Raw genomic sequence first — 55296 nt, 5'->3', positions numbered from 1 at the left:
TTCCGGCGGTTCCAACCTTACCAGACTCTTTTCTCACCGTTTCCGGTTCGAATTTGAATTCCGGTGGCCGATTGGAATGGCCTTGCCTTTCGGCGGACCCGACTTTATCAGAACTTCTCGGTCGGAATTTCCGCCCCGTTCGGGGCGACCACTGCACACGAGTGTGCGCGGTGCTTCCCGGTCAGGCGGAGCCGTAAACGTACTGGAGCGGGGCGCCCCGATGCAAATCGGGGGCCCCGCTCCGGAGTTCGCGCCTGTCGGGGTCAGACCTCGACGACGACGGGAAGGATCATCGGTCGCCGACGGTAGGTGTCGGAGACCCACTTGCCCAGCGTGCGGCGGACCAACTGCTGGAGCTGGTGGGGCTCCATCACACCGTCCTGGGCGGACCTGTTGATCGCTTCCTCGATCTTCGGCACGACGGCGCTGAACGCCGAGTCGTCGATGCCGGAGCCACGGGCATGGATGTCCGGGCCGCCCGTGATCTTGCCGGAGGAGCTGTCGACCACGATGAAGACGGAGATGATGCCCTCCTCACCGAGGATCCGGCGGTCCTTGAGGGAGGTCTCGGTGACATCGCCGACCGAGAGGCCGTCGACGTACACGTAGCCCGCCTGGACCTTGCCGACGATCTTGGCCTTGCCGTCGACGAGGTCGACGACGACGCCGTCCTCGGCGATGACGATGTGGTCCTTGGGCACGCCGGTGAGCGCACCCAGTTCGGCGTTGGCCCTCAGGTGGCGCCATTCGCCGTGGACCGGCATCAGGTTCTTCGGCTTGCAGATGTTGTAGAAGTACAGCAGCTCGCCGGCCGAGGCGTGGCCCGAGACATGGACCTTTGCGTTGCCCTTGTGGACGACATTGGCCCCCCAGCGCGTCAGGCCGTTGATCACGCGGTAGACCGCGTTCTCGTTGCCCGGGATCAGGGACGACGCCAGGATCACCGTGTCGCCCTGCACGATCCGGATCTGATGGTCGCGGTTGGCCATGCGGGAGAGTGCCGCCATCGGCTCGCCCTGGGATCCCGTACAGACGAGCACGACCTCGTCGTCCGGCAGGTCGTCCAGGGTCTTGACGTCGACCACCAGGCCCGCGGGGACCTTCAGATAGCCCAGATCACGGGCGATGCCCATGTTGCGCACCATGGAACGGCCGACGAAGGCGACCCTGCGGCCGTATTCGTGGGCCGCGTCGAGGATCTGCTGGATGCGGTGCACGTGGCTGGCGAAGCTCGCCACGATGATGCGCTTCTGGGCGTTGGCGAAGACCGTGCGCAGGACGTTGGAGATGTCCCGCTCGGGCGGCACGAAGCCGGGGACCTCCGCGTTGGTCGAGTCGGAGAGGAGGAGGTCGATGCCTTCCTCGCTCAGCCGGGCGAACGCGTGCAGGTCGGTGAGTCGGCCGTCCAGCGGGAGCTGGTCCATCTTGAAGTCGCCGGTCGCGACGGCCATGCCCGCCGGCGTGCGGATGGCGACCGCGAGCGCGTCCGGGATCGAGTGGTTGACCGCGACGAACTCGCAGTCGAAGACGCCGATGCGCTCGCGCTGACCCTCCGCGACTTCGAGGGTGTAGGGGCGGATGCGGTGCTCCTGCAGCTTCGCCTCGATCAGCGCGAGGGTCAGCTTGGAGCCGATGAGGGGGATGTCCGGCTTCAGGCGCAGCAGATACGGGACACCACCGATGTGGTCCTCGTGGCCGTGCGTGAGGACGATGCCCTCGATGTCGTCGAGACGGTCCCGGATCGTGGTGAAGTCCGGCAGGATCAGGTCGATGCCGGGCTGCTCCTCCTCGGGGAAGAGAACTCCGCAGTCGACGATGAGCAGGCGGCCGCCGTATTCGAATACCGTCATGTTGCGGCCGATTTCACCGAGGCCGCCCAGTGGGGTGACGCGGAGGCCGCCCTTCGGGAGCTTCGGCGGGGTGCCGAGTTCGGGGTGCGGATGACTCAAAAGACTCTCCTTACCACGCGCGCCACGTACCGCTTGGGCACGTGGCGCGCATGTCATTCGTGCACTTGCTGTTGTCTGTATGTCGCTCTTGCGAGTGTTCTTCGCTTATTCAGTTGTGAAGTCTGTGGTTACAGCTCTACCCCACCGGCGGCGAGATCGATCTTGAGCTGCGCCGTTTCCTGCGGGGTGAGTTCCACCAGGGGGAGGCGCAGCGGGCCCGCGGGGAGACCCTGGAGCGCCAGCGCGGCCTTGGTGGTGATCACGCCCTGGGTGCGGAACATGCCGGTGAAGACAGGCAGGAGCTTCTGGTGGATCTCCGTGGCCTTCTGGACGTCGCCGCCGAGGTACGCCTCGATGAGGGCGCGCAGGTCGGGAGTGACGACATGGCCGACGACGGAGACGAAGCCGACGGCGCCGACCGACAGGAGCGGCAGGTTCAGCATGTCGTCGCCGGAGTACCAGGCGAGGCCGGACCGGGTGATCGCCCAGCTGGCGCGGCCGAGGTCGCCCTTGGCGTCCTTGTTGGCGACGATGCGCGGGTGCTCGGCGAGCCTCACCAGCGTCTCTGTGTCGATCGGCACACCGCTGCGGCCGGGAATGTCGTAGAGCATCACCGGGAGACCGGTGGCGTCGGCGACGGCCGTGAAGTGGCGGAAGAGACCTTCCTGCGGCGGCTTGTTGTAGTACGGCGTCACGGCGAGGAGGCCGTGGGCACCCGAGCGTTCGGCCGTGCGGGCGAGTTCGATGCTGTGCCGGGTGTCGTTGGTACCGATGCCGGCGACGATGTGGGCCCGGTCTCCCACCGCCTCCAGTACCGCCCGTACGAGCTGGTCTTTCTCCGCGTCGCTGGTGGTCGGGGACTCGCCGGTGGTGCCGTTGACGATCAGGCCGTCATTGCCTGCGTCCACCAGATGGGTGGCGAGCCGCTGGGCGCCGTCGAGGTCGAGTGCACCGTCCGCCGTGAAGGGCGTGACCATAGCGGTGAGGACCCGCCCGAAGGGGGTCTGCGGAGTGGAGATCGGAGCCATGGGTAACACGCTACTCGTTGCTCGACGCCGAGTGCCCCCTCGGGGGGACACGCAAGAGGAGCCCGGCACTGCCTGCTCGGGGGTTCAAGCAGTGCCGGGTCCGTTTGATCAGCCTAGATGAACTTCACGAAACGCCGCAATACGGACACCGCTTACGGGGCCACACGTCCGTTCTTGTTGAAGGCTGCATGGGTGAGCGGCATGAGCCGGGCCCAGTGCTCTTCCATCTGCTGGCCGACCATCTCGATCTCGCGCTGCGGGAAGGACGGCACCTTCGCCAGCTCGTGCTGAGTGCGCAGGCCGAGGAAGTGCATCAGGGAGCGGGCGTTGCATGTGGCATACATCGAGGAGAACAGGCCCACGGGGAGCACCGCGCGGGCGACCTCGCGGGCCACTCCCGCGGCGAGCATCTCCTGGTACGCCTCGTACGCCTGGCGGTAGGAGTCCTCCATGATGCGGCCGGTGAGCTCCTGCTGGGCCTGGGTGCCCTCGACGAACTCGTACTTGCCGGGGCGGCCCTGCTGGACGAGCTTGCGAGACTCCCCCGGAACGTAGAAGACCGGTTCCAGCTCCCTGTAACGGCCCGATTCCTCGTTGTACGACCAGCCGACACGGTGGCGCATGAACTCGCGGAACACGAAGATCGGGGCGCTGATGAAGAAGGTCATCGAGTTGTGCTCGAACGGGCTGCCGTGCCGGTCACGCATCAGGAAGTTGATGAGTCCCTTGGAGCGCTCAGGGTCCTTCGTGACCTCCTCCAAGGACTGCTCACCGGCCGTGGAGACACGGGCCGCGAACAGCACGTCGGAGTCGCCTGCGGCGTGTTTCACCAGTTCGACGGTGACATCGCTGCGGAAGCTGGGCTTTGCGGGCTCGGGGGTCTCGGTCACCGGCGGGGTCCTTCCAATTGCGTCGCTCGGGCGGCGCCCACTCTACGGGCCGCCACTGACAACGAGGGCAGGAAGGGCTGCCCAGGGATTTCTTCGACGAATTCGGCGATTCAGGGCACCGAACGGGCCTGTCGCGCGTCTGACTCAGTAGCAGCATCCGCTACAGAGTTCAAGGAGAGTTACCTCATGTTCCGCCGGCGTGAATCCGTCCCGTTCTCGTTCGTAGCCGAGGCCGACCGATTCCGCAGTAACGTCACCCCGCCCCCGCGGGAGCGCAGCAGCGTCTCCCAGCTGGCAGGCCGCTCCCTCATCGGGCTGACGGTCGTCGCGGGCCTCGTGGGGTCGCTGATCCTCGGCCTGCCCGCCCTGAGTCCCGCCCAGGGCCCGTCGGACACCCAGCAGACCCAGGCCTCGCAGGGGAGCTGACTCGAGCGGACCCCCTGGGGTGGTCCCGTCGGTGATCTCCTCGATAGCCTCACCGGGCACAGCAATCGAGCGTGCTTGTGAGTGAGGATCAGTCGTGCCCCTGCCCTTTCTGACGGCCGACCGCGCGTTTGACGCGAGCGCCGAGGACATCGCGCTGCCGTTCGACGACCACGACGACTGGCGGCGTCCCTACCGCCCCGGGCCCTGGCGGGTCGCGGCCGCGGCCTTCCTGCTGCTGTTCGCCTCGTTCATCCTGTTCGCAGGGATGATCACCGCGTTCGCCGGGGCGCTGCCGGGCGCCGCCGTCTGCCTGGGACTGGCCCTCCTGGTCATCGCCTGTGCCCTGCGGCTGCTGCGGGTCGGCGCCTGGGTGAGTCGGCACGGCGTGCGCCGGGTGGGCTTCTTCACGACGACGACCGTGCCGTGGAACCGGGTCACGGCCGTCCGTACGGTGCAGCAGCCGGTGAAGTGGCTCGGTTTTCCGCGCACGGTACAGGGCCAGGCGCTGATCGTCGTACGCCGTGGAGGCGAGGCGATTCCGCCGCTGCTCACCGACAGCAACGCGGATTTCCTGACACGGGGCGAGGCGTTCGACCGTGCTGCCGACACGGTCGAGGCGTGGGGCGACGAGTACCGGCGGGACTGAGGCACGGGGCGGCGGGGCCGGTCGGTGACCGGTTCGTCCTCCGTCGCCGGGCGGGCTCGCAGGATGTCCTCGACCACCGACCCGCCGCCTGATCCGGGCCGATGCGTCCGGATCGGGCGGCCGGTCGGCCCCGTCCGTCCGGATCAGGGCGTGCTGGGCCGGGTGGCCTTCGTGTGCAGGGCGATGGCCCGCTGCATGGCCTTGCGGGCCCGAGGGGTGTCCCTGGCGTCCTGATAAGCGACGGCCAGGCGGAACCAGCAGCGCCAGTCGTCCGGAGCGTCCTCCGTCTCCTCACGGCGGCGTTCGAACACGGCGTCGGCCGAGGCGCGGTCGATGCGACCGGACGGGGTACGGACCAGTTCGTCGACCGGCAGACCGCCCTCCGCGTCGAGTTCCGCGGCCAGCGCGTTGGCCCGCGCCACGAACTGGGTGTTCTTCCAGAGGAACCAGACACCGATCACCGGCAGGATCAGCACCGCGACCCCGAAGGCGACCGTCAGCAGTGTGCCGTGCCGGATGAGCAGGACGCCACGGCTGCCGACCAGGGCGAAGTAGAAGACCAGGACGGCAGCGGTGACGAAGTAGGTGATCTTTGCGCGCATGGCGGGGCTCAGTCAGTTCAGGTCGAGGAAGTGTTCCAGGCCGAACGTGAGACCCGGAGTGGTCACCACACGGCGCGCGCCGAGCAGGATGCCCGGCATGAAGCTGCTGTGGTGCAGGGAGTCGTGGCGGATGGTGAGCGTCTCGCCCTCGCCGCCGAGCAGCACTTCCTGGTGGGCGAGGAGACCCCGCAGCCGGATCGAGTGGACCGGAACCCCGTCGACATCCGCGCCGCGGGCACCGTCGAGGGCCGTGGCGGTGGCGTCCGGCTGCGGGGCGCAGCCGGCCTTCCGCCGGGCCTCGGCGATCAGCTGGGCGGTGCGGGTGGCGGTGCCCGAGGGGGCGTCGGCCTTGTTCGGGTGATGCAGTTCGACGACCTCGACGGACTCGAAGTACCGGGCGGCCTGCTCCGCGAACTTCATCGTGAGGACGGCGCCGATGGAGAAGTTCGGCGCGATGAGCACACCGGTCTCCGGGGAGCCGGCGAGCCAGGTGTTCAGCTGCGCGAGCCGCTCTTCGGACCAGCCCGTCGTACCGACGACGGCGTGGATGCCGTGCCGGACGCAGAAGTCGAGGTTGCCCATCACCGACGCGGGATGGGTGAGCTCGACGACGACCTGGGCGCCGGAGTCCACGAGGGTCTCCAGCTTGTCGCCGCGGCCCAGGGCGGCCACCAGCTCCATGTCGTCGGCGGCCTCGACCGCCCGTACCGCCTCGGACCCGATGCGGCCCTTGGCGCCGAGAACGGCCACGCGCAGCTTGCTCATTGCTCTGCTTCCTTACGAGGAGTTAGGAGACCGCTTCGTCGAGGCGGTCGGCCTGCTTGTCCTTGAGCGGGCCGATGACGGAGAGCGAGGGGCGGTGTCCGAGGACCTCGCCCGCCACCGCGCGGACGTCATCGGGGGTGACCTGCGCCATCCGGGCCAGCATGTCGTCGACCGACATCTGGTCGCCCCAGCACAGTTCGCTCTTGCCGATACGGTTCATCAGCGCGCCGGTGTCCTCCAGGCCGAGGACCGTGGAGCCGGACAGCTGCCCGATGGCGCGGCCGATCTCCTCGTCGCTCAGTCCTTCGGACGCCACTCGGTCCAGCTCGTCACGGCAGATCTTGAGGACGTCGTGGACCTGGCTGGGTCGGCAGCCCGCGTACACGCCGAAGAGACCGCAGTCGGCGAAGCCCGAGGTGTACGAGTAGACGCTGTAGGCGAGGCCGCGCTTCTCCCGTACCTCCTGGAAGAGGCGCGAGCTCATGCCGCCGCCGAGGGCGGTGTTGAGAACGCCGAGCGCCCAGCGGCGGTCGTCGGTGCGGGCCAGACCGGGGACGCCGAGGACGACGTGGGCCTGCTCGGTCCTGCGGTTCAGCAGCTCGACGCGGCCCGCGGTGCGCAGGGTGCGGGAGCCCGCGCGCGGAGCGACCGGGACGGCGTCGGTGCGGGACAGCGCGCCCGCCCGCTCGAAGGCCTTGCGGACCTGGCGCACGACCGTGGCGTGGTCGATGTTGCCCGCGGCGGCGACGACCAGATGGGTGGGGTCGTAGTGCTTCTTGTAGAAGCGGGCGATCCGGCCGCGGTCGAGCGCGTTGATGGTGTCGACGGTGCCGAGGACCGGGCGGCCGAGGGGGGTGTCGCCGAGCAGCGTGTGCGCGAACAGGTCGTGCACGCAGTCGCCCGGGTCGTCCTCGGTCATGGCGATCTCTTCGAGGATGACGCCGCGCTCGGCGTCGACGTCCTCGGCGGTGATCAGCGAGCCGGTCAGCATGTCGCAGACGACATCGATGGCCAGCGGCAGGTCCGTGTCGAGGACCCGCGCGTAGTAGCAGGTGTACTCCTTCGCCGTGAAGGCGTTCATCTCGCCGCCGACCGCGTCGATGGCGGCGGAGATGTCGAGGGCGCTGCGCTTGGCGGTGCCCTTGAAGAGGAGGTGTTCGAGGTAGTGCGTCGCACCGTTCAGGGTGGGGGTCTCGTCGCGTGATCCGACATTGGCCCAGATCCCGAAGGTGGCGGAGCGGACGGAGGGCAGGGTCTCCGTGACGACCCGGAGACCGCCGGGGAGGACGGTGCGGCGGACCGTACCGATGCCGTTGCTGCCCTTGAGGAGCGTTTGGGTACGGGCGACGGCCCGCGCCTTCGAGGAGGCACGGGCCGTCGTCGCGGAACTACGGGACGTCACTTGGCGGCGTCGTCCTTCTTCTCGTCCTCTTCACCCTCGATGACCGGGATCAGGGAGAGCTTGCCGCGGGAGTCGATCTCGGCGATCTCGACCTGGACCTTGGTGCCGACACCGACCACGTCCTCGACGTTCTCCACACGCTTGCCACCGGCGAGCTTGCGGATCTGCGAGATGTGCAGCAGGCCGTCCTTGCCCGGCATGAGGGAGACGAAGGCACCGAAGGTGGTGGTCTTGACGACCGTACCCAGGTAGCGCTCGCCGACCTCCGGCATGGTCGGGTTGGCGATCGAGTTGATCGTGGCGCGGGCGGCCTCGGCGGCCGGTCCGTCGGCGGCACCGATGTAGATGGTGCCGTCGTCCTCGATCGTGATGTCGGCGCCGGTGTCCTCCTGGATCTGGTTGATCATCTTGCCCTTGGGGCCGATGACCTCACCGATCTTGTCCACCGGGATCTTGACGGTGATGATCCGCGGGGCGTTCGGGGACATCTCGTCCGGGACGTCGATGGCCTCGTTCATCACGTCGAGGATGTGGAGGCGGGCGTCACGGGCCTGCTTCAGCGCGGCTGCCAGGACCGAGGCGGGGATGCCGTCGAGCTTGGTGTCGAGCTGCAGCGCGGTCACGAACTGCTTCGTTCCGGCGACCTTGAAGTCCATGTCACCGAAGGCGTCCTCCGCACCGAGGATGTCGGTGAGGGCGACGTAGTGGGTCTTGCCGTCGATCTCCTGGGAGATCAGGCCCATGGCGATACCGGCGACGGCGGCCTTGAGCGGCACACCGGCGTTCAGCAGCGACATGGTGGAGGCGCAGACCGAGCCCATGGACGTCGAGCCGTTGGAGCCCAGCGCCTCGGAGACCTGGCGGATCGCGTAGGGGAACTCCTCGCGCGTCGGCAGCACCGGCACGATGGCGCGCTCGGCGAGCGCGCCGTGGCCGATCTCGCGGCGCTTGGGCGAGCCCACGCGGCCGGTCTCACCGACGGAGTACGGCGGGAAGTTGTAGTTGTGCATGTAGCGCTTGCGGGTCACCGGGGAGAGGGTGTCCAGCTGCTGCTCCATACGGAGCATGTTGAGGGTGGTGACGCCCAGGATCTGGGTCTCGCCACGCTCGAACAGCGCCGAACCGTGCACGCGCGGGATGGCCTCGACCTCGGCGGCGAGCGTACGGATGTCCGTGACGCCACGGCCGTCGATGCGGACCTTGTCCTTGATGACGCGCTCGCGGACCAGCTTCTTGGTCAGCGCACGGTACGCGGCGGAGATCTCCTTCTCGCGGCCCTCGAAGGCCGGGAGGAGCTTCTCGGCGGCGATCTCCTTGACGCGGTCCAGCTCGGTCTCGCGGTCCTGCTTGCCGGCGATGGTGAGCGCCTGGGCCAGCTCGGACGTGACGGCGGCGGCGAGCGCCTCGAAGACGTCGTCCTGGTAGTCCAGGAAGACCGGGAAGTCGCCGGTGGGCTTGGCGGCCTTGGCGGCGAGGTCCGACTGGGCCTTGCAGAGGACCTTGATGAAGGGCTTCGCGGCTTCGAGACCGGCGGCGACGACCTCTTCGGTCGGGGCCTCGGCGCCGTCCTTGACCAGCTGGATGGTCTTCTCGGTGGCCTCGGCCTCGACCATCATGATCGCGACGTCGCCGTCCTCCAGGACGCGACCGGCGACGACCATGTCGAAGACGGCGTCCTCGAGCTCGGTGTGCGTCGGGAAGGCGACCCACTGGCCCTTGATCAGGGCGACACGGGTGCCGCCGACCGGGCCGGAGAAGGGCAGGCCGGCCAGCTGCGTGGAGCAGGAGGCGGCGTTGATCGCGACCACGTCGTACAGGTGGTCGGGGTTGAGCGCCATGATCGTCTCGACGATCTGGATCTCGTTGCGCAGGCCCTTCTTGAAGGAGGGGCGCAGCGGTCGGTCGATCAGGCGGCAGGTGAGGATCGCGTCCTCGGAGGGCCGGCCCTCACGACGGAAGAAGGAGCCGGGGATCTTGCCCGCGGCGTACTGCCGCTCCTCGACGTCCACCGTGAGGGGGAAGAAGTCGAGCTGGTCCTTGGGCTTCTTGGAAGCGGTGGTGGCCGACAGCACCATGGTGTCGTCGTCCAGGTACGCGACGGCGGAGCCTGCGGCCTGCTTGGCCAGGCGGCCCGTCTCGAAGCGGATGGTGCGGGTGCCGAAGGTTCCGTTGTCGATAACGGCCTCGGCGTAGTGGGTCTCGTTCTCCACTAGCGTTTTCTCCGATACATATCGTCTTCTCGCCCCCACGCCCGTGTGGCGGGGGACGGTAGCGGAGAAGCCCTCCATCGGGGGGCCGGTCTTCGATCGAAGCACCCGGGTCGATGAGTCCGGGGGCCACTACCGAGGACCGGCGGCGGGGAGGTCTGCTTCTCGCTCGTCCGGTCGTTCTGCGACCAGGTTACTGAGATTCGGCTCAGCTTGGCATTCCGGTGGTGCGGGCGGACGCGCCACATCCCGCACCTGCGTACGTACGCATTCCTGTGCGTACAGCAAAGGGAGCGGCCCCCTCAGTGGTGGGAACCGCTCCCTTCACGGCGTACTACTTGGCGCCGCCGGCCGCACCGCGGCGGATGCCGAGGCGGTCGACCAGGGCACGGAAGCGCTGGATGTCCTTCTTGGCCAGGTACTGCAGAAGGCGGCGGCGCTGGCCGACCAGGATCAGCAGACCACGACGGGAGTGGTGGTCGTGCTTGTGCGTCTTGAGGTGCTCCGTCAGGTCCGAGATGCGACGGGAGAGCATCGCGACCTGGACCTCGGGGGAACCGGTGTCACCCTCCTTGGTGGCGAACTCGGCCATGATCTGCTTCTTCGTAGCGGCGTCGAGCGACACGCGGTACTCCTCTTTGATGTCCGATGCGTCCACGAGTGCCCCTGGTCTTGTTCTCAGGGGGTCTTCCGTTACTCGTGGGCGAGGGTCCGATGGGCGCAGCTTCCAGGATGTTCCAAAAGCGCGTACACAAACGGCCGTCACACAGCGTACCAGCCCCTGCGGGGCGGGCCGCGTGGGGGCCGGGTCCGGTGGTCCGGGAACGGTCCGTCCCGCTCCGTTCTCCTTCGTCGAAGAGCCCGATCGCGCCCGGTCGGCCCGGTTCGGGCGCGGCTGAGCCCGGCCCGGCTCAGCCGGTCAGGGACCTGGCCCTGGCGAAGACGTCCAGTACCGCCAGGCAGAGCGGGACCAGGGAGAGGAGGACGGTGCTCTCGGCCAGATCGAGAAGACGTCCCCAGAACGGCGAGAGGCCCTTGCGGGGAATGATCAGGCCGATCGCGGTGAGCAGCGCGGCCCCGGCGGCCACGGCCGTGGAGAGCCAGATCGTCCGGATGTCCAGGGAGCTGCGGTCCCCGTACCGGACCAGGTCGAACAACAGGTCCGTCGGCGGGTTGAGGGAGAGGCCGAGGACGAGCAGGGCGACTGCGCCGAGGCCCGCCACCAGCACGCAGGCGACCTGCGAGGTGTAGCGGAAGAGGCGGGCGCGCAGCAGCATCGCGAGTCCGGCGGCCAGCGCCAGGAACTGCCCCCAGACGTTGTCCGAGAAGCCGAGGACGGCCGCACAGCCCACGACGACCGCGGCGCAGCCCCCGACCAGGCCCAGCAGCATCTCGTGGCCGCGGCGGGCCTGGGCCGCGATGCGGTCGGCGTCGACGGGGCTGGTCTGGGCCCGGGGTTCCGCGTTCGGGTCGGCGAAGTCGTCGTCGTAGCCGCCGGGGGCGGTGTGCGGCGAGGCGTAGCCGATGGGCAACCGGGCGAACCGGGCGGAGAGGCCGGGCAGGAAGGCGGCGAGACCGAGTGCGACGGGAGCGCAGACCGCGGCGGTCTCGGTGGCGGACGCGTCGGTGAGGATCGCGACGAAGGTCGCCAGGGTGCCGACGGCGGCGAGGAAGGTCGCCGCGACGAACGGGGCGTCGCCGCTCGGGGTGAGGGCGACCAGCGTGACCGAGGCGACCAGGACCGCGACGCAGCCGAGGAGGAACTGGAGCCTGCCGGGCCCCTGGCCGGCGTCCGGGCCGATGATGCCGGAGCCGGCGATGAGCACGAGGGGCAGCGCGCCGAGGCCGAGCGCGACGGCGGTCGCCCGGTCCGTGTAGACCCGGGCGCGCACCCCTGCGAACGCGGTCAGCAGGAGTCCGGCGGAGCCGGCGATGATGCCGGGCAGGCTGTGCATGTCGTGGCGGACCGGATCGGCGAACCAGAGCACGAAGCCCAGCAGGACGAGCAGCAGTACACCGCCGACGAGGCCCGCGCCGCGCAGCAGTTCGTCGCTCCACAGGTGTCGGTCGCGGGTGACGGCCGAGGCGACGGCGTCCGAGACGTCGTCGAAGACGGCGGGCGGCAAGGACTGGGCGAAGGGGCGCAGACTGAGGAGTTCGCCGTCGAGAACCTGCTGGGCGGCGAGGGTGCGCGCACCGTCGAGGACCGTGCCGTCGCGGCGTACGAGGTGATACCCGGTGGGACTTCCGGCCTCCTGGGTCTGGCCGGTGAGACGGAGGATCTCCGGATAGACGTCGGCGACGGCGATGTCCTCCGGCAGGGCCACGTCGATCCGGCTGTCGGGTGCCACGACAGTCACGCGGCAGAAGCCCGTCGCTGCGGTCGAACTCACGTGTCTGGTCCCCCTGATTCGCGGTTGCGCACGGTGCGCGCGCCACCCTACCGGGAGGAGGGCAGGTCATCTGCAAGTAGGATCGCCGTCTCGCGGGGGGACGTCCGCAAGCACAGGCAGCCACGGGGGCTTCGGTGCACGTCCGGCCGGCCTTCCGTCCGTCCGTACCGAGGGATTGATGTTTCGGTGAGCCAGATCGTCGTGAAACGACCTCCGCGGTCCCTGCCGCCGGAAGTCCCCATGGACGAGTTGACGTTGGAGTCCCCTCCCGAACTGCCCCGCGGGCAGCAGGAGGGCATGCTGATGCAGATCCTGCCGGTGCTCGGCATGGGTTCGTCGGTGGTCTTCTTCTTCTCGCCCCAGGCGCCTCCGTTCATGCGGATCATGGGCGTTCTGATGCTTGTCTCGACCGTCGGGATGGTGGTCGCGCAGCTGGTCCGTCATCGCCGCGGTACGCAGGGGCAAATGGCAGATGTCAGGCGCGACTACCTCAAATACCTGGCGCAGACGCGGCGTACGGTACGCCGGACCGCGCGTCGGCAGCGGGATGTGCAGTTGTATCTGCAGCCGGCTCCCGAGCAGTTGTGGTCGGTGGTCGCCGAGGGCAGCCGGGTGTGGGAACGGCGCGTCGGTGACGACGACTTCGGGCAGGTGCGGGTCGGGCTGGGAGTGCAGCAGCTGGCCACGCCGCTGATCGCTCCCGACACCGCTCCGGTGGACGAGCTGGAGCCGTTGTGCGCGGGTGCGATGCAGCGGTTCCTCGCCGTGCACGGGTCGTTGGACGGACTGCCGATGGCCGTGTCGATGCGGGCGTTCTACCACGTGACGGTCTCCGGTCAGCCGGAGGCGGCGCAGTCGGCGGCGCGCGCGCTCGTCGCGCAGCTGGTGACGCTGCACTCCCCCGAGGATCTGATGGTCGCCGTCGTGGCGGCACGGGGCGCGGTGCCGCGCTGGGAGTGGACGAAGTGGCTTCCGCATCTGCAGGTGCCCGGACAGATCGACGGGGCCGGCACGAAGCGGCTGTTCGGGGACGACCTGGGCGAGCTGGAGCAGCTGCTGGCGAGCCGGCTCGACGGGCGGCCGCGGTTCGGCCGGGAGGGTCAGCCGTTGCTGGACCAGCCGCACGTCGTGGTGGTGCTGGACGGTGCGATGGTGCCACCGGACTCGTTGTTCGCGGCGGCCGAGGGCATGCAGGGGGTGACGATCGTCGAGGTGGTGCCGGGCGAGCTCGACGAGCCGCGCGGCGGTCTCTCGGTGGTGGTGCGGCCGGGGCTGCTCCGGCTGGAGTCGGGGGCGGGGCTGGTGTACGAGGGGGTGCCGGACGGGATCTCGCTGCCGGCGGCCGAGGCACTGGCCCGGCAGCTCGCGCCGCTGCGGATGGGCGGGGGCGACGGCGACGAACCGCTGCTGGCCAATCTGGACTTCACGGATCTGCTGAATCTGGGCGATGCGGCTTCGGTCGACGTGGCACGGACCTGGCGGCCCCGGTCGATCTCCGAACGGCTGCGGGTGCCGATCGGGGTCGGTGAGGACGGCCAGCCGGTGATGCTGGACCTGAAGGAGGCCGCCCAGGACGGCATGGGGCCGCACGGTCTGTGCGTGGGCGCGACGGGGTCCGGCAAGTCGGAGCTGCTGCGGACGCTGGTGCTCGGGCTCGCGGTCACGCACTCCTCGGAGACGCTGAACTTCGTGCTGGCGGACTTCAAGGGCGGTGCGACGTTCGCCGGGATGTCCCACATGCCGCATGTGGCGGCCGTCATCACCAACCTCGCGGACGACCTGACGCTGGTCGACCGCATGGGGGACGCGATCCGCGGTGAACTCCAGCGCAGGCAGGAGCTGCTGCGCTCCGCGGGCAACTACGCCAACATCCACGACTACGAGAAGGCGCGGGCGGCGGGGGCGGCGCTGGAGCCGCTGGCCTCGCTCGTCCTGGTGATCGACGAGTTCTCCGAACTCCTCACCGCCAAACCTGACTTCATCGACATGTTCATCCAGATCGGCCGGATCGGCCGTTCGCTGGGTGTGCATCTGCTGCTCGCCTCCCAACGTCTGGAGGAGGGCAAGCTGCGCGGTCTCGACACGTATCTCTCGTACCGGATCGGCCTGCGGACCTTCTCCGCCGCCGAGTCGCGTACGGCGCTGGGTGTTCCCGACGCGTACCACCTGCCGTCGGTGCCCGGCTCCGGATATCTCAAGTTCGGTACGGACGAGATGACACGGTTCAAGGCGGCGTACGTGTCGGGGACGTACCGCACCGGTGGTCCCGATCTGTCGGTGGGGGCGCTGCCGATCGAGCGGCGGGCCGCGGTGTTCAGCGCCCTTCCCGTGCCGGTGGTGTACGCGGCACCCGACCCCGCGCACCTGGTGGCCGCGCGGGCGAGCGCCGAGGACGAGGCGCTCGCCGACACGGTGCTCGATGTGATCGTGCGCCGGCTCGAAGGGCAGGGGGTGCCCGCGCATCAGGTGTGGCTGCCGCCGCTGGACCGGGCGCCGACGCTGGACCAGTTGCTGCCGGGGCTCGCGCCCACCGCCGAGCGGGGGTTCACGGCCACGGAGTACACGCGTCCGGGCGGGCTGACCGTGCCGCTCGGGCTCATCGACAAGCCCTTCGAGCAGCGGCGCGAGGTGCTGTACCGGGACTTCTCCGGCGCGGCGGGCCACATGCTGGTCGTCGGCGGGCCGCAGTCCGGCAAGTCGACGCTGGTACGGACGCTCGTCTCGTCGTTCGCCCTCACCCACACCCCGCACGAGGTGCAGTTCTACGGGCTGGACTTCGGTGGCGGCGGCCTGGTCTCGCTGGCGGAGCTGCCGCACGTCGGCGGTATGGCCTCCCGACTGGACCCGGAGCGGGTGCGGCGTACGGTCGCCGAGGTCGCCGGTGTACTGAACCGGCGTGAGGAGTTCTTCCGCGCCCACTCCATCGACTCCATCGCCACGTACCGGCGCAGGCGCGCCCTGGGCGAACTGCCCGGCGAGGCCTGGGGCGACGTCTTCCTGGTGGTCGACGGCTGGGGCGGATTCCGGTCCGAGTACGAGATGCTGGAGCAGGTCGTCACCGACATCGCCGCACGCGGGCTCGGCTACGGCATCCATGTCGTCATCACGGCCGCCCGCTACATGGAGGTGCGGGCCGCGCTGAAGGACCAGATCCTCGGCCGGCTGGAGCTGCGGCTCGGTGACGTCATGGACTCCGAGTTCGACCGCAAGGTCGCGGCCAATGTCCCCGCGGGGGTCCCCGGCCGAGGACAGGTGGCGCAGAAACTGCACTTCATGGGGGCGCTGCCGCGTATCGACTCCTCCAGCAGCGCCGCGGATCTCTCCGACGGCACGGCTGCGCTCGTCGGGTCGGTGAAGGCCAACTGGGCGGGGCCCGCGGCGCCGGCCGTACGGCTGCTGCCGCGCAAGCTGCCGGCCGATCATCTGCCGAAGGGCTTCGAGTTCCCCCAACGGGGCATCGCGATCGGCATCGACGAGACCGATCTGGAGCCGGTGTTCGTCGACTTCGAGACCGATCCGTTCTTCCTCGTCTTCGGGGAGAGCGAATCGGGGAAGACCAACCTGCTGCGGCTGATCGCGAAGCAGATCGCGGAGCGCTACTCCCCCGACGAGGCGAAGCTCGTCGTCGGCGACTACCGGCGGGCGCTGCTCGGTGCGCTGCCGGAGAGCCATCTGCTGGAGTACGCGCCGATGGCGAGCTCGATGCAGATGCACATGGAGGCGCTGGCGGGGGTGTTCGCGCGCCGGCAGCCGCCGACGGACGTCACCCCGCAGCAGTTGCGGGACCGCAGTTGGTGGACCGGTCCGCAGATCTTCATCATCGTCGACGACTACGACCTGGTGGCGACGAACGCGGGCAATCCGCTGGCCCCGCTGGCGGAGTATCTGCCGTTCGCGCGGGACACCGGGGTCCGCTTCATCATCGCGCGGAACTCCGCCGGGGCGTCGCGGTCGATGTACGAGGCGTTCATGCAGCGCATCAAGGAGCTGGGGGCGCAGGGCGTGGTGCTCTCCGGTGATCCGTCCGAGGGCGACCTGATCGGTTCGGTGCGCGGGCACGCGATGCCGCCGGGACGCGGGTACTTCGCCTCACGGCGCCGGGGGAATCCGCTGGTGCAGATCGGTCGGCTGCCGGAACAGCACTGAGCCGACGGGGAGCCGGGGCGGGACACCTCCCGCACCCCGGCTCCCTCGGTGGGCACAGGTGTACTAGCGTCTCCCGATGTGATCTTCACCCGTGCGGGCGAGGGTCATCAGGTCTACGACAGTCGCTGGTTCGGGGGATCTCATGGGTTTTGACGAGGAATGGGGCCTGCTGCGCGGGCAGGCCGCGGAGCGGCAGAGCACCCACATGCAGCTGAACGGTACGGGCGACGGCCCGTTGTCCGGCCCTGGCGGCAAGGACTTCGCGTCGACGCCGGCACAGAAGAACGCCGCGGCGAACACGATCGAGACCGAGCTGGAGCCGAACACCAAGAAGGCCACCGACTGGGCGGACGAGACGTCCACCACGGCGGTCAAGGAGTTCGACGGCTGGGACACCGGGGCCGGCCTCAAGAAGGTGATGGAGACCTGGGACAAGCAGGTGAAGGTCCTGATGGGCCGGCTGTCCACGGAGAAGGGAGCGCTGCGCGGTGCGTCCACTCTCTTCGCCGGCAACGACCAGCTGATCAAGTCCCAGTTCACCCCGCTGCTCAAGCCGCAGCCGGGCCCGTACGCCTCCGGTCTCGACGGACTGTAGGGCTGGGGGCCTGACGGACCGCGTTGAGCCCGGCAACGTCCTTGGGTGCCGAAGAAAGGATTCGAAGACCGTGAAGCGGTTCCGACGCGGGGGCGGTGTGGCCTCGGCCGCGCTCCTCACGCTGGCGCTCCTGGCCGGCTGCGGCAAGCAGGACGACTGGACGGAGAAGGACACGAACGGCGGCACCGGGGCCCGGAAGTCCGGTGTTCCCGTGAGTGTCGACGGGCTGACGAAAGCGGCGGACCGGGTCGGCCCGGACGGCGCGGATCGCTGTCCCCTCCCGTACGACATGAAGAAGGCCGCCGACGCGGTCGGGCTGTCCGGACGCGTGGGGACGAGGGCCGCATCGGAGGGTGACACGGACGCGCCCGTGGCGACCGCGGAGAACGAGCGGATGGCGAGGCCGGGCGAGGGGCTCGCCGACAATCCGGGGGCTCTGGTCAGCTGTGCCTTCCACATCGGGGACGAGGCCGTCGAGGTCCACACCATCGCAACGCGGAAGCCGCGGGCGGAGAGCCCGCTGGCACCGGTGATCATGAGCGCCGGCCGGCTGTCGCTCGACGGCCTGACCGCGTACCTGAAGCGCACGGCGGCCAGTGCGCCGGGCGAGCCCGTGGTCACCGACTCGGGCGCCTGCGCCGTTGTGCGGGTGAAGCCCGTCGGGGCCGGTGACGCCGCCCTGCTGGTGACGGCCGGGGACGGCGGCCGCACCGGGCTCACGGCCCAGCAGATGACGGCGCTGACACGGGCGCTCTACGCACAGACGGGCTGACGGCCGCCGGACCGGGCAGTCCGGACGCGTGCCCGCAGGCCGCACGACGAAGCAGAGAATTCATGGGGGACCGCATGCTCACGTATCACGATGTCATGACCACCGATCTGAGCCAGTTGACGACGGCGGCCAGCAAGTGGGACGACATGGCCGCCGAGATCAAGAAGGTGGAGGACCGGTACAAGGAGAGCGTCCAGAGCATCACTCTCGGACCCTCCTGGTCGGGTGTGAGCGCCGGGACCGCTCACACCAACTTCGCCGCCACCCGGTACGAGTACGCGGCCGCCCAGACGCAGGCCAAGGCCATCGCCTCGCTGCTCCGCGACGCGCACGCCGACTTCGTGCGGCTGAGGAAGAACCTGGAGTCCAAGCGCGCGGAGGCCGTCAAGGCAGGCATGCGGGTCTCAGAGGGCGGTGTGGTCAGCTACGACTACGACAAGCTCACGGAAGGCGAACGCGCCGCGATGCGCCACGACCCGGACTTCGCGGAGACTGTCCGCACTGCGGTGTCGTCGTGGAGCGAGGCGATAGACGCCGGTGTCAAGGCGGTGGACGATGCGGACCAGGGCGTGAAGATCGCGCTCGACGCCGTCACCAAGGACGGATATGGGGACAAGAACGACGAGACGTTCGGCGTCGGCTTCAACGCCCACGCACAGGGTGACATCGAGAAGTACGAAGCAGAGAACGCCGCGGACATCGCCACCCGGCTCAACAACGGCGAGAAGGTCTCCGCCGCCGACATGGCCGAGTTCCAGCGCGCGGTGCGGGACAACTCCCAGGACAAGGCGTTCTCGCAGACGCTGCTGAACAGCCTGGGACCGGAGGGCCTGATCAAGGTCACCAACCAGCTGAACCACCGTGCCTACGACTCCGACAAGAAGCACAAGAGCCAATACCTGGAGATCGAGAAGGGCCTGGCCAACACGGTCGCCACCGCGACCAGAGTGCCCGGCAGCGTGAAAGACGCTCCGCCCGGATCGGACGCGTTCAAGAAGTGGGTGAACAGCGACGAGGGCAAGTTCTACCGCGAGTTCACCAAGGGCCTGGACGAGTCGGGTACGCACAACTACGCCAAGAACACTAATCCGTTGTACGGCTACCAGACCTTCGTCAGCATGATGCAGCAGGCGGACACCAAGTTCGACGACCAGTTCCTCTACGACATGGGCGACCGGCTCATCCAGGCCGAGAAGGACCACAGCGGCATCTTCCAGGAATGGGGCCCCGGTCACGACGGCATCCGGGCCGACGCGGTCGACGGGCTGCTCGGCGTCATGAGCAAGAACCCCGACGCCGCCACCGCGTTCTTCGACCCGGACGGGAACGGAGTCGACGCGAACGGTCAGAACAACCACGTCGACAACAACCACCTCAAGTACCTCGCGGGCAACGGCGACGGCTCCCGCGAGTGGCCCCGCCACACCATCACGGGCGTAGCCGTGACCACGATGGACGATCCGTTGAACCGCATGGGTCTGGGCGCCGCGCTCGAAGCCGCCGCCACTGGTCACGTCCCGCTGGGCGTGGGGCAGGACCCGTGGCCGGAAGCCACGCACAACGAGGCGCAGGCACGGGTCATGAACGGCATCATCGACCAGTTCGCACCGGGTGAGGGCAACGGCACGGACGCGCCCGTCCCGGACAACCTCAGGCGGTCCGTCGCCAACGCCCTGGCCGAGTACGCCTCGGACACACACGAGATCATCGGCACGATGGACTCCCGTTACATCCACCCCGATCACGACGGGTACTTCGTCGACGGCAAGGGTGCTCATCTCGCAACCTCACAGGAATCGCTGATCCAGGTGATGCGGGGCCTCTCGGAGGACCCCGACGCCTACGGAGCACTGCACAAGGCTGAGGCACGCCACCTCAACCATCTGCTTGATCAGGTACCGGAAGGCACCACCGGTTTCGAGAACGACGGGAAGTGGGGGAAGGCGGGCTCGGTGCTGGGCACCTACAGCGCCATCCGTGAGGACGTCATCAACGACAACCGTATGAGCGAGTACAGCGCGGCGGACTGGAAGTCGAAGATCGCCTACCACGTGGTCGGCGGGGCTATCACACCTCTCACCCTGCCGGTCGGCGGCCGGGCCTTGCCGATCGGTGACGCGCTGCAGCGCGGTGTGGACACCTGGGCATGGGAGTGGGGCAACAGCATGAAGGCCGAGGCGGACACCGAGGCGAACGGAAAGATCGCGGAGCACTACCTGAACGCTCAGGTGCAGACGAGCGATACCGTCGACGGCTGGGTGGCTGGCCGGGAGGGCGGTGCGAACATCAAGACCGAGGACCTGAAGAACAACATCTACAACGGTCAGGACCGGGGCAGCAACCTTGCGCACAAGTACCTGACCGATACGACGAACTAGCGTTGTCCGGCGAAGCAAGCGTAGAAGAGTGAAGTGCTGATGAACGACATGACGCCGTCGCCCCGCCCCCGGAGCAAACGGCTCCGCACCACTGGGATCGTCGTCGGCGCGGTCCTGGCCGCGGCGGCGGCCGGGACCGCCGTCCGGCTCGCCGTCGGAACCGACTCCTCGGGAGACCGGGCGGGCTGCGGCGGGATACTCGCGGACAAGCTGACGAAGCAGGCACTGGGCGGCACATACCGGTCCGATCTGAGTTGTCCGGAACTCGGCGGCGCGGTGGTGAAGGCCACGGTGGGGGGTGGCGGCGTGCACACGCTGCTGCAGGCGTCCGCCATGAAGAACGTCCTGCTGGCGGTCGACAACGACATCGAGAAGCGCGGGACTCCCTACGTCGACCCCGGTCTCCGTGCGCCACTGGCCGAGGCTCTCGCGCAGTACACCGACGTCAATGTCGTCCTCAGCGACCCGACGGACTCCGTCTATCTGGACAAGAGCCTTCCACACAGTGCTCCGTGGAAGAAGAAGGACGGCTATCACCTGTCCGTAGCACCCGAGTCCCTGGTCCGCGTCCTGCGGGCCGTCTCCGACGATCCCGAGGCCTATGCCACCGTGCGCGGTGCGCAGACGCGTTGGGAGGCGGAACGTCTCGCCGGGCTGTCGGCCGGGGCCGAGCCGGTGCAGCTGAGTGTCGGTGCCCGCGCGCTGGGCAAGCTCGACGGCGTCGCCGCCGACGTACGGCGCGGGCTGTCCAAGGGCGAGGCTGAGGCGTGGAACGCGACCATGTCGGAGCGTCTTGCCGCCGGGGCCTCACCGGTCCCCGACGCGAAGGCTGACCTGGCCTCCCACCTCGAACGGGGCTGGCGCCAGGGGCTGGCGGCCGTACCGGTGGCGGAACGCGCCAGCGCCGTCGAGCAGCAGTGTGCCCGGATGCTCAATCTGTGGGCCGAGGGCGTGCACACCGCCCGGAGCCGATCCGATGCCGCGGTGAACCAGTGCCTCGGCAACGCCGCCGGCAACCGCACCCGTGCCGAGCAGATGCTTCGTTGAGATCGCCGTCCGGGCGGGTGGTCGCTGCCATTGGGGCAGAGAAGCGGCGGGCACCAAGGCTTCGAGCGCGCTGCGCGCAGACGGAGCGCGAGGGCGGCTCAGCTCGCCTCGCCGTCCGGGAGGCTGACTGCCGGTGACCTGTCGGCGGCGCCGCGACCAGCGGTCGGCTCTCGGGAGGCGTGCTCCGGCGAGATCCGCCACGTGTGTGCAACGCGCGGGTACCACCGCGGTGCGGAAGCTGTCCATTCCCGGAAGTGGTGCGCGGTGGCGGGGATAGTCTGCTCGCGGGCGACGAACACGTTCCGCCACGGGAGAGGGAAGGCACCTGATGGGCACGCAAGCGGAGAAGGACGAGCTGTACGCACTCGACATCTCGGGAGTGGAGTGGCTGAGTGCGCCCGGTACCGAGGAGGCCGAGGAGCGTGTCGAGATCGCGCATCTGCCGGGCGGCGCGGTGGCGATGCGGTCCTCGTTGGATCCCGGGACCGTGCTGCGGTACACCAAGGCCGAGTGGACCGCCTTCGTCCTGGGCGCGCGGGACGGCGAGTTCGACCTGAAGTAGTCGCCGTGGCACGGCACGAAGAGGGGCACGCCCGTCGGAGCGTGCCCCTCTTCGTGTGCTGACGCGGACGGTCAGTACGCCTCGGTGAAGGTGCGCGAGGCCTTGAGGTCCGTGGCGCGGTAGCTGTCCTTGCCGGACTCGATGATCTTCGCGACCTGCTCCAGGCGGTTCTTCATGTGGTCCGCCTTCTCCTTGTACTTGCGCTGGAGGTTCACGTACTCCCGGTGCGCCTCACCGTCCCAGGTGTCGGTGACGACCTTGAGCGAGGCGTCCATCTCCGTGAGGTCGTTGACGATGTCCTGCGAGACCTTGCGGATACGGTTCGCCATCTCCTGGACGCTCTCGTACCTGACCTTGGTGTTCGGGTCGTGCCCCATGTCGTGTCTTCTCCTCGGTGCTCAGCGTGTGCGGAAGGGGTGGTGCGGCGCGGTTCAGACGGAGTTCAGACCGGAGGTGTTGGCCGACGGAGCCTGGTCCTTGACCGCGTTGAAGGCCGCACGGACCTCCTCGTCGTTGGCGTTGCTGAGGTTCTTGGTGCTGCCCACAGCGTTGAGCAGGACGTTGAGGAGCCGACGGATCTCGTCGTGGTCCTCGTTGATCATGATCTGCGCGGAGGTGAACCCCGAGGCGCCGACACCCGTCCATCCGGCGGCGGCCGTCGCGAGGATGTCCGCCAGTTCCCTGGACTGCCGGGACACCCCCTGGGCCGTCTCGATGATCTTGTTCTTCGCCTGGACGATCGGATCGTCGGCGAGTCCGAAACCGCCTGCGGGATTGGTCATCCGGAGGTCCTATCTCTCAGTTCCCGGGCCTGCCCGCGTGTCGCGGTCAGGCTTCTTCCTGCCCCCGTGTGCTCCGGCAAAGGGGTGGGGAAAGCACGGGACCGGGCAGCGCGCCTTCGGCATTTCCGCGCTCCGAAATCGGACTCGGCCACTTCTCGTTCCCCCGTCACACACGTGAAGTCTGGTACCACCCTAGTCATTTCGTCGGCTCTCCCCAACTGTGGTTCGCGAGGGCCGAGTCACCGCATCGGGCGGGCGGTGTCACCGCGGCGCGCGCCTTCGGCGGACGTCCCGGACGACCGTCGCGGTCCCGGCGATCACACTGACCACGACGGCGGCCACGGCGAGCGCGTAGGTGGCGTACCGCTCGTCGCGCTCCTGCGGGGTCTCCGAGAGGGAGAGCTGCGCGGGCTCGGGAGCGGCGGCCCTGGGCGGTGCCGGATCGGGGTGCGGGGCGTCCTGCGGGGCGTCGTCGCCGGACAGGGCACGCACCGGGTCGATCACGCCCCAGCCGACGTAGGCGTCGTGGCCGGTGACGGAGCGTTCGGCGGTCTGCTCGATCCGGGCGACGATCTGGGCCGCCGTCCACTTCGGGTACTTGGCGCGCATCAGGGCGGCGACCCCGGCGACGTACGGGGCGGAGAAGCTCGTGCCGTTGTCGGTGCACTGGCCGTTGCCCGGGACGGTGGAGACGATGTCGACGCCCGGAGCGGCGACCCCGACGAACTCACCGGCCTGGGAGAAGGGGGCGCGTTCGTTGTTGCGGTCGGAGGAGGCGACGGCGAGGACCCCGTCGAAGGCCGCGGGATAGGTGAGCTTCAGTTTTCCGTCCATGCCGTCATTGCCCGCGGAGGCGACCACGACGATGTTCTTGGCGAGCGCCCTGGCCACGGCCCGGCCGAGGGCGGACGTCTCCGTCAGGGGTTTGGCCGTGTCCTGGGAGATGTTGATGACGTGGGCCCCCTTGGCGATCGCGTGGTCGATCGCGGTGGCCATCGTGGTGTCCTTGCCGCTGTTCTTCTCGTCGTTCTGGCGGATCGGGATGATGGTGGCCTCGGGGGCCAGTCCGACGAATCCGGTGCCCTTCCGGGGGCGGGCGGCGATGATGCCCGCGACCTTGGTGCCGTGTCCGACCTCGTCGACCGTGCCGTCGCTCTTGCCGCCCTTGAGGTAGTCGGCGCCCGCGGAGGTGTCGACGGCCGGCTTGAGCTGGGGATTGACGTTGTCGACGCCGGTGTCGATGACCGCGACGCGTATGCCCTTGCCCTTGGTGTCCTGCCACAGTTCGTCCAGCAGGACACGCTGCAGCGACCAGGGTCGGCCCTCGTACTGCCGCTTCATCGGGAAGGTGCATTCGCCGCTGCCGTCCACGCCCAGCGCGCCGGGGTCCCGGGCTCCGTCGGCGGCGTACGCGGCCGTCGGCGCCGCCACTGCGAGCAGCATGGCGACGACCGCCGTCGGCAGGACCGTCCTGCGGTACGACATCTGTTCCTCTCCCCCGGGATCCGCGATGTCCGCGGCGCTCCGGAACGTCATGAACCCTGGGGCTGGCGCGCGCTGTTGGTGTCGAGCCGGGGGCCCTTGGACAGGAAGTCCGACCACGCGATCGGTACGAGTGCGGGTGTCACCTTCTCGTATCCGAGCCTGCTCTGCGCCTGGCTGGGCTCGGGGCGGCCGTCCGACTGCTTCTGCCCGTCGCCGGTGCCGATGTCGGAGCGCCGGGCATCGCTGTCGCCGTTCGCCTGGACCGCGTACCGCAGTCCGGTGTCGGTCACCAGGAAGAGCGATCCGTCGGGGCTGGTCTGCCGGCCCCGGACCTGGGTGTAGAGCAGCCCGCTGCCGGGCGTCACATAGGTGCTGGTGCCTCCGGCGCCGATGGTGGCGGGGTAGGCGGTGCCCGCCCAGGTGCTCAGGGTGGTACGTCCCGAGCTGTCGACCTTGCGCAGCACGCTGCAGATGGTGTCGCGGCTGCCACTGCCGCCCCCGGTGGAGTTCACCTGTTCGGTCTTGCGGCGGTCCGGCCAGTGTGCGGCCTGACCGGCGAAGACCGCGGTGTCGGGCACGAAGTTCTGCAGGCCGACGGCGCGTGCCTCGCTGTCCAGGTTGAGCTCGGCCGTCTGCGGGGAGTTGATGAGCAGCCAGGCGGTGAACTCGGAGACCGGCTGCACCTTTCCGTCGAGCACGACGTAGTGGCTGGTGCCTGCGCCGGTCTTGGTCTTGAGGACCATGCCGACCCGGTTCTCCTCGGCGGAGAGCTGCCCTTCGACATGTGCCGGGGCGCCGACGGTGCCCGGGATGCGCGGAAAGACGATCGGGCTGCCGTCGTGCAGGGTGGCCAGCCAGTCGTCGGTGACGGACTGCGGCTGCCCGCTGCCGACCAGGGCGTTGGTCAGATGGCCGTTGTCGGCGGCGGTCTCCTTGATGCGGTACTTGGTGCCGCCCGCGTCGACGAGATAGCGGGCCCCGTCCTGTCCCTGCACGTACAGCACCTGGCCGTCGACGAGCCTCTTCCTGCCCTCGGTCAGCTTGGTGTCGCGTTCACCGAAGACGAAGGCGGCCTTCTGCACGGTGCTGCCCTTGCCGCCGGGCTGTACGCAGACGGCCCACCGCTTGGCCGTGCCGGCGTCCTTCGCCTCGGGCAGTCGGTCGGGGGCGTAGGGGATGCCGAGGATCGGTCCGCGCGGGGGTTCGCCCGCGTCCAGGACCTCGTCGGCGACCTGGATGACGTCGTAGTTCTGCGGATTGAGGAGCAGCCGGGCCGAGGCGAGGTTCAGCACGGGGTGCAGGAGGGTCTTCTTCTTGCCGCCCTGACCGGTGGTGAGCACGACATAGCGGGTGGTGGACTTCTTGCCGACGATCACCTTGGTGCCGGGCTTGTCCCAGTCCTTGGGCGCGGTGGGCTTGAACATGCCGAAGGCGCCGAAGCCCGCGAGGATCAGCGCGCCGACGACCATGCCGGGAAGGACCGCGCGCAGCGGTCGCGGAGCGCCCTCCTCGGTTCCGGTGGGCGAGGGTTGGAGGAATGCCGCCACCGTGCGTTTCTTCGCAAAGGTGTATGCGTTGAGCTCATCCCGCCGTGATGCCATGAGTCGTTCTTCTCCCGTGTCTCCCCGCGCGGCACCAGGAGCGGTCGCTTCCGGCCCCCGTGCCGGGCCCGCGATGCCGGACCTCGGTGCCGGACCGGCCCCTACTATGCCTGCTGACCGTCGGTGACGGTGGGGCGGGTAGGGTGTTCCAGCCGCCGAAGACCCGTATGGGGCAGGCGGAATACGGGCGGAGTTGGGGACTGATGAACGGGGGGAATGCCGGAATGACGGCTTCCGCGACACGGACGCGTCCGACCGGGAACGCACATGCCCCCGCTGCTCCCCCGGCCGGTGGACCACCGGCCTCCCGCGGCCCCGCCCGGGGCTCGCGCGGACGGGCCGCCGGCCGGCTCGACAGACTTCCCGGGTTGTTCGGTTCGTTCCGATTGCAACAGCTCGTACTGCTGGAGATCGCGGCCGCGCTGCTGCTCACCGCATGGGTGATCGACCCCCTGTTGCTGGCCCCGGCCGCCGTTCTCGCCGCGCTGCTCGTGCTGTTGGCCGTCGTGCGCAGACACCGCCGCTCGCTTCCGGAGTGGCTGGGCACCGTGCTCTCGTTGCGCGCGCGCTCCCGCAGGGCCGGTTCGCTGGAGCTTCCCGCGGGCACGGAGCCGGGGATCGCGCCCGTCGTCGAGTGCGATCCGGCGCTGCGTACGTCCTCCTTCAGCGACCGTGACCGGCGACCCGTGGGCATGATCGGTGACGGCACGTTCGTCACGGCCGTGCTCCAGGTGGAGTCGGACGCCACGGCGCTCAGGCCGGACCGGTCCGCGCAGCCGCTGCCCCTGGCACTCGTGAGGGACGTCCTCGAAGTCGACGGCATCCGGCTGGAGTCGGCGCAGATCGTGCAGCACACCCAGCCCGCACCCGCCCCGCATCTGCCCCCGCAGTCCGTCGCCGCGCGCAACTACGCTCCGCTGCAGGCGCAGACGGGTTCACCAGCTGTCAGGATCACCTGGATCGCGCTGAAGCTGGCCCCGGAGCTGTGCCCCGAGGCGGTACAGGCGCGCGGCGGCGGCATGACGGGCGCGCAGAAGTGTGTGGTGCGCGCGGCCGACCAGCTGTCCAGCAGGCTGACCGGGGCGGGTTTCCGCGCAACGGTGCTGACCGAGCAGGAGCTGACGTCCGCCATCGCGACCTCGGTCTGTGCCAGCGCGCCGGCCATGGCGCAGGCCGGCCGGACCGGGGCGCCCTCGCGCCGTACCGAGGAGACCTCGCGGACGTGGCGCTGCGACGACCGGTGGCACACCACCTACTGGGTGGCCCGCTGGCCACAGTTCGGCGGCACAGGCGCGGCGATGCCGCAGCTCGTCGCCCTGCTCACCTCGATGCCCGCGCTCGCCACGACGTTCAGTCTCACGCTGGGGCACGGCGAACGGCAGGGCGTCTCGATCACCGGGCACATCCGGATCACCGGGCGCAGCGACGAGGAACTGCTGGGTGCCCGCCATGAGTTGGAGCGCACCGCGCGCGGCGTCCGGACCTCGCTGGTCCGGCTCGACCGCGAGCAGCTGCCGGGTGTGCTCGCCACGCTGCCGCTCGGGGGTACCCGCTGATGTCCGTACCCACGCATGCCCGTGCCCGGCTCGGCTTCGGGCTGATCGGTCCGCGTCGCGGACGGCAGTCGGTCTCGCTCGACCAGTTGGCGTCACTGGCCCTGCCGGTCGGTGACGACGGCATGGTGATCGGTGTGGATGCCCACGGCCGGCCCGCCGTGCTCGGCGTCAACCGGCCGACCCCGTACGACATCACGCTGATCGGCGGGCTGTGGACGGCGCAGGTGTTCGCGCTGCGGGCCGCCGCGACCGGTGCGCGGATCGTCGTGGAGACCGGGCGGGCCCAGACGTGGACGGGACTTGCGCACGCGGCGGGCGGCGGTCAGCCATGCATCACGTTGCACGACGTGGGCCGGGTGCCGCCGCAGGGGCCGTCGGCCGGTGCGCCGGTGGTCGTGGTGCGGGACTGCGGCATGCGGCCGCCGCGCGGGCGCGTGGTGTCCGGACCGTGGCAGTCGGTACTGACGCTCCTGCCGTATCTGAGTCCGGTGGCGCCGAGACTGATCGAGAAGTCGGCCCTGGTCGGCATTCAACGGGTGTCTCCGGACGAGGCGGCACAACTCGGTCGGATCCTGAGTCTTCCGGCCGCCGAGACCCAGGCGCTGTCCACCCTGGCGGACGGGGTCACCCTCTGGTGCTCGGGCCAGGACCGGCAGTTCGTGATGACCCAGGCGACCGATGCCGAGACAGGACTGCTGGGCGGCGCGCGCCGGATGGACTGACGGGGTCCGGCTTCTGCCCGGCAGGCACGGAGCGTTCGGCATTCCATGCGTAGTTGCACGAGTTTGACCGTTTCACCCTTCACGCTGTGCCGTACTCGGTTCACTTGGGGGCAGTGCGTGATGTACGGGACAGCTCTTGCGGTGCCGTACGGCCTGCCGGAGCGGGCCCCATGACGATTAGGGTGGGTCCGGGCGCGGCAGAAGAACCTGCGGGCAGGCGATGCGGGGCCCGGGGGGAGAGCCGGGCGGTCTCGAAGTCGGAAACGGTCGCCCCCACCCACCACGGCACAAGGGTGCTCGACCACACCAGGAGGCAAAGTGAACGGCGATCGGGACGAGATCCGCGGGGGCTGGAACAAGCCCGTCGACGAGTCGTCCGACGCGGAGCCCGCCGAGATGACGGGTGAGTTCACCATCGACTACACCCCGCCCGCCTGGTACACGCAGAACGCGCCGGGGGACTCGTCGGGCGGTGTCGGAACACACCTGGCGCCGCCTCCGCCGCCCAACGGGGCACCGTTGTCCGTGCCCCCGCCGCCGGCCGGAGGCGGCTTCGACCCCGACTGGGCTCCGGCACCACCCGCGCCGGCTCCGGTCCGGTCCGCGGCGGAGGACTCCGCGCCCAGCCAGGCCCCGGCTCCTGCCGAGGGGACCGCGGCGGCGGCTCCCGACGGGATGACGGACCCGTTCGGGGGCGGCGATGTGGAGAGCGGCGCGACCATGCGCTTCTCCCCGGCCGCGCTGAAGCGCGAGATCGCGGAGCGCGAGGAGGCGTCGACGAACGCGGACACGGACGGCTCGGGTTCGGACGCGGGTACGGGCTCCGTGGGCGTCGGTGCCGGAGCCCACGATGCCGAGGGGACGGGCGCGAGCGGAGCGTCCGTTTCCGAGTCCGTTTCCGACTCCGCACCGGTGACGGACGCGAGCGCCGATGAGCCGGACGCCGCCGTCGTGGATTCCGGTGCCGACGCCGCGGCGACCGCCGGGACCGCGGCCGATGGCGCGGGCGACGCCACCACCGACGGGCCCGAGGGCTCCGCGCCCTCCGACGCCGTCACGGACGCCGTGCCGCAGGACGCCCCGCCCCCCGTCGCACCGCGGGACGCCCCGGCTCCCGCCGCGCCGACCCCCTGGGCCCCGGGTCCGCCGCAGGCCGGTCTGCCGCCGCTGCCGCCCGCTTTCCAGCCCGCCGCGCCGCAGCCCGTCGCGCCCCAGCCGGCGCAGCAGTGGCCCGCCTCCGGCCCTGCAGGCCAGGGGCAGCCCGGCGGCTACGGATTCCCCAACGCAGCAACGCCTCAGGCACCACAGCCGCCGCAGGGCGGCTACGGGTTCCCTCAACAGCCCGCACCCCCGGCGCCACAGCCGCCGCAGGGCGGCTACGGGTTCCCCCAGCAGCCCGCACCCCCGGCGCAACAGACACCGCCACAGGGCGGCTACGGGTTCCCCCAGCAGCCTCAGACGGCGCTGCCCCCTCAGGCCCCGCAGATGCCCCAGCAGTCGCAGCCGTCCCAGGGTTCTCGGGCACCCCAGTGGCCCGCGCAGCAGGGCGCTCCCCTGCCCCCGCAGGCCCCCCAGCAGCCGGCCCAGGGCGCGCCGCCCAATCTGCCCGCACAGGTCGCCCCGCAGGCGCCCGCGCAGCAGCCCGGCCCCCCTGCGCCGCAGCAACAGCAGCAGGCCCCCGCGCAGGGACAGCCCGTCGACCCGCGTACCGGAGCAGCCTGGCCGACGCCGGTCACCCACGACCAGCGCGAGCGGTCCGTGCCCGGCGCCCCGCTCGGCTACACGGCGGCGGTGGAGCTCTCCTCCGACCGGCTCGTCCGGGGCAAGCAGAAGGCGAAGAGCAGCCGTACGCCGTCCGGCGCGGCCCGCTTCAAGCTGGGCGGCAAGAAGGAGGAGGCCGAGCGGCAGCGCAAGCTCGACCTGATCCGTACGCCCGTGCTGTCCTGCTACCGGATCGCGGTCATCAGTCTCAAGGGCGGCGTCGGCAAGACCACGACGACCACCGCGCTCGGCGCGACCCTGGCCACCGAGCGCCAGGACAAGATCCTCGCCATCGACGCCAACCCGGACGCGGGCACGCTCGGCCGCCGGGTGCGCCGGGAGACCGGGGCCACCATCCGTGACCTGGTCCAGGCGATCCCGTACCTCAACTCGTACATGGACATCCGCCGCTTCACCTCCCAGGCGCCCTCCGGTCTGGAGATCATCGCCAACGACGTGGACCCGGCGGTCTCCACGACGTTCAACGACGAGGACTACCGGCGCGCCATCGATGTGCTGGGCAAGCAGTACCCGATCATCCTCACCGACTCGGGCACCGGTCTGCTCTACAGCGCGATGCGTGGAGTGCTGGACCTCGCCGACCAGTTGATCATCATCTCGACGCCTTCGGTCGACGGCGCGTCCAGCGCGTCCACCACGCTGGACTGGCTGTCGGCGCACGGGTACGCGGAACTCGTGCAGCGTTCCATCACCGTGATCTCCGGCGTCCGGGAGACCGGCAAGATGATCAAGGTCGATGACATCGTGCAGCACTTCGAGACACGCTGCCGCGGCGTGGTCGTCGTACCGTTCGACGAGCATCTGGCGGCGGGCGCCGAGGTCGACCTCGACATGATGCGCCCCAAGACCCGCGAGGCGTACTTCAACCTGTCCGCCATGGTGGCCGAGGACTTCGCACGCGCCCAGCAGCAACAGGGACTGTGGACGTCGAACGGTTCCAACCCGCCCCCGCAGTACGCCCCGCCGATGCCCGGCCAGCAACAGCAGTACGCGCCTCAGCAGCAGCCCTACCCGCCGCAGCAGCCGTACGGCGGCCCGCAGCCCCAGCAGCCCTATCCGCCGCACCCCGGCCCCGGAGTGCAACAGAACGGCTGGCAGCAGTCGTTGCCCTCCCAGGCGCAGTCCGCGGCGAGCCCGGCCGGCCCGCCGCAGCCGCAGCCGCAGCCGCACCAGCAGCCCGGACAGCCGGGCCAGCCGATCCCGCCCGAGCCGCAGGGTCCCCTCCCGCCCGCCGGTTGGCAGCAGCAGCCGCCGCCAGCGCCTCAGCAGTAAGGCAACAGAGGTCTGAACCAATGAGGGCCCGCACCGTCTCCACGGTGCGGGCCCTCTGTGCATTCCCGCAGACCACACGCCGTTTCGATGACCGTTGACGCGGCTCGACCCCCGCTGATAAACCTTCGCTTCACCAGCTGGCGAACCACAGATCAACCCGCCTTCTCCGTGCGAGTCATGACGCGAGGTCCCTGACCATGGTCGAAAGAGTTCCACCACCCTCCGCCCAGCCACGCTCACGCCTGCGTGTCCTGCTGGCTTCCGGCGCCGCCGCCCTGGCGCTCGCAGCCGGGTCCGTCGTGCCGGGTGTGCCCCTCGGTGCCGCGCCGCAGCAGGCCCAGGCCGCCGACAGTGGCACATCGACGCTGACCGTCGCCGTCGCACAGAGCGTCGACTCCCTGAGCCCGTTCCTCGCTCAGAAGCTGATGAGCACGAGCGTCAGTCGGCTCATGTACGACTTCCTGACGAACTACGACCCCAAGGACAACCACGCGGTCCCCGCCCTCGCCACCAAGTGGGAACCGTCCGCGGACAAGTTGACCTGGACGTACACCATCCGGTCCGACTCCAAGTGGTCGGACGGCCAGCAGGCCACCGCCGAGGACGCGGCGTGGACGTTCAACAAGATGATGACCGACGAGGGCGCCGCGCAGGCCAACGGCAACTTCGTCGCGAACTTCAAGAAGGTGACGGCTCCGAGCCCGACACAGCTGGTCATCGAGCTCAAGGAGCCGCAGGCCACCATGGCCGCGCTGGACGTGCCGATAGTCCCGAAGCACGTCTGGGAGAAGGTCGGTGACTTCTCCAAGTTCAACAACGACACGAAGTTCCCGATCGTCGGCAACGGGCCGTTCATCCTGACCGACTACAAGGTCGACCAGTATGTGAAGCTCAAGGCCAACAAGGACTTCTGGCGCGGTAAGCCGAAGTTCGACGAGCTGGTCTTCAAGACGTACAAGGACCAGGACGCCGCGGTCGCCGCGCTGCGCAAGGGCGAGGTCTCCTTCGTCGCCGGCTCCCCGGCCCTGACGCCCGCCCAGGCCGCGTCCCTCAAGGGCGAGAAGGACATCAAGGTCAACGAGGGTCCGGGCCGCCGCTTCTTCGCTCTGGCCGTCAATCCCGGCGCGCAGACCAAGGACGGCAAGAAGTTCGGCAACGGCAACAAGGCCCTTCTCGACCAGAAGGTGCGCCAGGCCCTCTTCCTGTCCATCGACCGCAAGACCATCATCGACAAGGTCTTCCAGGGCCACGCCGTCGAGGGCCAGGGCTACATCCCGCCGCGCTTCTCCACGTACTTCTGGCAGCCCTCCGCCGACCAGAGCCTCGCGTACGACCCGGCCGAGGCCGCCAAGCTCCTCGACGAGGCGGGCTACCCGCTCAAGGGCGACCAGCGCGTCGGCAAGGACGGCAAGCCGCTCGACCTGCGCATCCTCTGCCACGCCACGGACCCGAACGACAAGGCGATCGGCAAGTACCTCCAGGAGTGGTGGGGCAAGCTCGGGATCGGCCTCAAGGTCGATTGCCGCGACGACGTCTCCGTGCCCTGGTACGCGGGCGAGTACGACCTCGCCTTCGACGGCTGGTCCGTCAACCCGGACCCGGACTTCGTCCTCGGCATCCACACCTGCGCCGCGCTGCCCGTCAAGGCCAAGGACAGCGCCACCACCGACAACTTCATCTGCGACAAGACGTACGACGAGCTCTACAAGAAGCAACTCGCCGAGTACGACCCGGCCAAGCGCGCGGACATCGTCAAGCAGATGCAGTCGTGGATGTACGACTCGGGGTACATGAACATCATCGCGTATCCGAACGCGGTCGAGGCCTACCGCACCGACCAGATCAAGTCGATCAAGACCATGCCCGAGGCGGCAGGCAACATCTACGGCCAGGACGGGTACTGGAGCTGGTGGTCGGCCGTTCCGGCGGGCAGCAGCGGTTCGGACAGCTCCGGCGGGTCCGGCTCCACCGGAGTCGTCGTCGGCATCATCGTGGCGGTCGTGGTACTCGCCGGTGGCGGGTTGTTCATCGCGAAGCGCCGTCGTACCACCGCGGACGACCGCGAGTAATCACACGGAAGGGTTGAGAGAGGCCGGCCGGGGCGGCGCGGAAGCCGCCCCGCCGGTTCCTCCACGTGCAGCACGAGTAACGAGAGTTCCCCATGACAGCTGAAAGCACTCCGGCGCTCGTGCAGGTCGCGGACGCGGACACCGAAGGTCCGGCTCAGGCCGGGCCGTCGGCCACCCGCGGCCCACGGGCGCGCAACACCAAGGCCTACCTCCAGTACGTGGCGGCCAAGATCGTGGGAGCGGCCGTCTCCCTGTTCGCGGTCCTGGTCACCAGCTTCTTCCTCTTCCGACTCATTCCCAGCGACCCGGTGAAGCAGATGACGGGCGGCCGTCCCGTCTCCGCCGAACAGCTCCAGTCGCTGCGTCATCAGTTCGGCCTCGACCAGCCGATGTGGCGGCAGTTCACCAGCTACGTCGGCGACGCCCTCACGGGCGACTTCGGCACTTCGTTCCAGTTCCACGCGCCCGTCATCGACAAGATCACCGAGGCACTCCCCGCGACCCTGCTCCTCACCGGCACGTCGTACGTCCTGTACACCGCGCTCGGCATCTGGCTCGGCACCCGTTCCGCGTGGCGCAACGGCTCCGTCAGCGACCGGTTCCACACCGCGTTCGCGCTCACGCTGTACTCGGTGCCGGCGTTCTGGCTGGGCCTGCTCCTGATCATCGTCTTCGCGGTGGGCATCGGACCGATCCCCGGGATGTTCCCGACCGGTGGAATGCAATCGGGCGGCGAGAGCGGATTCGCGTACATCATCGATGTGGCGCATCACCTGGTCCTCCCGGTGGTCACGCTGGTCGCGGTCGGGTACGCGCAGACGCTGCTGGTGATGCGTTCCTCGCTGCTCGACGAGATGGGCAGCGACTATCTGACGACGGCCCGCGCGAAGGGGCTGCGGGACGATGTCGTACGCCGCAAGCACGCCGTGCCGAACGCGATGCTGCCGACGTTCACGCTGATGTTCGTGAACCTCGGCCATGTGGTCGCCGGGCAGATCCTGGTCGAGACGGTGTTCTCCTGGCCGGGCCTCGGCGGTCTCTTCTACCAGGCGCTGAGTGTGCCCGATCTCCCCCTTGTGCAAGGGCTGTTCTTCACCTTCGCCACCGCGGTGATCCTGGCGAACACCCTTGCCGACGTACTGTATCCGCTGCTCGATCCCCGGGTGGGCCGATGACGACCGAATCCGTGCCCACGCCGACGAAGGCCGAACCGGCCGGGAATCCGCGCGCGCTCGCCCGCGCCCGCAAGCGGCAGTCCGCCGCCCGGTTCTGGCGGGAGTACCGCACACACAGGGGCGGACTGTGGGGTCTGGGCGCGCTCATCCTGATCGCCCTGATCGCCGTCTTCGCGCCGCAGCTCGTCGGCGCCGATTCGCAGAGCGTCACCGGCGCCCCCGGTGGCGCGCTGGAGTCGCCGAGCGGCGAATTCCCGCTCGGCACCGACCAGTTCGGACGCAGCGTGCTGGCCCTGCTGGTGTGGGGCACCCGTGTCTCATTGACGGTGGGCCTGCTCGCGGCGTTCCTGTGCGTCGCCATCGGCACGGTCGTCGGCATCGTCGCGGGACACTTCCACGGCTGGTACTCGACGGTCCTGATGCGGATCACCGACTGGTTCCTGGTGATGCCGACCCTGGTCCTCGCGATCGCCCTCGCCACCGTGATGGACCGTTCGATGTGGACGGTCATCATCGCGATCGGCGTGACGACCTGGCCGACGACGGCCCGGCTGGTCCGTGCCCAGACCCTTGCCGTGGAGTCCCGCCCGTACATCGAGCGCGCCCGTGCCCTGGGCGGCGGCCACGGGCACATCATGATCCGGCACGTCCTGCCGAACGTGATGCCGCTGGTGCTCGCGCAGACCACGCTGGTGATCTCCAGCGCGATCCTCACGGAGGCCACCCTGGCCTTCCTCGGCCTCAGCGACCCGACCATCACCTCCTGGGGCGGCATGCTCCAGGACGCCCGCGAGGCGGGTGCGGTGAGCGCGGGCGACTGGTGGTACCTGGCGCCTCCCGGCATCGCCATCGCCCTGGTGGCCCTGGCGTTCACGCTGTGCGGCCGCGCCATCGAGTCCGTCCTCAATCCCAAGCTGGGGGTGACCCGTTGAGTACGACGAGCATCCACAAGCCGCCGCTTCTCGACGTACGGGACCTCACGGTGACGTACGCCGGTGGGGCACAGGCGGTCCGCGGCGTGAACCTCACCGTCGACGCGGGGCAGAAGCTCGGCATCGCAGGTGAGTCGGGCTGCGGGAAGTCGACGCTGGCGCTCGCCCTGCTGCGGCTGCTGCCCGCCGGGACGAAGGTCTCCGGCGAGATTCTGCTGAACGGCGAGGACGTCCTCACCATGAAGTGGGGCCAGGTCAGGGCGGTGCGCTGGGCGGGGGCGTCGATCGTGTTCCAGGGCGCGATGCACTCGCTGAACGCGGTGCACCGCATCGGGGACCAGATCGCCGAGCCGATCCTGCTGCACCGTAAGGCGACGCAGGCGGGGGCGGCGAAGAAGGTCGGCGAGCTCCTGGAACAGGTGGGGCTGCCGGCCGCCCGTGCGAGCGCCTATCCGCACGAGCTCTCCGGCGGGCAGCGGCAGCGCGTGATGATCGCGATGGCGCTCGCCTGCGATCCCGGGCTGATCATCGCGGACGAGCCGACCACGGCTCTCGATGTGATGATCCAGGCCCAGATCCTGCGGCTGATCGAGCAGTTGGTGGCCGAGCAGGACCTCGGCCTGATCATGATCAGCCATGACCTCGCGGTGCTCTCGGACACCTGTGACCGGCTCGCGGTGATGTACGCGGGCCGGGTCGTGGAGGAGGGCCCGGCGGCCGAGGTCTACGAGAACGCGCACCACCCGTACGGCAAGGCCCTGTCCGGCGCGTTTCCGCGCATCGGCGACCCCGCCTCCCGGTTCGCGCCCCGCGGGCTGCCCGGTGACCCGCCGGACCCGTCGGCGCTGCCCGGCGGCTGCACGTTCCATCCGCGCTGCCCGGTGGCCCTGGAGTCCTGCACGACGCAGGACCAGGAGCTGCGCGAGGCGGGGCCGGAGCGGCGGGCCGCCTGTGTGCTGGTGGAGGCGGGGGCGACGGCCGCGTCCCCGGCCCGGCCGGATGCCGAGGAAGCAAGGAGCACATCATGACCACCACCACTCCCCTGCTCAGCGCGGAGGATCTGAAGGTCACCTTCCCCGGCCGGCGCGGAGCCGCCCCGGCGCGGGCCGTGGACAGCGTCGATCTGGACATCCGGCCCGGCGAGATCGTCGCGCTGGTCGGCGAGTCGGGCTGCGGCAAGACGACGCTGGCGCGCTCGCTGCTGGGTCTGGTCCCGCCGACGTCCGGGCGGGTGACCTTCGGCGGGCAGCCGCTCGACTATGCGAGCCGTGCGCTGAAGGCGTACCGCAAGCGGGTCCAGCTGGTGCTCCAGGACCCCAGCGGTTCGCTCAATCCGCGGCACACGGTGTACGACGCCGTCGCGGAGGGCCTGCGGATCCACGGCTACGCGGGCGACGAACGGGCCGCGGTCGCCGAGGCGCTGTCGCGGGCGGGGCTGCGCCCTCCGGAGCGGTTCTTCCTGCGTTATCCGCACGAGCTGTCGGGCGGCCAGCGCCAGCGGGTCGTGATCGCGGGCGCGCTCGTGCTGGAGCCCGAACTCATCGTGGCCGACGAGCCGGTGGCCTCGCTGGACGCTTCGGTGCGCGGCGAGATCCTGGCCCTGCTGCTGCGGTTGCGGGACGAGCTGGGCCTGTCCGCACTGGTGGTCACGCACGACCTCGGCCTGGCGTGGAACATCGCCGACCGGGTCGCGGTGATGTACCTCGGGCGGATCGTGGAGACGGGCGAGGTGGAGCAGATCCTCACCTCTCCGCAGCACCCGTACACCCAGGCGTTGCTGTCGGTGCTGCCGGAGTCGGGGGACGATCCGGTGATTCTGACCGGCGAACCGCCGGACCCGTCGAAGGTGCCGTCCGGGTGCCGGTTCCACGTGCGCTGCCAGGTACTGGCCTCGGGCGAGGCGGAGCGGGCGGGTGTCGCGGACGCGTGCCGTACGAAGGATCTGCCGGTGCTCGCGGGCGGCGGGCAGACCCAGGTGGCGTGCCACTGGGCGACCGCGGCGGCGAAGGCGCGGGCGTAGCGCGCCGCCGGGGCACGCGAGCCCGGCCTGACCGAACGAGAGGCGGCCCTGGGGGCCTTCCGTTCGGATCGGGCCGGATCAGCGGGCGGGTCCGGTGCCGTGATCGCATGGTGCGCCGTGGAGACCACGGCGCACCCCCGGAGGAGCTGAACCGCCGATGTCACGCGACCGGGCCGGGACCGTCGAGGACGGTCCCGGCCCGGTCGCGTGCGGCGCAGGGGTCAGCCGCGCTCGTACGCGGCCACCAGCTCGCTGCACCGCTTCACATCGGCGGCCATCGCCACGAGCAGTTCGTCGATCGAGTCGAACTTCAGCATCCCGCGTACGTACGCGAGGAAGTCCACCGAGACGTGGAGCCCGTACAGGTCCAGGCCGACGCGGTCGATCGCGTACGCCTCCACCGTCCGCTCCGTGCCGTCGAACTGCGGGTTCGTGCCGACCGAGATCGCGGCGGGCATCGCCTCGCCGTCCACGTTGAGCCAGCCCGCGTAGACGCCGTCGGCGGGGATGGCGGTGTGCGGCAGGGTCTCCACGTTGGCCGTGGGGAAGCCCATGTCACGGCCGCGCTGCGCGCCGCGGACCACGATGCCCTCGACCCGGTGCGGCCGGCCCAGGATCTCGGCGGCGCCCGCGACGTCGCCCTCGGCGACCAGTCGCCGGGTGAGCGTGGAGGAGAACGGCTCACCGCCGCCCGCCTCACCGCTCACATACAGGTCGATGACCTCGACGCGGTAGTCGTAGGTCTCACCGAATTCGGTGAGCAGCCGCACGTTCCCGGCCGCCTTGTGGCCGAAGCGGAAGTTGGGGCCCTCGATGACCAGCTGGGCGTGCAGCTTGTCGACGAGCACCTTCACGATGAAGTCGGCCGGTGCCAGCTTCGAGAACTCCGTGGTGAACGGGAGGATCAGCACCGCGTCCACCCCCAGCTCCGCCATCAGCTCGGCGCGCCGGTGGTGCGGGGCGAGCAGCGGCGGGTGGCTGCCGGGCCGCACGACCTCGCTGGGATGCGGGTCGAAGGTCACCACGACCGAGGGCACGCCCAGCTCGCGGGCGCGCTCCACGGCCCGCCCGATGATCAGCTGGTGCCCGCGGTGCACCCCGTCATAGGAGCCGATGGTGACGACGCTGCGTCCCCAGTCCTGGGGGATGTCCTCCAAGCCACGCCAGCGCTGCACTGTGACCGCTCCTCGCCCGAACCCGTGTACGTGAGATTGCCTGTTACGCAGGTCTAAGACTGCCATGCTCACGCCCCGCGGCCCGCATCGGCATCGTCTTCGGGCTCGCCAGGGCCTCCATCGTCCGCCGTGCGCTGGGGCCGACGAGCGCCGCCCACTCCTGCGGGGCGTCGGCCAGCCACCCGGTCACCAGGGCGGCGAATCCGGGCTCCTCACGAGCCAGTTCGACCAGTCGGCCGTCGAAGCGGACCGCACCCTCGGGCGTGCGGACCAGGAGCATCCCGGTGCGGTGGACCAGCGCGCGGGTACGCGCCGGCGCGCGGGCGCCGGAGCCGGCCGCGGCGGCCCGCAGCAGCGCGTCGAGCACGGCCGGATCGCGTGCGGCCTCCTGCTCGAAGTCCAGCAGGACCTCCAGCAGCTCGCCCCTGAGCTGTCCGGAGGCGGGGCTGCCCGGCGCGGCGAGCACCCCGGCGAGCGCGCCGCGCACGGGCGGTGGCACCGGCCGGTCCCGCAGCAGCCCGGTCACCAGGGGCAGCAGCAGGGCGCGGGCGGCGGGTCCGTGCTCCAGCCTCCGGTCGATGTACGAGGCGGCGTGCACGGCGTCGTCCGGGTGGCTGTCGATGTACGCCCGCACGAGCCCGGCGGCGTGCAGGGCCAGCTCGGGCGCGTCGATCCCGGCGAGCGCGCACAGCGCCTCGCCCGCCCCGTCGCCGGGCCGGGTCAGCCGCTCCCGGAACGCGGCGAGCACCGGCTCCGGGTGGGAGGACAGCGCGACGGCCAGCGCCTCGGCGGACAGCCGCGGCTCGCCCGCGACGAAGGCCCGCAGAGCCTGCGGGAGGTGGCGGCCCCGGCTCCGTGGATCCTGTACGAGGAGCGTGAGCGCGGCCCCGTGCAGGGGGGCGTCGGCCGGGCGGGCCAGCAGGGCGAGGGCGGCCCCGCGCAGCAGTTCGCGGTCGGCGTCGCCCGTCGCGTGCACGGCGGTGGGCAGGGCGTACGAGGCGGCGGCGGCCCGGCGGCCGGGCCTTTCCTCGTCGCGCGCCCAGCGGTCCACGGCGCGGCACAGCGCGGCGGGCTCGTCCTCTGCCAGCGCGGCGAGCAGTTCCTCGGCACGGGGGTGGGCGGTAGAGACGAGTGCCTCGGTCAGGTCGTCGACGGCCAGATCCCGACGGGCGTAGAGCAGCGCCTGGGCGGCCGCGGCCACGGTCGGGCGCATCGCGCCCTCCTCCCCCTCCTCGGCGGGCAGCGGGCGCTCGTCGGTGAACCAGCCGCAGAGCAGCGGCTGCACGGCCCGGGGCCGGGCGGCGAGCCGCCGCGCGACGGCGTCCAGGAAGCGTTCGCCGCCGTCGCCGTCGGGATGCGGGTCACAGCCGTGGTCCCCGTCACCGCGGGAGGCTCCCCGGTGCGGGCCGTCGGCGGGGACCAGGCGCCGGAACAGATCGAGCCGGTCCGCCTCGGGCAGCCTCAGACGCTGCCAGAACCACGGACCGAACTCCGCGTAGGGCCTCGTGTCCGCCGGCCCTCCCGCGGCGGCGCCTCCCACGACGCGGTCGGCCAGCAGCCGCAGCACCCCGAGCTGGGTCCGGGCGTCGGGCACCCGGAGCAGGGTCTCCGAGAGCAGGTGGGCCGACCACCAGCGGGCGTCGTTGCGGGCCTCGGCGGGCGATCCCGGCCCCGGCGCCGACCGGTCGAGGGCCTCGATGAGGCCGGCCAGCCGGTGCGCCAGCGCGACGGGCCCCTGCCTGCGGCCCAGGAGCAGCAGGGCCTGGATGACCGGGCCGGACCGATGGCGCGGCACGGGCAGGGTGCGCGGCACGGTCGCCGGTGCGGCTGCCCCGGCGGCTCCCGGCACGGGGACGCGGCTGAGCGCCGCTCGCGGCCCGTTCGGCCCCCGAGGCACCGCCACGACGTCCTGCGCGGGCCCCCGGCCGCGCCCGGTACGCGGGCTCCGCGGCTGCGGGACACGGGCCTCCACCGCCCCTGCCGCGTTCTCTCTCCCCCGCCTGCGGTGGACCAGCGCGTCCAGCGCCGCGTCCAGGTCCAGGTGGGCGCCCTGCACCCGGTCCCCCAGCTCCTCGTGCGCGAAGCGGTAGCCCGCTCCCGCCGGCACGAACAGGCCCTCGGCGAGGACCGCCGACGCCCAGCCGGTGCGCCGGGGGAACACCTCCTCGAACGCGACCCGGTCCAGCTCCCCCTGTCCGGGGCCCAGACAGCGCCGCGCCGCCTCGTGGACCTGCCCGGCCACCCGCGCGGCGAGCCGCCGGACCGCGGTGCCCTTGGGCATCGGGCCCGACAGCGCCGCGATGCGGACCGCGATCCGCAGGCACATCAGATCCAGGTGGGCGCCGAAGACGTCCTCCGCGTCGGGCCGCCCGGGAACGTCCCCGGGCAGCGCCTCGCGGACCTCCGCGAGCAGGCGCAGGGTGAGCGGGTGCCGGTCGTGGCCGGGGGCGAGCGCACCGGAGGGAATGGCGTACCGGTCCCGGGCCTGTTCGGCCTGGCGCGCGGTGAGCTCGCCGAGCCGGACCGCGGACGGCAGCCGTCCGGCCGGCCCGGCGGGACGGTGCAGCGCACCGGCCGGGCAGAGCGCGCCGGCCGTCTCCCAGTGCTCGGGCGTGCAGGCCATCACGAGCCGCGCCCCGTTCCCCCGCAGCCAGTCGACGGTGCCCGCGGTCCACCGGGCCGCCCTCTGGGCCAGTACGGGCGGCATCTCCTCGGGGCCGTCCAGCAGGACGAGCAGCGGGTTCCCGGACTCCGCGGCCAGCCGGGCCACCCCCTCGGCGGTGACGGCCGTCATGTCCCCCCTCGTCCCGGCGGCGGTGACGATCCGGCAGGACCGCCGGAGCGCTCGGGCGATCGCGTCGGCGACCGAGGAGTCGTCGGCCAGCAGATCGGCACCGCGGAGCCGGAGCGTGGGCGCGGGCACGGAGCCGCGGGCCCGGCGAGCGGCGAGTGCGGCCAGTTCGGTGGTACGGCCGGTGCCGGGCGCTCCGACGAGACCGAGGACCACGGCGGGACCGGGCAGCGCGGACGAGGGGCCGCCCGGCATCGAGAAGGCCGCCAACTCCGCGATCACGTCCAGGCGTTCGACCGGGTCGGGACAGGCGGCCGGACCGCCCGCCGAGCCGAGCGACGTCGCGGTGAGGTGCAGGGCGCCCGCGAGATTCAGATCGCGTCCGTATCCGGGAACGCTCCTTGCGTTGCGCCACAGCAACGCGCCCAGCGGGCCGTCGGCGTCCGCGCTCCCGAGCGGCACCGCGAAACCTGCGGCGGGATGCCCGGCGCGCAGCGCGGTGCCCAGCACGGCGAGGACCGCGCCGCTGTCCGGGTCGAGGACGGGCCCGCCCACGGCGGCGCCGCCGAGCCGCAGGGCGTCCGAACCTTCCGTGCCCAGCGCCAGTTCCAGCGCGGCACCGATCCGATGGGCGCGGCCGTTCGCGGTGTACGTCACCGGGGCGGTGCCGAGCACCCGCGCCTCGCGCCAGCCGTGGGCGGCGACCGTCACATACGTGCCGGCGTCGATACGGTCCCGTGACGCGATCGGGGCCGGCTCCACGCCGAGCGCGAAGGGTCCCCCGGTACGCAGCAGGGCCAGGTCCCGTTCGGGCAGCGCGGTGACATCGGCGGCCCCGACGGGGCAGCTGCGGCCGTCCGCCCCGTACAGGACGAGCCGCGTGAGCCCGTCGACCGCTTCATGACTGGTCACCACCGTGCCCCGGTCGTCCGCGACGAACCCGGTCCCCCGTGGCCGACCGGTCCGATCGCAGATACGTACCAGCGCTGCCCGGTCCCCGCTTCCCATGGTCCGACGTTAGGGCGGTGATCACCGGCACGTGTACCACTGGGAGTAAAAGCGCCCCTGAATGCACCCCCGATTCACTCCGAGCGCCTGCTCATCGGGGTGAATCCCTGGCGTCGAGTGGACAGAAACCGTTGGGGGATCGTGGAGCGGGCGCGGGGGCTCCGCCCGCTCCACGATGAGGCTCTCCGGCCCCGGGCCGCCCGTCAGGCGAAGACGGCGAGGCTCTTGGCCTTGCCCTTCTGCTCCTCGACGAGGACCAGGAAACGTCCGTCGGGCCCGAAGACCCCGACCGGTCCCGGCGGGAAGGCGGGCATGTCCAGCCGCACCCCGTTCAGCAGCAGTTTGGCGCGCTTCTCGTCCACGTCCCAGCGGGGGAACGCCGAGGCGGCGGCCTCGGCCACCGGCATCACGGTCAGCTCCTGCTGATGCTGGTCGAGCGTCCGCGCCACGTCGAGACCGTACGGCCCGACCCGGGTGCGGCGCAGCGCCGTCAGATGCCCGCCGACGCCGAGCCCGGCGCCGAGGTCGCGGGCGATCGCGCGGATGTACGTGCCGGAGGAGCAGACGACGGAGACGACCAGGTCGACGACCGGCGTGCCGTCCTCGGCGACCTCCTGGCGGACGTCGTAGACGTTGAAGGACGAGATCGTCACCGGCCGGGCCGGGATCTCGAACTCCTCGCCGCCGCGCACCCTGGCGTAGGACCGCTTGCCGTCGATCTTGATGGCACTGACCTTGGACGGCACCTGCATGATCGGTCCGGTCAGAGCCGCGACCCCGGCATCGATGCCGTCACGGGTCACACCGGAGGCGTCGGTGGACGAGGTGATCTCGCCCTCCGCGTCGTCGGTGACGGTGTTCTGGCCGAGCCGGATCGTGCCGAGGTACTCCTTCTCGGTCAGTGCGAGATGGCCCAGCAGCTTGGTGGCCTTCTCGACACCGAGCACCAGAACGCCCGTCGCCATCGGGTCCAGCGTGCCGGCGTGGCCGACACGGCGGGTCCTGGCGATGCCGCGCATCTTGGCGACGACGTCGTGCGAAGTGAAGCCGGACGGCTTGTCGACGATGACAAGGCCGTCCTCCCGGGGCCCACCACCACCCTTGCCGGAGGCCGCCGCGCCGACGCGCCCCTGACCGGGTGTCCTGTTCTGCGATGTCATTCGGAGGCGTTGTCCTCGTCGTTCTCGTCATCCGCCTTGCGGTACGGGTCCGCGCCACCGGCGTACGTGGCGCCCGAGGACGCCTCGCGCACCCGCGCGTCCGAGGCCCGCGCCCGGTCGAGGAGGTCCTCGATCGCCTTGGCGTTCTCCGGAAGGGCGTCGGCCACGAAGGCCAGCGTGGGGGTGAACTTCGTCCCCGCCGCCGCTCCGACCGCCGAACGCAGAATGCCCTTGGCGCTCTCCAGGCCGGCCGCCGCGCTCGCGCGCTCCTCGTCGTCGCCGTAGACCGTGTAGAAGACCGTGGCCTCCCGCAGGTCACCGGTGACCCGGGTGTCCGTGATCGTCACGTGCGTACCCAGACGGGGGTCCTTGATACCGCGCTGCAGTTTCTCGGCGACCACCTCCTGGATGAGGTCCGCCAGCTTCTTCGCCCGCGCGTTGTCGGCCACTGGTCCGTCTCCTTCTCAGCCTTGCTCAATCGTCTTCGTCGCTGTGCAACCGCCGTCGTACGGACAGCAGCTCCACTTCCGGCCGGGCGGCCACCAGCCGCTCGCACCGGTCCAGAACGTCTGTGAGGTGTCCGGTGTCCCCGGAGACCACGGCAAGGCCGATCTCGGCCCTGCGATGGAGATCCTGGCCGCCCACCTCCGCCGCGCTCACCGCGAATTTGCGCTGGAGTTCGGCGACGATCGGGCGGACGACGGAGCGCTTCTCCTTCAACGACCGTACGTCGCCGAGAAGCAGATCGAAGGACAGTGTCCCCACATACATGTATGTCCGGATGTCCCGCCGGTTCGGGTTCGTGCCCCGCCATCGCTTGGCAGGGACACAAGAACCGTACACGGAACGGCCGGGGCCGATCGACGGAAATATGACCCGCCGACCGGCCCCGACTCTTGAAGAGAGGTCCGGGGTCTCCCCCGGAAATCCCCGCGGATCAGCCTCGCGGCTTCTCGCGCATCTCGTACGTCGCGATGACGTCGTCGATCTTGATGTCGTTGAAGTTTCCGAGGTTGATACCGCCCTCGAAGCCTTCGCGGATCTCGGTGACGTCGTCCTTGAAGCGGCGCAGACCGGAGATGTTGAGGTTCTCCGCGATGACCTTGCCGTCGCGGAGCAGGCGCGCCTTGGTGTTGCGCTTGACCTCGCCGGACCGGACCAGCACACCGGCGATGTTGCCCAGCTTGGACGAGCGGAAGATCTCGCGGATCTCCGCCGTGCCGAGCTCGACCTCTTCGTACTCCGGCTTGAGCATGCCCTTGAGGGCCGCCTCGATCTCCTCGATGGCCTGGTAGATCACCGAGTAGTAGCGGACGTCGACACCCTCGCGCTCCGCCATCTGCTGGGCACGCCCGGCAGCCCGGACGTTGAAGCCGATGACGATGGCGTCGGAGCCGGTCGCCAGGTCGATGTCCGACTCGGTGACCGCACCCACACCGCGGTGCAGGACCCGGATGTCGACCTCGTCGCCGACGTCGAGCTGGAGCAGCGAGGACTCGAGGGCCTCCACCGAACCGGACGCGTCGCCCTTGATGATGAGGTTGAGCTCCTGGACCAGACCGGCCTTGAGCGCCTCGTCCAGGTTCTCCAGGGAGAACCGGACACCCTTGCGGGCGAAGTTGGCGTTGCGCTCACGGGCGGCACGCTTCTCGGCGATCTGACGGGCCGTACGGTCCTCGTCGACCACCAGGAAGTTGTCGCCGGCACCCGGGACGTTGGTGAGACCGAGCACGAGGACGGGGGTCGACGGACCCGCTTCCTCGACGTTGTTGCCGTTGTCGTCGAGCATCGCCCGGACACGGCCGTACGCGTCGCCGACCACCATCGTGTCACCGATGCGCAGCGTGCCGCGCTGGACCAGGACGGTCGAAACGGCACCGCGGCCGCGGTCGAGGTGGGACTCGATCGCAATACCCTGCGCGTCCTGCTCCGGGTTGGCCCGCAGGTCGAGCGAGGCGTCCGCGGTCAGGACCACGGCCTCCAGCAGCTGGTCGATGTGCAGACCCTGCTTGGCGGAGATGTCGACGAACATCGTGTCGCCGCCGTACTCCTCGGCCACCAGACCGAACTCGGTGAGCTGACCGCGCACCTTGGTCGGGTCGGCGCCCTCGACATCGATCTTGTTGACCGCGACCACGATCGGCACGTCGGCCGCCTTGGCGTGGTTCAGCGCCTCGATCGTCTGGGGCATCACACCGTCGTTCGCCGCCACCACGAGGATCGCGATGTCGGTGGACTTCGCACCACGGGCACGCATGGCGGTGAACGCCTCGTGACCCGGGGTGTCGATGAAGGTGATCTTCCGGTCCTCGCCGTTGACCTCGGAGGAGACCTGGTACGCACCGATGTGCTGCGTGATGCCGCCGGCCTCGCCCGCGACGACGTTCGTCTTGCGGATCGCGTCCAGCAGTCGGGTCTTACCGTGGTCGACGTGACCCATGACGGTCACGACCGGCGGACGCGGGATGAGCGCCTCTTCGCCGCCCTCGTCCTCGCCGAACTCGATGTCGAAGGACTCGAGCAGCTCGCGGTCCTCCTCCTCGGGGCTGACGATCTCGAGGACGTAGTTCATCTCGTCCGCGAGCAGCTTGAGGGTGTCGTCGGAGACGGACTGCGTCGCCGTGACCATCTCGCCGAGGTTCATCATCACGGCGACGAGCGACGCCGGGTTGGCGTTGATCTTCTCCGCGAAGTCGGTGAGGGAGGCACCGCGCGACAGACGGACGGACTGTCCGTTGCCGCGAGGCAGCATGACGCCGCCCACCGACGGGGCCTGCATGGCCTCGTACTCCTGGCGCCTCTGCCGCTTCGACTTGCGGCCACGACGCGCGGGACCGCCGGGACGGCCGAACGCGCCCTGCGTGCCACCACGACCACCGGGGCCGCCGGGACGTCCACCGAAGCCGGGACGACCGCCGAAGCCGCCACCACCACCGGGACGACCGGCACCGCCACCGCCGCCACCGGGACGGCCGGCGAAACCGCCGCCACCGCCGCCGGGACCGGCCGGACGGCCGGCGAAGCCGCCGCCACCGGGACGACCGGCGCCGCCACCGGGACGACCGCCGCCACCGGGACCGCGGCCACCACCGGGGCCACCACCGGGACGCGGGCCGGCAGCGGGACGCTGCGGCATCATGCCCGGGTTCGGACGGTTACCACCGGGGGCACCGCCCGGACGGGGAGCCTGCGGACGGGGCATGCCGCCCGGAGTGGGACGGGCACCGCCCTGACCCTGGGGACGCGGGGCGCCACCGGGGCCGCCCTGCGGACGCGGGGCGCCCGGACGGTCCTGACCGCCACCGGGACGCGGAGCGCCACCGGGACGGGGCGCCTGCGGACGGGCCATGCCCGTCGAGCCACCGGAGGTGAAGGGGTTGTTGCCCGGACGGGGACCGGCCGGACGGGCGCCGGGGCGCGGGGCGCCCTGACCCGCGGGACGCGCGGGACGGTCACCGCGCTCGCCACCGCGACCGCCGTCACGCTGACCGCCGGACGGAGCCGGACGGGCGGGACGCGGGCCGGGGGTGGCGCCGGTGGGACGGGGGCCCTGCTGCTGCGGGGCAGCGGGCTGGGCCGGGGCCGGAGCCGAGAACTCGGCAGCGGGGACCGGAGTCACCGGAGCGGGCTTGGGCGCGGGCTTCGGGCCCGGCCGCGGTCCGGCGGACGGCGCGGAAGGCGCCACGGGGGTGCTGCTCGCCGGTGCGGCGGGGGCCGGCTTGGGGGCCGGAGCGCCGGGCTTCGGGGCAGCGGGACGTGCCGCAGCGGCCGGGGAGGGCGCTGCGGGCTTGGCGGGCGTCGCCTTGCGGGGCGCCCCAGGCTTGGCAGCGGACTTGCCGGCGTTGCCGCCGGGTCCCTGCAGTGCGTCAGTCAACTTGCGTACAACCGGCGCCTCGATCGTCGAGGACGCCGAACGGACGAATTCACCGAGCTCTTGGAGCTTGGCCATGACGACCTTGCTCTCGACGCCGAACTCCTTGGCGAGTTCGTATACCCGGACCTTAGCCACTTCGCTCCTTTTAGGTCCGGGTTACCGCCGGACCGTCGCTACTTCATGGGCGTACTCATCGCGTACTCATCGAGTGCTCATCGCAATCTCGACCTACTTCCAACTCGCGAGGTACCTGACCGCACGGGGTCCCGTGCCGTTCATTTCTTACGGTGTCACCCGCTCGACGAACCGCTGCACCGCGGCGGGGTCGAACGGCCCCTTGGCCTTGAAGGCCCGGGGGAATGCCCGGCGGCGAACCGCCAGGTCCAGACAGACGGGGACGGGGTGTACATAGGCACCCCGGCCGGGCAGCGTACCGCGAGGATCGGGAACACAGGCGTCCCCGTCCGCGACGATGCGCAGCAGCTCGCTCTTGGCCGCCCGCTCCCGGCATCCCACACAGGTTCGCTCAGGGCAAGCGCGGGCGTGCGTCCGGCCAGACACGGTTAAGTCTACCTCCCCGCACCGACCCCACCCCTTTGGGGCAAAAATCGAACGGATGTTGTCGTGTTCTCAGCGGCGTGCCGCTCAGATGTATTCCCCCGGGCCCGCACCACCGCCCCCGGACGCCCGTCGTCGACGGTGTCCGGTGGTCCGGCGCGGGCCGGCCGTCCTCGTCGCCGGGTCAGCCGCGCTCGGAACGCTCACGGGCCCGCTCGGCCCGCTCGCGGTCGGCGACATCGCGTTCGGCGTCGGTCTCGGTGTCCGGACGGATGTCGATGCGCCAGCCGGTGAGGCGGGCGGCGAGACGGGCGTTCTGCCCCTCCTTGCCGATCGCCAGCGACAGCTGGTAGTCGGGAACGGTGACCCGGGCGGACCGTGCGCCGAGGTCCACGACCTCGACCTGGCTCACCCGCGCGGGCGACAGGGCGTTGGCGACCATCTCGGCCGGGTCGTCCGACCAGTCCACGATGTCGATCTTCTCGCCGTGCAGCTCCGCCATGACGTTGCGCACCCGGCCGCCCATCGGACCGATGCAGGCGCCCTTGGCGTTCAGCCCGGAGCGGGTCGAACGGACCGCGATCTTGGTGCGGTGACCTGCCTCGCGGGCGATCGCGCAGATCTCGACGGAACCGTCCGCGATCTCCGGGACCTCCAGCGCGAAGAGCTTCTTGACCAGGTTGGGGTGGGTCCGCGACAGCGTCACGGACGGACCGCGCACGCCCTTGGCCACGCGTACGACATAGGTGCGCAGGCGCAGGCCGTGGGTGTACTCCTCGCCCGGCACCTGCTCCTGCACCGGCAGGATCGCTTCCAGCTTGCCGATGTCGACCAGGACGTTCTTCGGGTCCTTGCCCTGCTGGACGACACCGGTGACGACATCGCCCTCGTGGCCCGCGTACTCCCCGAACGTCCGGTCGTCCTCGGCGTCGCGCAGCCGCTGCAGGATGACCTGCTTGGCGGTGGTCGCGGCGATCCGGCCGAAGCCGGTCGGGGTGTCGTCGAACTCCTTGGCCTCCTGGCCCGGTTCGAGGTCGGCCGGGTCCTCCTTCGCCCACACCGTCACATGGCCGCGCTCGTCGAGCTCCACGCGCGCGCGGCGGTGGCTTCCGTCCGTACGGTGGTAGGCGATGAGGAGGGCCGACTCGATCGCCTCGACGAGCACGTCGAAGGGGATCTCCTTGTCCTGTGCCAAGCCCTTCAAGAGCTTCACATCGATGTCCACGGCTACGCCTCCTCTTCCTTCTTGTCCTTGCGGCTGAATTCGATCTCCACGCGCGCCTTGGCGATCTCGTCGAAGGCGACCCGGCGGGACGTGGGCTTGCGGCCCTTGACGCCCGGGACCTCGAGGTCGAGCCCCTCCTCGTCCACGGCGAGGATGCGGGCCACCAGCTCCCCGCCCTCGCGCAGCTGCAGCTTGGCCAGACGGCCCGTGGCGCGTACGTAGTGGCGGTGCTCCGTCAGCGGACGGTCGGCACCGGGCGAGCTGACCTCGAGGACGTACTCGTCGTCGCCCATCGCGTCGGTCTCGTCGAGCCTCTCGGAGATCGCGCGGCTCAGTTGTGCGCAGGCGTCCAGCTCCACGCCCTCGTCGGAGTCCACGACGATCCGCAGCACCCGGCGGCGGCCGGCCCGGGACACCTCGATCTCTTCGAGATCCAGCTGCTCGGCGCTGACGAGCGGTTCGAGCAGTCCGCGCAGCCTCTCGCTCTGGGTGGTGCTCATCCGGGTGACTCCTCGGCCGCGTGTGCTGTTGTGGGGATCTCGCGTGTCAGGTCAAAGGGTATCCGGTCCCGAGGGGTGTTGCCGTCCGCGTACTCCGCGACCGCGGGTACGCTCGCCTGCGGTGATCACTTCAGGACAGATCCAGTCAAGACAGGTGCAAGCCCGAAGGAGAACAAGTGCGGCGCACGGGGACGACGCGCAGAGGTGCGTTCACCGCGACGGGGGCGATCGCCTTGGGGGCGGTGCTGGCCGGCTGCGGTGACGGTTCCGGCCGGCGGGAGGGCTCGGCCCGGCCCGACGGGATGACCCCGGCCGAGCAGGCCGCGGCCGCGCGGGCGGAGCGGACGCTCCGGGCGGCTGCCGCCCGTACCAGCAGGGATCTGCTCGCCCGGTACGAACTGGTGGTCAGGACCCACCCGGCGACCGCCGCCGGGCTCTCGCCGCTGCGGGACGCCGTGCGGGCCCACGCCGAGGCGCTGGCACCCGACGGCGGCGGGACGCCGGTGTCCGCACCGATCCGCGCGACCGGCGCCGGGGCCGCCGTCAAGGAACTGGCCGAGGCGGAGCGCAGCGCCTCGGACGCCCACACGGCGACGCTCCTGAAGGCCCCGCCCGAGCTGGCCCGGCTGCTGGCGTCGATCGCGGCGGCGGGCGCGGCGCACGCCTATCTGCTGACCGAACTGGCCAAGGAGACCTCGTCATGACCGCCGGGACACGCAAGGCGGCGCAGGCCGCCCTGGCCGCCGAACACGCGGCGGTGTACGGGTACGGAGTCGTCGGCGGCCGGGTCGCCGACGGCCGCCGGGCCGAGGCCGCGGCGGCCTACCACGCGCACCGCGCCCGGCGCGACGCGCTGCAGCGGACCGTGCGTGGCCTGGGCGGTGAACCGGTGGCCGCGCAGGCCGCGTACGCTCTGCCGTTCGCGGTGCCGGACCCGGCCGCGGCGGTGCGGCTGGCCGCTCTGCTGGAGGACCGGGTGGCGGACGTCTACTCCGATCTCGTACGGGCCGCCGAAGGGCCGCTCCGGCGGGAGGCGGCGGACGCGCTGCGGGAGGCCGCGGTGCGCGCGGTCCGCTGGCGGGGCAGCGGCGTACCCTTTCCCGGGCTCGCCGAGCGGACCGCCGACGGGTCCGGCGCGACGGCGGGGTCCGAGGCGAAGGCCGGGTCCGGTGTGAGGAACGGGACCGGCGCGACGCACTGAAGAAGCTCTGAAAGGGAACAAGGCACGTATGGGTTTCGAACCGCCGCAGCGTCTGGTGCGAGCGCTCGGCGAGTCGTACGGGGATTCCGCCGCCGACTGGCTCGCGCACCTTCCCGCGCTGACCGAACGAGCGCTGGCCTCGACCGGGCAGAAGGTGACCGTGGACCGGGTGGCCGCCCCCGGCGGCCGCAGCAGTCTGGTCCTGTTGGTGACATGCTCCGACGGCACCCCGGCGGCGCTGAAGATCGCCCCGTCCGAAGCCGCGCCCGAGCTGGAGCAGGCGGCGCTGGCGCACTGGAACGGCTGGGGCGCGGTGCGACTCGTCTCCACCGGCCCCGGCGCGCTGCTGCTCGAACGGCTGCACCCCGAGGTGTCACTGCGCTCACTGCCGGAGGCGAAGGCGTTGCTGGAGGCGGCGGGGACGGTGCGTCGGCTGTGGGTCGAGCCCCCGGCCGGCCATGGGTTCGAGACGGTCACCGAGCGGACCGCGCGCCGTACGGAGCCGATGCGGGCCTTCGCCGCGGCGGACCCGGGTCTGGAGCCACTGGTCTCCGCGGCGCTCGCGGCGCGTGCGGAGCTGGTCGCCGACTCCTGCGAACTCCTGCTGCTGCACGGCAACTTCCGCCAGAGCAAGGTGCTCGCGGGCGAGCGGGCGCCCTGGCTGACGGTCGGGCCGGAGCCGCTGGTCGGTGAGCGGGCCTACGACCTGGCGCGCCTGGTGCGCGACCGTGTCGAGGACCTGATCGCCTCCCCCGGCGGTGCGGTGACGGCCCGGCGCCGGATCAAGAAGCTCGCCGATTCGCTGGACGTGGACCGGGAACGGCTGCACGGCTGGACGCTGTTCCGCGCGGTGGAGTCGGGAACCCGGGCACTGGCGGTCGGCCGTCGCCAGGAGGGCGAGCTGACGCTGGAGTTCGCGAGCTGGCTGTAGCGGGCACGGCAGGCCGCAGGCCCCCGCGCGGTGCGCGGGGGCCTGCGGCTTCGTCCGGTGTCAGCCCTGGGCGGCGAGACGGGCGATCGCCTCGTCGACGGTGAGCTCCTCGCGCTCGCCCGTACGGCGGTCCTTGAGCTCCAGGACGCCCTCGGCCGAGCGGCGGCCCGCGACCAGGATCTTCGGGATGCCGATGAGCTCGGCGTCGGTGAACTTCACACCGGGCGACACACCCGCGCGGTCGTCGACCATGACCCGCACACCGGCGGCGGCGAGCTTGTCGGCGACATCGAGGGCCAGCTCCGTCTGAAGGGCCTTGCCCGCCGCGACGACGTGGACGTCGGCCGGGGCGATCTCGCGGGGCCAGCACAGCCCCTGCTCGTCGGCGGTCTGCTCGGCGAGCGCGGCGACGGCGCGGGAGACGCCGATGCCGTACGAGCCCATGGTGACCCGGACCGGCTTGCCGTTCTGACCCAGCACGTCGAGCTGGAAGGCGTCCGCGAACTTGCGGCCCAGCTGGAAGATGTGGCCGATCTCGATGGCGCGGTCCAGCTTGAGGCCGGTGCCGCACTTGGGGCACGGGTCGCCCTCCTGGACGACGACGACGTCAAGGTACTCGTCGACCTCGAAGTCACGCCCGGCGACGACGTTCTTCGCGTGGGTGCCGGGCTTGTTCGCACCGGTGATCCAGGCGGTACCGGCGGCGATGCGCGGGTCGGCGATGTAGCGGACCTTCTCCAGGCCCTGCGGGCCGACGTAGCCGCGGACCAGGTCGGTGCGGCCCTCGAAGTCCTCCGCGGTGACCAGCTCGACGACGGCGGGCGCGAGGTGCTCGCCCAGCTTGCCGAGGTCGACCTCGCGGTCGCCGGGCACGCCCACGGCGACGATCTCGCCGTCGACCTTGACCAGCAGGTTCTTCAGGGTCACGGAGGCCGGGACGCCCAGGTGCGCGGCGAGCGTCTCGATGGTCGGGGTGTCGGGGGTGTCCAGCTCCTCGACGGAGCCGTGCGCCGAGCCGTCCACGGCAGTGGCCTTGAAGGTGACCGCCTCGGTGTTGGCGGCGTAGTCGCAGGCGGGGCAGTCGACGAAGGTGTCCTCACCGGCCGGGGCGGGGGCCAGGAACTCCTCGGAGGCCGAGCCGCCCATCGCGCCGGAGACGGCGGAGACGATGCGGTGGTCGAGGCCGAGCCGCTCGAAGATCCGGATGTAGGCGGCGCGGTGCAGCTGGTACGCCTCGACGAGCCCCTCGTCCGTGGTGTCGAAGGAGTACGAGTCCTTCATCTGGAACTCGCGGCCGCGCAGCACACCGGCGCGCGGGCGGGCCTCGTCCCGGTACTTGGTCTGGATCTGGTACAGGATCACGGGCAGGTCCTTGTAGGACGTGATCTGGTCCTTGACGACCTGCGTGAAGATCTCTTCGTGGGTCGGGCCGAGGAGGTACTCCGCGCCCTTGCGGTCCTTGAGCTTGAAGAGCAGATCGCCGTACTCGACGTAGCGGCCGCTGGCGTCGTACGACTCCTTCGGGAGCAGCGCGGGCAGCAGTACTTCCTGGCCGCCGATGGCGTCCATCTCCTCGCGCACGACGCGGGTGATGTTCTCCAGGACCTTCTTGCCCAGCGGCAGCCAGGTCCAGATTCCGGCAGCCGTGCGGCGTACGTATCCGGCCCGGACGAGCAGCTTGTGGTTGAGCGTCTCGGCGTCCGCCGGGTCGTCGCGCAGTGTCTTGATCATCAATCGGGACATGCGCTGGACCTGGGCCATGATGAACTCCTGCTCGGAAGGGTGATGAGCAGGAGGTTAGCCGGGCGGCCCCGGTGGGCGGAAATCGATTGCTCCGGCCTCGGGCTCTTGCGCCGTACGAGCGGACAGCCCTCAGCCCCTGCGACGCAGCGGAAGCGGAGCTCCCATCACCGCGTACGGCTTGGGAGCGCTGGGGAAGAGCACCTGCCGGGCCAGGTCCTGGTATCCGAGGCTGCGATACAGACCACGTGCCGGACTCTCCGTGTCGATCGCGGAGAGGATGGACCGTGACTGGTCGGCGGCGTCCGTGAGGGCGGTGATCAGCGAGCGGCCGATGCCCCGGTTCTGGAAATCCGGGAGGACGTGCAGTTCGGTGATGACGAACGAGTCGTCGAGCCAGTGTGCGGAGCCGGTGGCGCGCAGGTAGGGCTCGACGACGGTGGACCACCACTGGTGGCGTTCGTTCGGCATGCCGTAGACGAAGCCGACGAGCCGGCCACCGGGGGTGGTGGCGCCCAGCGCGCGGGCGTGGGGGTGTTCGAGGTGTCTGAGAACGATGTGGCGCCGTACCTCGATCTCCTCCGGGGCCAGGCCGAAGGCGACGGCCTGCACGGCGAGCGCCTCGTCCACGCGGGCGGCGAGATCGATCGGTCCGATCCGGACGCTGGGAGTGTGGGTACCGCCCTCGGGAAGTGCTGCCATGGGCCGACCCTACTGGCCCGGACGGGGCGGGTGGTACGGGGTGGTGGAGCCGGTCGTCGACCGGTCAGAACAGCACGCTCATGAAAGCGCCGGTCTCACGGAAGCCGACCCTGGCGTACGCCTTGCGCGCGGGGGTGTTGTAGTCGTTCACGTACAGGCTGACGACGGGTGCGACGTCGGCCAGTGCGTAGCGCAGGACAGCCGCCATGCCGGTTTCGGAGAGTCCCCGGCCACGGTGTTCGGGGGCGACCCAGACGCCCTGGATCTGGCAGGCCTGCGGGGTCGCCGCGCCGATCTCCGCCTTGAAGACGACCCGGCCGTCCTCGATCCGGGCGAAGGAGCGGCCGGCGCCGATGAGTTCGGCGACGCGTGCCTGGTAGAGGAGTCCGCCGTCGCCCGCGAGCGGGGAGATGCCGACCTCCTCGGTGAACATCGCCACGCACGCCGGCATCAGGACGTCCATCTCGTCCTTGCGGATCCGGCGGACCAAGGGGTCGGGGGCGATGTCGGCGGACGGGCTCTCGGTGACCATGAGCGGCTGATGGGCCCGGACCTCGCGGGCGGGACCCCAGCCGGGTTCGAGGAGCCGCCACAGTTGGGCCGTGGGCTCCGCGGGGCCGACGATCGAGGAGCAGCGGCGGCCGGCCCGGCGGGCACGGTCGGCGAAGGCCCTGACCGCCTCGGGGGTGGCGCAGATCGGTACGAGGTTGGCGCCGGAGTAGCACAGTGAGCGCAGCCGGCCGTCGGCGTACCAGCCCCACATCTCGCCGCCGAGGCGCCACGGATCGAGACCTGCGATCTGGACCCTGGACGTCACGAACGCGTTGGCGACCGGTTCGCTCTCCAGGACGGCGAGAGCGGCGCCGAGGTCGCTGGGTTCGAGGACCCGGGTGGTGGTCTGCGTCAACACGAGGGGGCCTCACCATGCGGTCTGCTGATTTCCGCACTGTACCCAAAGAGGCTGGGTGGCGCCGCCCGTGCCCGGGAAGAGCGTTTGCGGGGCACCGTGAGGTCGCTCACGACCGCGCCCCGCCGGGCGGTGTTCGTCCGGCGGGGCGCGGTGGGGCACATCGTGGTTCAGCTGACGGAGACCTCGGGCTCGCCCGAGGCGACGCCGTCCTTCTCCATCTGTTCGGCGATCTTCAGGGCTTCCTCGATCAGCGTCTCGACGATCTTCGACTCCGGCACGGTCTTGATGACCTCGCCCTTCACGAAGATCTGACCCTT

General features: G+C 70.7%; 44 protein-coding genes and 1 pseudogene. 19 read left to right on the top strand and 26 right to left on the bottom strand.

Going from position 1 to position 55296, the window contains the following annotated elements:
- Window positions 1-263 precede the first annotated feature (263 nt).
- From ACIRP2_RS38715 to thyX, 3 genes are all read right to left on the bottom strand, one after another.
- Window positions 264-1949 carry a ribonuclease J gene (locus tag ACIRP2_RS38715; protein WP_404258463.1) on the bottom strand — a complete coding sequence of 562 codons (1686 nt, stop codon included), beginning with the start codon at window positions 1947-1949 and terminating at the stop codon, window positions 264-266.
- A 128-nt stretch (window positions 1950-2077) separates the two neighbouring features.
- Window positions 2078-2977: a 4-hydroxy-tetrahydrodipicolinate synthase gene (gene dapA / locus ACIRP2_RS38710; RefSeq protein ID WP_404258462.1), complete on the bottom strand. Its 900-nt coding sequence runs from the start codon at window positions 2975-2977 to the stop codon at window positions 2078-2080.
- A 152-nt stretch (window positions 2978-3129) separates the two neighbouring features.
- A complete protein-coding gene (thyX, locus tag ACIRP2_RS38705; protein WP_266749048.1) occupies window positions 3130-3867 on the bottom strand; it encodes an FAD-dependent thymidylate synthase in 738 nt (245 codons plus the stop codon).
- A 186-nt stretch (window positions 3868-4053) separates the two neighbouring features.
- Here thyX and ACIRP2_RS38700 point away from each other — a divergent pair, with 186 nt between their 5' ends.
- Together ACIRP2_RS38700 and ACIRP2_RS38695 are read left to right on the top strand one after the other, a co-directional pair.
- Window positions 4054-4293: a hypothetical protein gene (locus tag ACIRP2_RS38700; protein ID WP_404258461.1), complete on the top strand. Its 240-nt coding sequence runs from the start codon at window positions 4054-4056 to the stop codon at window positions 4291-4293.
- Window positions 4294-4387: 94 nt separating this feature from the next.
- Window positions 4388-4939, top strand: a complete 552-nt coding sequence (locus ACIRP2_RS38695; protein ID WP_404258460.1) for a hypothetical protein — start codon at window positions 4388-4390, stop codon at window positions 4937-4939.
- A gap of 143 nt (window positions 4940-5082) precedes the next feature.
- Here the strand turns inward: ACIRP2_RS38695 and ACIRP2_RS38690 are convergent, their stop codons facing one another.
- The 6 genes from ACIRP2_RS38690 to eccD form a co-directional block, all read right to left on the bottom strand.
- Window positions 5083-5541 (bottom strand): hypothetical protein, encoded by a 459-nt coding sequence (locus ACIRP2_RS38690; RefSeq protein WP_404258459.1) that lies wholly within the window; start codon window positions 5539-5541, stop codon window positions 5083-5085.
- A 12-nt stretch (window positions 5542-5553) separates the two neighbouring features.
- Window positions 5554-6306 (bottom strand): 4-hydroxy-tetrahydrodipicolinate reductase, encoded by a 753-nt coding sequence (dapB, locus tag ACIRP2_RS38685; RefSeq protein ID WP_404258458.1) that lies wholly within the window; start codon window positions 6304-6306, stop codon window positions 5554-5556.
- 22 nt (window positions 6307-6328) lie between these two features.
- The gene (locus tag ACIRP2_RS38680) at window positions 6329-7708 is read right to left on the bottom strand and encodes a M16 family metallopeptidase (protein ID WP_404258457.1); all 1380 of its coding nucleotides are present in this window, start codon (window positions 7706-7708) and stop codon (window positions 6329-6331) included.
- Window positions 7705-9918: a polyribonucleotide nucleotidyltransferase gene (locus ACIRP2_RS38675; RefSeq protein WP_376279676.1), complete on the bottom strand. Its 2214-nt coding sequence runs from the start codon at window positions 9916-9918 to the stop codon at window positions 7705-7707. Before ACIRP2_RS38675 ends, ACIRP2_RS38680 begins: the two co-directional genes overlap by 4 nt.
- 331 nt (window positions 9919-10249) lie before the next feature.
- Entirely contained in the window at window positions 10250-10540 is a 291-nt protein-coding gene (gene rpsO / locus ACIRP2_RS38670; RefSeq protein ID WP_189546018.1) for a 30S ribosomal protein S15, read from the bottom strand.
- A gap of 286 nt (window positions 10541-10826) precedes the next feature.
- Entirely contained in the window at window positions 10827-12308 is a 1482-nt protein-coding gene (gene eccD / locus ACIRP2_RS38665; RefSeq protein ID WP_404258456.1) for a type VII secretion integral membrane protein EccD, read from the bottom strand.
- Between the two features lie 186 nt (window positions 12309-12494).
- Between eccD and eccCa the strand changes: the two genes are divergently transcribed.
- The 6 genes from eccCa to ACIRP2_RS38635 all read left to right on the top strand — a co-directional run bounded on the left by eccCa (window position 12495) and on the right by ACIRP2_RS38635 (window position 21808).
- Entirely contained in the window at window positions 12495-16454 is a 3960-nt protein-coding gene (gene eccCa / locus ACIRP2_RS38660) for a type VII secretion protein EccCa (RefSeq protein WP_404258455.1), read from the top strand.
- 142 nt (window positions 16455-16596) lie between these two features.
- Window positions 16597-17049, top strand: coding sequence for a hypothetical protein (locus ACIRP2_RS38655; RefSeq protein WP_404258454.1), 453 nt, complete (start codon window positions 16597-16599; stop codon window positions 17047-17049).
- Window positions 17050-17119: 70 nt separating this feature from the next.
- The gene (locus ACIRP2_RS38650) at window positions 17120-17821 is read left to right on the top strand and encodes a hypothetical protein (RefSeq protein ID WP_404258453.1); all 702 of its coding nucleotides are present in this window, start codon (window positions 17120-17122) and stop codon (window positions 17819-17821) included.
- 95 nt (window positions 17822-17916) lie between these two features.
- Complete coding sequence (locus ACIRP2_RS38645) at window positions 17917-20199, top strand: hypothetical protein (protein ID WP_404258452.1); 2283 nt, start codon at window positions 17917-17919, stop codon at window positions 20197-20199.
- Window positions 20200-20238: 39 nt separating this feature from the next.
- Entirely contained in the window at window positions 20239-21246 is a 1008-nt protein-coding gene (locus tag ACIRP2_RS38640; RefSeq protein WP_404258451.1) for a hypothetical protein, read from the top strand.
- Between the two features lie 328 nt (window positions 21247-21574).
- Complete coding sequence (locus ACIRP2_RS38635) at window positions 21575-21808, top strand: DUF397 domain-containing protein (RefSeq protein ID WP_404258450.1); 234 nt, start codon at window positions 21575-21577, stop codon at window positions 21806-21808.
- A gap of 71 nt (window positions 21809-21879) precedes the next feature.
- Here ACIRP2_RS38635 and ACIRP2_RS38630 read toward each other — a convergent pair whose 3' ends face one another.
- From ACIRP2_RS38630 to eccB, 4 genes are all read right to left on the bottom strand, one after another.
- The gene (locus ACIRP2_RS38630) at window positions 21880-22185 is read right to left on the bottom strand and encodes a WXG100 family type VII secretion target (RefSeq protein ID WP_404258449.1); all 306 of its coding nucleotides are present in this window, start codon (window positions 22183-22185) and stop codon (window positions 21880-21882) included.
- 54 nt (window positions 22186-22239) lie between these two features.
- On the bottom strand, window positions 22240-22590 hold the full coding sequence (locus tag ACIRP2_RS38625) for a hypothetical protein (protein WP_404258448.1): 351 nt from the start codon (window positions 22588-22590) through the stop codon (window positions 22240-22242).
- A gap of 261 nt (window positions 22591-22851) precedes the next feature.
- The gene (gene mycP, locus ACIRP2_RS38620) at window positions 22852-24075 is read right to left on the bottom strand and encodes a type VII secretion-associated serine protease mycosin (RefSeq protein ID WP_404258447.1); all 1224 of its coding nucleotides are present in this window, start codon (window positions 24073-24075) and stop codon (window positions 22852-22854) included.
- 47 nt (window positions 24076-24122) lie between these two features.
- Complete coding sequence (gene eccB / locus ACIRP2_RS38615) at window positions 24123-25676, bottom strand: type VII secretion protein EccB (RefSeq protein ID WP_404258446.1); 1554 nt, start codon at window positions 25674-25676, stop codon at window positions 24123-24125.
- A 224-nt stretch (window positions 25677-25900) separates the two neighbouring features.
- Here eccB and eccE point away from each other — a divergent pair, with 224 nt between their 5' ends.
- The 8 genes from eccE (at window position 25901) to ACIRP2_RS38575 (ending at window position 37204) form a co-directional block, all read left to right on the top strand.
- Window positions 25901-27232, top strand: coding sequence for a type VII secretion protein EccE (gene eccE, locus ACIRP2_RS38610; RefSeq protein WP_404258445.1), 1332 nt, complete (start codon window positions 25901-25903; stop codon window positions 27230-27232).
- Window positions 27232-27954, top strand: a complete 723-nt coding sequence (locus tag ACIRP2_RS38605) for a hypothetical protein (protein WP_404258444.1) — start codon at window positions 27232-27234, stop codon at window positions 27952-27954. Before eccE ends, ACIRP2_RS38605 begins: the two co-directional genes overlap by 1 nt.
- Before the next feature lie 318 nt (window positions 27955-28272).
- On the top strand, window positions 28273-31008 hold the full coding sequence (locus ACIRP2_RS38600) for an SCO5717 family growth-regulating ATPase (RefSeq protein ID WP_404258443.1): 2736 nt from the start codon (window positions 28273-28275) through the stop codon (window positions 31006-31008).
- 197 nt (window positions 31009-31205) lie between these two features.
- On the top strand, window positions 31206-33077 hold the full coding sequence (locus ACIRP2_RS38595) for an ABC transporter substrate-binding protein (RefSeq protein WP_404258442.1): 1872 nt from the start codon (window positions 31206-31208) through the stop codon (window positions 33075-33077).
- Between the two features lie 92 nt (window positions 33078-33169).
- Entirely contained in the window at window positions 33170-34252 is a 1083-nt protein-coding gene (locus ACIRP2_RS38590; RefSeq protein WP_404258441.1) for an ABC transporter permease, read from the top strand.
- Complete coding sequence (locus ACIRP2_RS38585; RefSeq protein ID WP_404258440.1) at window positions 34249-35184, top strand: ABC transporter permease; 936 nt, start codon at window positions 34249-34251, stop codon at window positions 35182-35184. The genes ACIRP2_RS38590 and ACIRP2_RS38585 overlap by 4 nt, the downstream gene beginning before the upstream one ends.
- On the top strand, window positions 35181-36212 hold the full coding sequence (locus tag ACIRP2_RS38580) for an ABC transporter ATP-binding protein (RefSeq protein ID WP_404258439.1): 1032 nt from the start codon (window positions 35181-35183) through the stop codon (window positions 36210-36212). Before ACIRP2_RS38585 ends, ACIRP2_RS38580 begins: the two co-directional genes overlap by 4 nt.
- The gene (locus ACIRP2_RS38575; protein ID WP_404258438.1) at window positions 36209-37204 is read left to right on the top strand and encodes an oligopeptide/dipeptide ABC transporter ATP-binding protein; all 996 of its coding nucleotides are present in this window, start codon (window positions 36209-36211) and stop codon (window positions 37202-37204) included. Before ACIRP2_RS38580 ends, ACIRP2_RS38575 begins: the two co-directional genes overlap by 4 nt.
- 221 nt (window positions 37205-37425) lie before the next feature.
- On the opposite strand, the gene ACIRP2_RS38570 is transcribed toward ACIRP2_RS38575, so the two are convergent.
- From ACIRP2_RS38570 to rimP, 9 genes are all read right to left on the bottom strand, one after another.
- Window positions 37426-38379, bottom strand: coding sequence for a bifunctional riboflavin kinase/FAD synthetase (locus tag ACIRP2_RS38570; RefSeq protein WP_351086220.1), 954 nt, complete (start codon window positions 38377-38379; stop codon window positions 37426-37428).
- Between the two features lie 43 nt (window positions 38380-38422).
- Window positions 38423-42178 carry a trypsin-like peptidase domain-containing protein gene (locus ACIRP2_RS38565; protein WP_404258437.1) on the bottom strand — a complete coding sequence of 1252 codons (3756 nt, stop codon included), beginning with the start codon at window positions 42176-42178 and terminating at the stop codon, window positions 38423-38425.
- Window positions 42179-42381: 203 nt separating this feature from the next.
- Window positions 42382-43338: a tRNA pseudouridine(55) synthase TruB gene (gene truB / locus ACIRP2_RS38560; RefSeq protein ID WP_404258436.1), complete on the bottom strand. Its 957-nt coding sequence runs from the start codon at window positions 43336-43338 to the stop codon at window positions 42382-42384.
- On the bottom strand, window positions 43335-43787 hold the full coding sequence (gene rbfA / locus ACIRP2_RS38555; RefSeq protein ID WP_404258435.1) for a 30S ribosome-binding factor RbfA: 453 nt from the start codon (window positions 43785-43787) through the stop codon (window positions 43335-43337). Before rbfA ends, truB begins: the two co-directional genes overlap by 4 nt.
- A 25-nt stretch (window positions 43788-43812) precedes the next feature.
- Window positions 43813-44109, bottom strand: coding sequence for a DUF503 domain-containing protein (locus ACIRP2_RS38550; RefSeq protein WP_404258434.1), 297 nt, complete (start codon window positions 44107-44109; stop codon window positions 43813-43815).
- Window positions 44110-44275: 166 nt separating this feature from the next.
- Window positions 44276-47347: a translation initiation factor IF-2 gene (gene infB / locus ACIRP2_RS38545; RefSeq protein WP_404258433.1), complete on the bottom strand. Its 3072-nt coding sequence runs from the start codon at window positions 47345-47347 to the stop codon at window positions 44276-44278.
- Between the two features lie 147 nt (window positions 47348-47494).
- On the bottom strand, window positions 47495-47773 hold the full coding sequence (locus ACIRP2_RS38540) for a YlxR family protein (RefSeq protein WP_404258432.1): 279 nt from the start codon (window positions 47771-47773) through the stop codon (window positions 47495-47497).
- Between the two features lie 181 nt (window positions 47774-47954).
- On the bottom strand, window positions 47955-48995 hold the full coding sequence (gene nusA / locus ACIRP2_RS38535) for a transcription termination factor NusA (protein WP_404258431.1): 1041 nt from the start codon (window positions 48993-48995) through the stop codon (window positions 47955-47957).
- Between the two features lie 2 nt (window positions 48996-48997).
- Window positions 48998-49495: a ribosome maturation factor RimP gene (gene rimP / locus ACIRP2_RS38530; protein WP_404258430.1), complete on the bottom strand. Its 498-nt coding sequence runs from the start codon at window positions 49493-49495 to the stop codon at window positions 48998-49000.
- A gap of 176 nt (window positions 49496-49671) precedes the next feature.
- Here rimP and ACIRP2_RS38525 point away from each other — a divergent pair, with 176 nt between their 5' ends.
- The 3 genes from ACIRP2_RS38525 to ACIRP2_RS38515 are packed head-to-tail and all read left to right on the top strand — an operon-like array spanning window position 49672 to window position 51627.
- Window positions 49672-50199: a hypothetical protein gene (locus ACIRP2_RS38525; protein ID WP_404258429.1), complete on the top strand. Its 528-nt coding sequence runs from the start codon at window positions 49672-49674 to the stop codon at window positions 50197-50199.
- Entirely contained in the window at window positions 50196-50696 is a 501-nt protein-coding gene (locus ACIRP2_RS38520; protein WP_404258428.1) for a ferritin-like domain-containing protein, read from the top strand. Before ACIRP2_RS38525 ends, ACIRP2_RS38520 begins: the two co-directional genes overlap by 4 nt.
- Window positions 50697-50724: 28 nt before the next feature.
- Window positions 50725-51627, top strand: a complete 903-nt coding sequence (locus ACIRP2_RS38515) for an aminoglycoside phosphotransferase family protein (protein WP_404258427.1) — start codon at window positions 50725-50727, stop codon at window positions 51625-51627.
- A 60-nt stretch (window positions 51628-51687) separates the two neighbouring features.
- On the opposite strand, the gene ACIRP2_RS38510 is transcribed toward ACIRP2_RS38515, so the two are convergent.
- From ACIRP2_RS38510 to ACIRP2_RS38495, 4 genes and pseudogenes are all read right to left on the bottom strand, one after another.
- Window positions 51688-53388: a proline--tRNA ligase gene (locus ACIRP2_RS38510; protein WP_404258426.1), complete on the bottom strand. Its 1701-nt coding sequence runs from the start codon at window positions 53386-53388 to the stop codon at window positions 51688-51690.
- Window positions 53389-53499: 111 nt separating this feature from the next.
- Window positions 53500-54069, bottom strand: a complete 570-nt coding sequence (locus ACIRP2_RS38505; RefSeq protein ID WP_404258425.1) for a GNAT family N-acetyltransferase — start codon at window positions 54067-54069, stop codon at window positions 53500-53502.
- 64 nt (window positions 54070-54133) lie between these two features.
- Entirely contained in the window at window positions 54134-54979 is an 846-nt protein-coding gene (locus tag ACIRP2_RS38500; RefSeq protein ID WP_404258424.1) for a GNAT family N-acetyltransferase, read from the bottom strand.
- 167 nt (window positions 54980-55146) lie between these two features.
- Window positions 55147-55296, bottom strand: a pseudogene (locus ACIRP2_RS38495) (4-hydroxy-3-methylbut-2-en-1-yl diphosphate synthase); the annotation flags it as partial.

Source organism: Streptomyces sp. NPDC101194 (assembly GCF_044767885.1).
In the GTDB taxonomy this organism is placed as follows: Bacteria; Actinomycetota; Actinomycetes; order Streptomycetales; family Streptomycetaceae; genus Streptomyces.
The sequence above is the reverse complement of the archived record's forward strand: the minus strand, read 5'-3'. Positions and strand labels throughout refer to the sequence as shown.

Bases quoted from the DNA above. Each gene is read 5' to 3' on its own strand.
- ACIRP2_RS38575 (WP_404258438.1), top strand. From the start codon at position 36,209: ATGACCACCACCACTCCCCTGCTCAGCGCGGAGGATCTGAAGGTCACC.
- ACIRP2_RS38565 (WP_404258437.1), bottom strand. From the start codon at position 42,178: ATGGGAAGCGGGGACCGGGCAGCGCTGGTACGTATCTGCGATCGGACC.
- mycP (WP_404258447.1), bottom strand. From the start codon at position 24,075: ATGTCGTACCGCAGGACGGTCCTGCCGACGGCGGTCGTCGCCATGCTG.
- ACIRP2_RS38590 (WP_404258441.1), top strand. From the start codon at position 33,170: ATGACAGCTGAAAGCACTCCGGCGCTCGTGCAGGTCGCGGACGCGGAC.
- rimP (WP_404258430.1), bottom strand. From the start codon at position 49,495: ATGAGCACCACCCAGAGCGAGAGGCTGCGCGGACTGCTCGAACCGCTC.
- ACIRP2_RS38630 (WP_404258449.1), bottom strand. From the start codon at position 22,185: ATGGGGCACGACCCGAACACCAAGGTCAGGTACGAGAGCGTCCAGGAG.
- ACIRP2_RS38645 (WP_404258452.1), top strand. From the start codon at position 17,917: ATGACCACCGATCTGAGCCAGTTGACGACGGCGGCCAGCAAGTGGGAC.
- eccE (WP_404258445.1), top strand. From the start codon at position 25,901: ATGACGGCTTCCGCGACACGGACGCGTCCGACCGGGAACGCACATGCC.
- ACIRP2_RS38700 (WP_404258461.1), top strand. From the start codon at position 4,054: ATGTTCCGCCGGCGTGAATCCGTCCCGTTCTCGTTCGTAGCCGAGGCC.
- ACIRP2_RS38690 (WP_404258459.1), bottom strand. From the start codon at position 5,541: ATGCGCGCAAAGATCACCTACTTCGTCACCGCTGCCGTCCTGGTCTTC.
- ACIRP2_RS38655 (WP_404258454.1), top strand. From the start codon at position 16,597: ATGGGTTTTGACGAGGAATGGGGCCTGCTGCGCGGGCAGGCCGCGGAG.
- dapB (WP_404258458.1), bottom strand. From the start codon at position 6,306: ATGAGCAAGCTGCGCGTGGCCGTTCTCGGCGCCAAGGGCCGCATCGGG.
- ACIRP2_RS38520 (WP_404258428.1), top strand. From the start codon at position 50,196: ATGACCGCCGGGACACGCAAGGCGGCGCAGGCCGCCCTGGCCGCCGAA.
- truB (WP_404258436.1), bottom strand. From the start codon at position 43,338: ATGACATCGCAGAACAGGACACCCGGTCAGGGGCGCGTCGGCGCGGCG.
- ACIRP2_RS38510 (WP_404258426.1), bottom strand. From the start codon at position 53,388: ATGGCCCAGGTCCAGCGCATGTCCCGATTGATGATCAAGACACTGCGC.
- eccB (WP_404258446.1), bottom strand. From the start codon at position 25,676: ATGGCATCACGGCGGGATGAGCTCAACGCATACACCTTTGCGAAGAAA.
- dapA (WP_404258462.1), bottom strand. From the start codon at position 2,977: ATGGCTCCGATCTCCACTCCGCAGACCCCCTTCGGGCGGGTCCTCACC.
- ACIRP2_RS38505 (WP_404258425.1), bottom strand. From the start codon at position 54,069: ATGGCAGCACTTCCCGAGGGCGGTACCCACACTCCCAGCGTCCGGATC.
- ACIRP2_RS38550 (WP_404258434.1), bottom strand. From the start codon at position 44,109: ATGTATGTGGGGACACTGTCCTTCGATCTGCTTCTCGGCGACGTACGG.
- ACIRP2_RS38605 (WP_404258444.1), top strand. From the start codon at position 27,232: ATGTCCGTACCCACGCATGCCCGTGCCCGGCTCGGCTTCGGGCTGATC.
- ACIRP2_RS38595 (WP_404258442.1), top strand. From the start codon at position 31,206: ATGGTCGAAAGAGTTCCACCACCCTCCGCCCAGCCACGCTCACGCCTG.
- ACIRP2_RS38625 (WP_404258448.1), bottom strand. From the start codon at position 22,590: ATGACCAATCCCGCAGGCGGTTTCGGACTCGCCGACGATCCGATCGTC.
- ACIRP2_RS38585 (WP_404258440.1), top strand. From the start codon at position 34,249: ATGACGACCGAATCCGTGCCCACGCCGACGAAGGCCGAACCGGCCGGG.
- ACIRP2_RS38515 (WP_404258427.1), top strand. From the start codon at position 50,725: ATGGGTTTCGAACCGCCGCAGCGTCTGGTGCGAGCGCTCGGCGAGTCG.
- ACIRP2_RS38640 (WP_404258451.1), top strand. From the start codon at position 20,239: ATGAACGACATGACGCCGTCGCCCCGCCCCCGGAGCAAACGGCTCCGC.
- ACIRP2_RS38635 (WP_404258450.1), top strand. From the start codon at position 21,575: ATGGGCACGCAAGCGGAGAAGGACGAGCTGTACGCACTCGACATCTCG.